Origin of the sequence: Verrucosispora sp. NA02020, assembly GCF_013364215.1 — a bacterium.
GTDB lineage: Bacteria > Actinomycetota > Actinomycetes > Mycobacteriales > Micromonosporaceae > Micromonospora.
Map to the genome: position 1 here is coordinate 6,869,842 of NZ_CP054923.1, position 57,131 is coordinate 6,926,972.

General features: G+C 70.3%; 53 protein-coding genes, 2 tRNA genes, 1 other RNA gene and 2 pseudogenes (1 of these 58 running past the window's edge). 33 read left to right on the forward strand and 25 right to left on the reverse strand.

The annotated features are described in order from the left end of the window. The first annotated feature begins 35 nt into the window (after positions 1-35). The 8 genes from HUT12_RS30710 (at position 36) to HUT12_RS30745 (ending at position 8,662) form a co-directional block, all read left to right on the forward strand. Positions 36-1,280: an ATP-grasp domain-containing protein gene (locus tag HUT12_RS30710; RefSeq protein WP_176095459.1), complete on the forward strand. Its 1,245-nt coding sequence runs from the start codon at positions 36-38 to the stop codon at positions 1,278-1,280. Then, the gene (locus HUT12_RS30715) at positions 1,277-2,578 is read left to right on the forward strand and encodes an MFS transporter (RefSeq protein WP_176095460.1); all 1,302 of its coding nucleotides are present in this window, start codon (positions 1,277-1,279) and stop codon (positions 2,576-2,578) included. The genes HUT12_RS30710 and HUT12_RS30715 overlap by 4 nt, the downstream gene beginning before the upstream one ends. Before the next feature lie 70 nt (positions 2,579-2,648). Next, positions 2,649-3,842 (forward strand): tryptophan synthase subunit beta, encoded by a 1,194-nt coding sequence (gene trpB / locus HUT12_RS30720; RefSeq protein ID WP_254876999.1) that lies wholly within the window; start codon positions 2,649-2,651, stop codon positions 3,840-3,842. Next, positions 3,839-4,588 carry a tryptophan synthase subunit alpha gene (gene trpA / locus HUT12_RS30725; RefSeq protein ID WP_131051607.1) on the forward strand — a complete coding sequence of 250 codons (750 nt, stop codon included), beginning with the start codon at positions 3,839-3,841 and terminating at the stop codon, positions 4,586-4,588. Before trpB ends, trpA begins: the two co-directional genes overlap by 4 nt. Before the next feature lie 88 nt (positions 4,589-4,676). Continuing rightward, positions 4,677-5,486, forward strand: coding sequence for a GntR family transcriptional regulator (locus tag HUT12_RS30730; RefSeq protein ID WP_176095461.1), 810 nt, complete (start codon positions 4,677-4,679; stop codon positions 5,484-5,486). A 191-nt stretch (positions 5,487-5,677) separates the two neighbouring features. Next, on the forward strand, positions 5,678-6,622 hold the full coding sequence (locus tag HUT12_RS30735; RefSeq protein WP_176095462.1) for a TauD/TfdA family dioxygenase: 945 nt from the start codon (positions 5,678-5,680) through the stop codon (positions 6,620-6,622). 22 nt (positions 6,623-6,644) lie between these two features. After that, on the forward strand, positions 6,645-7,898 hold the full coding sequence (locus tag HUT12_RS30740; protein WP_176095463.1) for an ATP-grasp domain-containing protein: 1,254 nt from the start codon (positions 6,645-6,647) through the stop codon (positions 7,896-7,898). Between the two features lie 14 nt (positions 7,899-7,912). Then, positions 7,913-8,662, forward strand: a complete 750-nt coding sequence (locus HUT12_RS30745; protein ID WP_176095464.1) for an SDR family oxidoreductase — start codon at positions 7,913-7,915, stop codon at positions 8,660-8,662. 42 nt (positions 8,663-8,704) lie between these two features. Here HUT12_RS30745 and HUT12_RS30750 read toward each other — a convergent pair whose 3' ends face one another. The 3 genes from HUT12_RS30750 to HUT12_RS30760 all read right to left on the reverse strand — a co-directional run bounded on the left by HUT12_RS30750 (position 8,705) and on the right by HUT12_RS30760 (position 9,889). Next, a complete protein-coding gene (locus HUT12_RS30750) occupies positions 8,705-8,941 on the reverse strand; it encodes a hypothetical protein (protein ID WP_176095465.1) in 237 nt (78 codons plus the stop codon). A gap of 88 nt (positions 8,942-9,029) precedes the next feature. After that, a complete protein-coding gene (locus HUT12_RS30755; RefSeq protein ID WP_176095466.1) occupies positions 9,030-9,260 on the reverse strand; it encodes a hypothetical protein in 231 nt (76 codons plus the stop codon). Positions 9,261-9,430: 170 nt separating this feature from the next. Then, positions 9,431-9,889, reverse strand: coding sequence for a lamin tail domain-containing protein (locus HUT12_RS30760; RefSeq protein ID WP_162854328.1), 459 nt, complete (start codon positions 9,887-9,889; stop codon positions 9,431-9,433). Positions 9,890-10,355: 466 nt separating this feature from the next. On the opposite strand from HUT12_RS30760, the gene HUT12_RS30765 reads away from it, so the two are divergent. Then, positions 10,356-11,774 carry a diguanylate cyclase gene (locus HUT12_RS30765; protein WP_176095467.1) on the forward strand — a complete coding sequence of 473 codons (1,419 nt, stop codon included), beginning with the start codon at positions 10,356-10,358 and terminating at the stop codon, positions 11,772-11,774. A 9-nt stretch (positions 11,775-11,783) separates the two neighbouring features. Here HUT12_RS30765 and HUT12_RS30770 read toward each other — a convergent pair whose 3' ends face one another. Next, a complete protein-coding gene (locus tag HUT12_RS30770) occupies positions 11,784-12,845 on the reverse strand; it encodes an aspartate-semialdehyde dehydrogenase (RefSeq protein ID WP_131051617.1) in 1,062 nt (353 codons plus the stop codon). Positions 12,846-12,850: 5 nt separating this feature from the next. Then, on the reverse strand, positions 12,851-14,116 hold the full coding sequence (locus HUT12_RS30775; RefSeq protein ID WP_131051618.1) for an aspartate kinase: 1,266 nt from the start codon (positions 14,114-14,116) through the stop codon (positions 12,851-12,853). A gap of 221 nt (positions 14,117-14,337) precedes the next feature. Here HUT12_RS30775 and HUT12_RS30780 point away from each other — a divergent pair, with 221 nt between their 5' ends. The 3 genes from HUT12_RS30780 to leuA all read left to right on the forward strand — a co-directional run bounded on the left by HUT12_RS30780 (position 14,338) and on the right by leuA (position 17,934). Beyond that, on the forward strand, positions 14,338-15,210 hold the full coding sequence (locus HUT12_RS30780; RefSeq protein ID WP_176095468.1) for a hypothetical protein: 873 nt from the start codon (positions 14,338-14,340) through the stop codon (positions 15,208-15,210). 177 nt (positions 15,211-15,387) lie between these two features. Further along, positions 15,388-15,936, forward strand: coding sequence for a nitroreductase family protein (locus tag HUT12_RS30785; protein WP_176095469.1), 549 nt, complete (start codon positions 15,388-15,390; stop codon positions 15,934-15,936). Between the two features lie 240 nt (positions 15,937-16,176). Continuing rightward, positions 16,177-17,934: a 2-isopropylmalate synthase gene (gene leuA, locus HUT12_RS30790; protein ID WP_176095470.1), complete on the forward strand. Its 1,758-nt coding sequence runs from the start codon at positions 16,177-16,179 to the stop codon at positions 17,932-17,934. Between the two features lie 65 nt (positions 17,935-17,999). Here leuA and HUT12_RS30795 read toward each other — a convergent pair whose 3' ends face one another. Next, a complete protein-coding gene (locus HUT12_RS30795; RefSeq protein ID WP_131053463.1) occupies positions 18,000-19,478 on the reverse strand; it encodes an MFS transporter in 1,479 nt (492 codons plus the stop codon). A 108-nt stretch (positions 19,479-19,586) separates the two neighbouring features. Here HUT12_RS30795 and HUT12_RS30800 point away from each other — a divergent pair, with 108 nt between their 5' ends. Next, a complete protein-coding gene (locus HUT12_RS30800; protein WP_131053464.1) occupies positions 19,587-20,249 on the forward strand; it encodes an HNH endonuclease family protein in 663 nt (220 codons plus the stop codon). Beyond that, positions 20,231-20,677 carry a hypothetical protein gene (locus tag HUT12_RS30805; protein WP_131053465.1) on the forward strand — a complete coding sequence of 149 codons (447 nt, stop codon included), beginning with the start codon at positions 20,231-20,233 and terminating at the stop codon, positions 20,675-20,677. Before HUT12_RS30800 ends, HUT12_RS30805 begins: the two co-directional genes overlap by 19 nt. Positions 20,678-20,752: 75 nt before the next feature. Here HUT12_RS30805 and HUT12_RS30810 read toward each other — a convergent pair whose 3' ends face one another. The 9 genes from HUT12_RS30810 to ffs form a co-directional block, all read right to left on the reverse strand. Further along, positions 20,753-21,856 carry an ABC transporter ATP-binding protein gene (locus tag HUT12_RS30810; RefSeq protein ID WP_176095471.1) on the reverse strand — a complete coding sequence of 368 codons (1,104 nt, stop codon included), beginning with the start codon at positions 21,854-21,856 and terminating at the stop codon, positions 20,753-20,755. Continuing rightward, positions 21,853-22,968, reverse strand: coding sequence for an ABC transporter ATP-binding protein (locus HUT12_RS30815; protein WP_254877000.1), 1,116 nt, complete (start codon positions 22,966-22,968; stop codon positions 21,853-21,855). Before HUT12_RS30815 ends, HUT12_RS30810 begins: the two co-directional genes overlap by 4 nt. A gap of 11 nt (positions 22,969-22,979) precedes the next feature. Further along, positions 22,980-23,942, reverse strand: a complete 963-nt coding sequence (locus HUT12_RS30820) for an ABC transporter permease (protein WP_131053467.1) — start codon at positions 23,940-23,942, stop codon at positions 22,980-22,982. After that, positions 23,939-24,943: an ABC transporter permease gene (locus HUT12_RS30825; RefSeq protein WP_117227296.1), complete on the reverse strand. Its 1,005-nt coding sequence runs from the start codon at positions 24,941-24,943 to the stop codon at positions 23,939-23,941. The genes HUT12_RS30820 and HUT12_RS30825 overlap by 4 nt, the downstream gene beginning before the upstream one ends. Positions 24,944-25,021: 78 nt before the next feature. Then, positions 25,022-26,683, reverse strand: coding sequence for an ABC transporter substrate-binding protein (locus HUT12_RS30830; RefSeq protein WP_131053468.1), 1,662 nt, complete (start codon positions 26,681-26,683; stop codon positions 25,022-25,024). Positions 26,684-26,943: 260 nt separating this feature from the next. Next, positions 26,944-27,537, reverse strand: coding sequence for a recombination mediator RecR (gene recR / locus HUT12_RS30835; protein WP_176095472.1), 594 nt, complete (start codon positions 27,535-27,537; stop codon positions 26,944-26,946). A gap of 8 nt (positions 27,538-27,545) precedes the next feature. Further along, positions 27,546-27,854: a YbaB/EbfC family nucleoid-associated protein gene (locus HUT12_RS30840; protein ID WP_217706053.1), complete on the reverse strand. Its 309-nt coding sequence runs from the start codon at positions 27,852-27,854 to the stop codon at positions 27,546-27,548. Between the two features lie 125 nt (positions 27,855-27,979). Then, the gene (locus HUT12_RS30845; RefSeq protein ID WP_176095474.1) at positions 27,980-30,853 is read right to left on the reverse strand and encodes a DNA polymerase III subunit gamma and tau; all 2,874 of its coding nucleotides are present in this window, start codon (positions 30,851-30,853) and stop codon (positions 27,980-27,982) included. Positions 30,854-31,065: 212 nt separating this feature from the next. Continuing rightward, an RNA gene (gene ffs, locus HUT12_RS30850) (signal recognition particle sRNA small type) lies at positions 31,066-31,155 on the reverse strand. Between the two features lie 81 nt (positions 31,156-31,236). On the opposite strand from ffs, the gene HUT12_RS30855 reads away from it, so the two are divergent. Together HUT12_RS30855 and HUT12_RS30860 are read left to right on the forward strand one after the other, a co-directional pair. Beyond that, a tRNA-Ser gene (locus HUT12_RS30855) sits at positions 31,237-31,321 on the forward strand. Between the two features lie 192 nt (positions 31,322-31,513). Continuing rightward, positions 31,514-32,314, forward strand: coding sequence for an NPCBM/NEW2 domain-containing protein (locus HUT12_RS30860; protein WP_176095475.1), 801 nt, complete (start codon positions 31,514-31,516; stop codon positions 32,312-32,314). A gap of 58 nt (positions 32,315-32,372) precedes the next feature. On the opposite strand, the pseudogene HUT12_RS30865 reads toward HUT12_RS30860, so the two are convergent. Together HUT12_RS30865 and HUT12_RS30870 are read right to left on the reverse strand one after the other, a co-directional pair. Further along, positions 32,373-32,546 (reverse strand): annotated as a pseudogene (locus HUT12_RS30865) (XRE family transcriptional regulator); the annotation flags it as partial. 171 nt (positions 32,547-32,717) lie between these two features. Beyond that, on the reverse strand, positions 32,718-33,467 hold the full coding sequence (locus HUT12_RS30870) for a GntR family transcriptional regulator (protein ID WP_176095476.1): 750 nt from the start codon (positions 33,465-33,467) through the stop codon (positions 32,718-32,720). A 196-nt stretch (positions 33,468-33,663) separates the two neighbouring features. On the opposite strand from HUT12_RS30870, the gene HUT12_RS30875 reads away from it, so the two are divergent. From HUT12_RS30875 to HUT12_RS30920, 10 genes and pseudogenes are all read left to right on the forward strand, one after another. Continuing rightward, positions 33,664-33,828, forward strand: a complete 165-nt coding sequence (locus tag HUT12_RS30875) for a hypothetical protein (RefSeq protein ID WP_176095477.1) — start codon at positions 33,664-33,666, stop codon at positions 33,826-33,828. Beyond that, positions 33,825-34,127 (forward strand): hypothetical protein, encoded by a 303-nt coding sequence (locus HUT12_RS30880; RefSeq protein ID WP_176095478.1) that lies wholly within the window; start codon positions 33,825-33,827, stop codon positions 34,125-34,127. Before HUT12_RS30875 ends, HUT12_RS30880 begins: the two co-directional genes overlap by 4 nt. 379 nt (positions 34,128-34,506) lie before the next feature. Next, a complete protein-coding gene (locus HUT12_RS30885; protein ID WP_176095479.1) occupies positions 34,507-34,848 on the forward strand; it encodes a PadR family transcriptional regulator in 342 nt (113 codons plus the stop codon). Continuing rightward, positions 34,845-35,966, forward strand: a complete 1,122-nt coding sequence (locus HUT12_RS30890) for a hypothetical protein (protein WP_176095480.1) — start codon at positions 34,845-34,847, stop codon at positions 35,964-35,966. Before HUT12_RS30885 ends, HUT12_RS30890 begins: the two co-directional genes overlap by 4 nt. A gap of 190 nt (positions 35,967-36,156) precedes the next feature. Continuing rightward, positions 36,157-36,714 carry a hypothetical protein gene (locus HUT12_RS30895; RefSeq protein ID WP_176095481.1) on the forward strand — a complete coding sequence of 186 codons (558 nt, stop codon included), beginning with the start codon at positions 36,157-36,159 and terminating at the stop codon, positions 36,712-36,714. A gap of 74 nt (positions 36,715-36,788) precedes the next feature. Further along, positions 36,789-37,283 (forward strand): hypothetical protein, encoded by a 495-nt coding sequence (locus HUT12_RS30900; RefSeq protein ID WP_176096051.1) that lies wholly within the window; start codon positions 36,789-36,791, stop codon positions 37,281-37,283. 669 nt (positions 37,284-37,952) lie between these two features. Further along, entirely contained in the window at positions 37,953-39,464 is a 1,512-nt protein-coding gene (locus HUT12_RS30905; protein WP_176095482.1) for an RNA-directed DNA polymerase, read from the forward strand. Continuing rightward, positions 39,461-39,949: an SLATT domain-containing protein gene (locus tag HUT12_RS30910; RefSeq protein WP_176095483.1), complete on the forward strand. Its 489-nt coding sequence runs from the start codon at positions 39,461-39,463 to the stop codon at positions 39,947-39,949. The genes HUT12_RS30905 and HUT12_RS30910 overlap by 4 nt, the downstream gene beginning before the upstream one ends. Positions 39,950-39,964: 15 nt before the next feature. Beyond that, positions 39,965-40,677 (forward strand): annotated as a pseudogene (locus tag HUT12_RS30915) (tyrosine-type recombinase/integrase); the annotation flags it as partial. Positions 40,678-41,172: 495 nt separating this feature from the next. Then, entirely contained in the window at positions 41,173-41,403 is a 231-nt protein-coding gene (locus HUT12_RS30920; RefSeq protein WP_176095484.1) for a hypothetical protein, read from the forward strand. A gap of 282 nt (positions 41,404-41,685) precedes the next feature. On the opposite strand, the gene HUT12_RS30925 is transcribed toward HUT12_RS30920, so the two are convergent. Continuing rightward, positions 41,686-41,772: transfer RNA gene (locus tag HUT12_RS30925), tRNA-Ser, on the reverse strand. A gap of 75 nt (positions 41,773-41,847) precedes the next feature. On the opposite strand from HUT12_RS30925, the gene deoD reads away from it, so the two are divergent. From deoD to HUT12_RS30940, 3 genes are all read left to right on the forward strand, one after another. Further along, entirely contained in the window at positions 41,848-42,555 is a 708-nt protein-coding gene (deoD, locus tag HUT12_RS30930; RefSeq protein ID WP_131053991.1) for a purine-nucleoside phosphorylase, read from the forward strand. A gap of 155 nt (positions 42,556-42,710) precedes the next feature. Continuing rightward, positions 42,711-43,346 (forward strand): TetR/AcrR family transcriptional regulator, encoded by a 636-nt coding sequence (locus tag HUT12_RS30935; protein ID WP_176095485.1) that lies wholly within the window; start codon positions 42,711-42,713, stop codon positions 43,344-43,346. Further along, positions 43,346-43,807: a thioesterase family protein gene (locus tag HUT12_RS30940; protein ID WP_176095486.1), complete on the forward strand. Its 462-nt coding sequence runs from the start codon at positions 43,346-43,348 to the stop codon at positions 43,805-43,807. The genes HUT12_RS30935 and HUT12_RS30940 overlap by 1 nt, the downstream gene beginning before the upstream one ends. A gap of 91 nt (positions 43,808-43,898) precedes the next feature. Here HUT12_RS30940 and HUT12_RS30945 read toward each other — a convergent pair whose 3' ends face one another. The 4 genes from HUT12_RS30945 to HUT12_RS30960 all read right to left on the reverse strand — a co-directional run bounded on the left by HUT12_RS30945 (position 43,899) and on the right by HUT12_RS30960 (position 45,852). Continuing rightward, entirely contained in the window at positions 43,899-44,369 is a 471-nt protein-coding gene (locus HUT12_RS30945; protein ID WP_176096052.1) for a nucleoside deaminase, read from the reverse strand. Positions 44,370-44,553: 184 nt separating this feature from the next. Further along, positions 44,554-45,084 (reverse strand): tRNA adenosine deaminase-associated protein, encoded by a 531-nt coding sequence (locus tag HUT12_RS30950; RefSeq protein WP_176095487.1) that lies wholly within the window; start codon positions 45,082-45,084, stop codon positions 44,554-44,556. Positions 45,085-45,214: 130 nt separating this feature from the next. Then, the gene (locus tag HUT12_RS30955; protein WP_162854368.1) at positions 45,215-45,382 is read right to left on the reverse strand and encodes a hypothetical protein; all 168 of its coding nucleotides are present in this window, start codon (positions 45,380-45,382) and stop codon (positions 45,215-45,217) included. A 128-nt stretch (positions 45,383-45,510) separates the two neighbouring features. Further along, complete coding sequence (locus tag HUT12_RS30960; protein WP_176095488.1) at positions 45,511-45,852, reverse strand: hypothetical protein; 342 nt, start codon at positions 45,850-45,852, stop codon at positions 45,511-45,513. A 66-nt stretch (positions 45,853-45,918) separates the two neighbouring features. Between HUT12_RS30960 and HUT12_RS30965 the strand changes: the two genes are divergently transcribed. From HUT12_RS30965 to HUT12_RS30980, 4 genes are all read left to right on the forward strand, one after another. Next, positions 45,919-46,689, forward strand: a complete 771-nt coding sequence (locus tag HUT12_RS30965; protein ID WP_176095489.1) for a M23 family metallopeptidase — start codon at positions 45,919-45,921, stop codon at positions 46,687-46,689. Between the two features lie 169 nt (positions 46,690-46,858). Beyond that, entirely contained in the window at positions 46,859-49,780 is a 2,922-nt protein-coding gene (locus HUT12_RS30970; RefSeq protein ID WP_176095490.1) for a glycosyl hydrolase, read from the forward strand. 70 nt (positions 49,781-49,850) lie between these two features. Continuing rightward, positions 49,851-50,909, forward strand: a complete 1,059-nt coding sequence (locus HUT12_RS30975) for a PHP domain-containing protein (RefSeq protein ID WP_176095491.1) — start codon at positions 49,851-49,853, stop codon at positions 50,907-50,909. A gap of 79 nt (positions 50,910-50,988) precedes the next feature. Then, the gene (locus tag HUT12_RS30980; RefSeq protein ID WP_176095492.1) at positions 50,989-52,659 is read left to right on the forward strand and encodes a DUF885 domain-containing protein; all 1,671 of its coding nucleotides are present in this window, start codon (positions 50,989-50,991) and stop codon (positions 52,657-52,659) included. A 48-nt stretch (positions 52,660-52,707) separates the two neighbouring features. Here the strand turns inward: HUT12_RS30980 and HUT12_RS30985 are convergent, their stop codons facing one another. The 3 genes from HUT12_RS30985 to HUT12_RS30995 form a co-directional block, all read right to left on the reverse strand. Continuing rightward, positions 52,708-53,847 (reverse strand): DUF3068 domain-containing protein, encoded by a 1,140-nt coding sequence (locus tag HUT12_RS30985; RefSeq protein ID WP_176095493.1) that lies wholly within the window; start codon positions 53,845-53,847, stop codon positions 52,708-52,710. A 65-nt stretch (positions 53,848-53,912) separates the two neighbouring features. Then, positions 53,913-54,725 (reverse strand): class I SAM-dependent methyltransferase, encoded by an 813-nt coding sequence (locus HUT12_RS30990; RefSeq protein WP_254877002.1) that lies wholly within the window; start codon positions 54,723-54,725, stop codon positions 53,913-53,915. A 5-nt stretch (positions 54,726-54,730) separates the two neighbouring features. Further along, positions 54,731-57,131, reverse strand: partial view of an alpha-(1->3)-arabinofuranosyltransferase gene (locus HUT12_RS30995; protein ID WP_254877003.1) — the 3' portion only. Its footprint extends 1,829 nt past the window's final position; only the last 2,401 of its 4,230 coding nucleotides appear in the window; its start codon lies beyond the right edge, outside the window; its stop codon occupies positions 54,731-54,733.

Here is a 57,131-nt window from a genome sequence, read left to right on the forward strand (position 1 = left end):
GCAGCCGTTCCATCCCACGAGAAGGTGCGCGACTGATGTTTAGAGTAGCCGTGATCGGTGGTCGTCCCGCCCCGATCAAGGGAGCCAAGGACCTGGGCGTCGACGTCGTCCTGGTGCATCAACCGGGGCAGTACGAGGAGTCGATCCGGCAGCACTGCGAGCGGATCGTGCACGCGCCGCTGGCCGACGGCGAGGCGATGCTCGACGTGCTGCGCCCGCTGCACGACGAACGCCCCTTCGACCGGGTGCTGACCGTCTCCGAGCCGTGGGGTGTGCCCACCGGACACGTGGTGGACGGCCTGGGCCTGCCCGGGACCTCGGAGAAGACCGCCCGCCTGCTCAAGGACAAGGCGCTGATGCGCGAGCGGCTCGCCAAGTACGACCTGAGCCCGGTCCGCTACCGCGTGGTGCGCACCGAACGCGAGGCGAACGACTTCCTCGCGGAGGTCGGCGGTCCGGTCGTCCTCAAACCGGTCGACGGTGCCGCCAGCCGGAACATCCTGCGGGTGGCGGACGCGGCCGAGCTGGGCCACGCCTGGCGCGTGCACACCGAGGCCGGCAACACCTCGGTGCTCGCCGAGGAGTTCCTCGTCGGCCCGGTGGTGAGCGTGGAGTCGTTCTCCTTCGGCGGTCGGCACCTGCCCGTCGGCTACTCCGAGTACCTGGTCAACTCGTACCACGTGGAGTGGCAGGTCAGCGTGCCGAGCCGGCTCGTCGTGCCGTACCTGGAGGAGCTTCGGGACCTCACCGTGCGCCTGCTGGACGCGGTCGAACTCACCGAGGGCCCTTCGCACAGCGAGTTCGTCCTGACCGACCGGGGTCCGCGGGTGCTGGAGTCGCACGCCCGGATGGGTGGGCACGCCATCCCCGAGCTGGTCCGCCGGGCCTACGGCCTGGACCTGGCCCGGATGTGGCTGACGGTGCCGCTCGGCATCGACGCGCTGCCCGCCGAGTCTCCGCGGCCCACGGCGGGTGCCGCCATCCGGTTCCTGCGGCCCGAGCCCGGGGAGATCCGCGCCGTCACAGTCGCCGAGGACATCCCGGCGGTGGTCAAGCGGGTCCCGCCCGGCGAGATGGCCGACGTGTACCTCCCGCTGCTCGGCGAGTTGGTCGACGTCCCGGTCGGCGCGGTCGTGCACAAGAACCCGGGCGACGTGATCACCCCGATCCAGACGCTCGCGGACTGCAGCTCCGGGTACGTGCTGGCCACCGGCGCGGACGCCGACTCGGCGATCGCCACCTGTGTCCTGGTCGACCAGCAGATCCAGTTCCACACGTGACCCTCCTGCGGCATCACGACTTCCGGCTGCTGTGGACCACGCAGACCCTGGGGCAGTTCGGCGCGCACTTCAGCCGGGTCGGCCTGCCCCTGGTGGCGATCCTGGCCCTGGACGCGACCGCGTTCGAGGCCGGACTGCTGGCGACGTTCCAGACCGTGGCGTTCCTCGTGGTCGGCCTGCCCGCCGGGGCGTGGGTGGATCGACGGCGCAAGCGTCCCGTCATGATCGTGGCGAACCTCGGGCGGGGTCTGCTGTTGGCGTGGGTGCCGGTGGCCGCCTACCTGGGGGTGCTCTCCCTGACCCAGTTGTACGTGGTCGCGCTGGGGGTGAGCGTGGGGACGCTGCTGTTCGAGACGGCGTACGTGAGCTACCTGCCGCTGCTGCTCGAACGCGGGCAGTTGGTCGAGGGCAACGCGAAGCTGGAGAGCACCCGGTCGGTGGCCCAGGTCGGCGGTCCCACGCTCGGCGGCTACCTGATCCAGTGGCTGGGTGCGCCGCTCGCGGTGCTCACCGTCGCGGGCGGCTACCTGACCTCGGCGGTGGTGCTCTGCCGGATCCGGATGCGGGAGTCCGTTCCCGCGCGCGGCACCGACCGCCACCTGGTTCGGGAGATCCGGCAGGGGCTGTCGTTCGTCTTCGGGCACCGGTCCCTGCGCGCGCTCGCCGTCTCGGGTGCCCTGTTCAACCTCGGGGTGTTCGTCACCGGAACGGCGGTGGTGGTGCTGCTCGCCCAGCAGCTGCGCATCGCGCCGGGAACGGTGGGACTGTGGTTCGCCGTCGGCGGACTGGGCGGGCTGGTCGGGGCGTTCCTCGTCCGGCGGGTCAGCGCCCGGATCGGCCCGGGGCCGGCGGTCTGGGTGGGCATGGCGGTGGCCGGCGTCTCCGGTCTGGTCGTGCCGCTCGCCGACGCCGACTGGCGTCTCTGGCTCGCCGGGGCGGGCAACGCGTTGGTCTCCACCGGCCTGGTCATCAACAACGTGAACAGCATGGCGATCCGCCAGCAACTGTGTCCGCAGGAGTTGCAGGGCCGGATGAACGCCACCATCCGCTTCCTCATCTTCGGGGCCATGCCGATCGGCTCGTTCCTCGGCGGGTTCCTCGGGGAACGCGTCGGGCTCCGGGAGGCCCTGTGGGTGGGGGCCGGACTCAGCCTGGTCGCCGTCCTGCCGGTCTACTTCTCGCCGCTGCGGACCATGCGTGGCGACCCGGGCGACGACGACCCGGGTACGGATCGGAGCAGCACCCGGCCCGGACGCCGGGAGCGTCGACGCGACCCGGACGGCGTCGGTTCCCGATGAGGCGGGCTTCCGTCGGGCCCGCCGGGTGTGTCATCCTGACTCCAACAGTTCTAGAACAGTGGGAGTCCACGTGACCGACCTGACCGTGCTGCCCAACGGCAGCGTCATGGCCGATCCCGGCGAGCGCGGCAGATTCGGCGGGCACGGGGGTCGTTTCGTCCCCGAGTCGCTGATCCCCGCCTGCACCGAGCTGGAGGCGGCGTTCCGGGAGGCGTGGGCGGACCAGCGCTTCCGCCGCGACCTCGACCGGCTGCTCGCGGTGCACGCCGGCCGCCCTACCGCGCTCACGCCGGCCTGGCGGCTCTCCGAGGAACTCGGCATCAACGTGCTGCTGAAACGGGAGGACCTCGCCCACACCGGCTCACACAAGATCAACAACGTGCTCGGTCAGGCCCTGCTGGCGCGCCGGATGGGCAAGACGAGGTTGATCGCCGAGACCGGCGCCGGCCAGCACGGCGTCGCCACGGCCACCGCCGCCGCGCTGCTCGGCCTCCAGGCGACCGTCTACATGGGGGCCAAGGACGTCGAGCGCCAGGCGCTGAACGTGTTCCGGATGGAGCTTCTCGGTGCCGAGGTCGTTCCGGTCACCGGCGGCAGCCGCACCCTGAAGGACGCCACCAGCGAGGCGCTGCGGCAGTGGGTCACCCGGGTCGACGACACCCACTACTGCATCGGCTCGGTCATGGGCCCGCACCCGTACCCGTGGATCGTGCGGGAGTTGCAGCGGGTCATCGGCGAGGAGGCGCGCGCACAGTGCGCCGCCGAACTACGGACCGGCGTGCCCGACTACGTGGTGGCCTGCATCGGCGGTGGCTCGAACGCCGCCGGCACGTTCGCCGGCTTCGTCGACACCCCGGCCCGACTCGTCGGCGTGGAGGCCGAGGGTGGGGCGGCGGTCGCGTTCGGCCGGGTCGGCGTGCTGCACGGGTTCCGCTCGTATGTCCTCCAGGACGAGCACGGCCAGGTCAGCGAGGCGCACTCGATCGCGGCCGGGCTCGACTACCCGGGCGTGGGCCCGGAGCACGCCTTCCTCAACGACTCCGGCCGGGCGCGGTACGTCACCGTCAACGACGCCGAGGTCATCCCGGCGGTCCGGCGGCTGGCCCGCACCGAGGGGATCCTGCCCGCCCTGGAATCGGCCCACGCCATCGCCTGGGTGATCCGCGCCGCGGAGAGCGGCGAGCTGCCGCCGTTCAGCACCGTGCTGGTCGCGCTCTCCGGCCGTGGCGACAAGGACATCCACACCATCCGGGAGACCGCATGAACGGCAAGCTGCTGGTCCCGTACGTGACCGGGGGCATCCGGCCCGACTGGACCGGGTACGTCGAGGCGTACGCCCGCAGCGGCGCGGACATGATCGAGATCGGGCTCCCCTTCTCCGACCCGATCCTCGACGGGCCGACGATCCAACAGGCGTCCTACCGCGCCCTGCAACAGGGGGCCACGGTCCGGTCGATCCTCGACGACCTCGCCGGGGTGGACGTCGACGTACCACTGATCGCCATGACGTACTACAACCTGGTGATGCACGCGCCGTCGTTCTGCGCGGACCTCGCGGCGGCCGGGGTCAGCGGGCTGATCGTGCCCGACGTGCCGATCGACGAGGTGGACGACCTGGCGGCCAGCGCCACGGCGGCCGGTGTCGACCTGGTGCTGCTCGCCGCGCCCACCACCCCCGGCCCTCGGCTGGCCGCCATCGCGCGGCGCAGTCGCCGCTTCGTCTACGCCGTCTCGGTGATGGGCACCACCGGCGAGCGCGACCGACTCGCCGAGGACGCCGCCCGGCTCGCCCGCGACCTGCGGGCCCTGACCGACCTGCCGGTGCTGCTCGGCTTCGGCATCTCCCGGCCCGCGCACGCGGTGGAGGCGGCCGAGGCCGCCGACGGTGTCGTGGTCGCCTCGGCACTGATGCGGATGGTCCTCGACGGCGCGGACCCCGCTGAGGTCGGAGCCGTGGTCGCGGAGTTCCGCGCGGCGTTGGACGGGGTGGGCGCAGCGGTTCCCGGGTGACCGCGAGCCGGGCGGGTGCCCGGTGCGGCCGGTCACGGACCGTGGGCCACACTGGGCACCGGCACGGCCGCAGGGACGGGAGACACCCATGGGTGAGGCGACGGCGGGTGGGCGACCGACCGCGCGCTACCGGCAGATCGCGGCCGACCTGGCGGCCCGGATCCGGCAGGGCGAGTACGAGCCGGGCGAGGCGCTGCCGGCGCAGCGGGACCTGAGCGCCCACTACGGCGTCACGCTGATGACGTTGCGTCAGGCCCTCCAGGAGCTGTCCGACGAGGGACTCATCGTCCAGCAGGCCGGGCGGGGCACCTACGTCACACCGGTCCAGGCCGCCTACCGCGTGGACACGCTGCGCAGCTTCACCGAGGACCTCCGCGAGCAGGGCCACGACGTGCTCACCCAGGTGGTGTCCGGTGCGATGCGCCGACCGCCGGCCTGGGTGGTCGACCGGTTCGGCGACGGTGGCGGCGAGCGGGCCCTGCGGCTGGAACGGCTGCGCCTGCTGAACGGCCGTCCCACCATCCACCAGGTCTCCTGGGTCCGCCCGCCGTACGCGGCGACGATCCGGGACCGCGACTTCGCCCGGACGTCGCTCTACGCCGCGCTGGCCGACGCCGGTGTCGCCATCCTGCGGGCCTCGGAACGGATCGTCCCGTCTCTCCTCGCCGCGCCGGCCGCCGGGCATCTGCGCCAGCCCGTCGGCAGCCCGGTCCTCGTCAGCGAACGGACGACGATCGCCCTGGACGGGACCGCCGTGGTGGTGGACCGGGCGGTGGTCGTCGGCGACGCCATGGAGATCCGTGCCGAGCGCGCGGCGACCCGGTTGTCGGTCCGGTGGGGTGCCGTACGCTCCCCGGTCCTGCCGGGCGACGGACGTCCCGGCGGCGACGCGCCGTAGGGCGGTCCGCTTCCTGCCCGCAGCGGGCGACGGCAGCAAGGTGTCTGGCCACTTCTGGCCTCCGTGACGGCGTTGTTACCCGCTGTCGCCGTCCGGCATCGTGAGGTCTCGGGTGCACGACGACTGGGCGTCGCACCCGATCCGACCGCGAGTTGGGGATTCGCGGCGAACCCTCATGATCGGAGCCGTTCATGACCCGTGCACTCCGGGTGGCCCGTCACCATCTGAACGACCGGACCCGTGACCTGCTCGACAAGGAGCTCACGGCCGCTGTCTGCGACATCGAGCTGGATTCGGACGCCCACGAGGCGATCCTCGCCGGAATCGGTGCCCACGCCCTGCAGACCCACCTGCCCGGCGAGATCCTCCAGGCACTGACGTTCTTTCCGGCCACCGGCTCGCACGTGCTGACCATCGGCAACCTGCCGCAGCAGGAGTTCCCGGCCACGCCACGTGACGGCTTCACCGACGAACCCGCGATGGCCGTGACCAACGCCCTGCACTTCGGGCTGCTGCAACTGCTCTCGCTGACGCCGTTCGCGGTCGACTACGAGAACGCCGGCAAGTACATCCGCAACGTCGCCCCGAACCCGGCGGCGGCGGGAACCACCAGTTCCTGGGGGGCGGATTCCGAGTTCTCCTGGCACACCGACAACCCGCACCTCCCCTTCGGCGGCAGGGGCGTCGACCCGCGCCGGTACGTCCCGCGCTACCTCAGCTTCTATGCGGTCCGCAACGACGAGCAGGTGCCGACCGAGGTGCTCGCCATCGAGGAGGCCGTGGCCGCGCTGGACGAGACCACCGTGCGGGAGTTGCAGTCGGCCCAGTTCACCGTCGGCCCGCCCGCCTCGAACGACGAGACGGCACCGCTGCGGGACACCGCCCTGCTGGAGCAGAGCTACGAGGGAACACGGGCGCGGTTCGACCGGGGCACGGTCGCCGCGAACACGCCGGCCGCGAGTGCCGCCCTCGACAGCTGGGTGCGGGCCCTCGACCAGGCGCGGTCCGAGGCGTTCGTACTGCGGTCCGGCGATTTCCTGATCTTCGACAACTACCGGGTGCTGCACCGCCGTCGGGCGTTCCGACCCGGCCCGGCGGACACCGCCCGCTGGCTGCGCCGCTGCTACGCAAGCTGACCCGGACACCAGGAGGATGACCATGGGCAAGTATCGCGTCGCCGTCATCGGCGGTATGCCCGCGCCGATCCACGGCGCCAGGGAACTCGGCATCGACGTCGTGCTGGTGCACGAGGAGGGCAAGTACGAGCCGTCCATCCTGGCCCACACCGAGCGGGTCGTCCACGCTCCGCTGGACGACGGCCCGGCCATCCACGCCGCGCTCAGCCCGCTGCACGCCGAGCGCCCGTTCGACCGCGTGATGACCACGACCGAGGTCGCCGCGATCTCGTCGGGCTACGTCGTGGACATGTTCGGCCTGCCGGGCGTCACCGAGTTCACCGCCCGCGCGCTCAAGGACAAGTCCCTCACCCGGGAGTGCCTGGCCAAGGCCGACGTGGAGAACGTCCGCTACCAGGTGGTCAACTCGGTCCAGGAGGCGGTCGCGTTCCTGGAGCAGATCGGCGGGAAGATCGTCCTCAAGCCGATCGACGGTGCGGCGAGCCTGCACATCAAGGAGGTCGAGACCCCGGAGCAGGTGGCCGAGGCCATGTCGGAGCTGGCCGCCGCCGGTATCACCGCGCCGATGGCCGAGGAGTTCCTCTCCGGCCCGGTGGTGAGCGTCGACTCGTTCTCCTTCGGGGGCCGGCACCTCACCATCGGCTACTCCGAATACCGGATGAACGACCGGTTCGTCGAGTGGGAGGTCAGCACGCCGAGCCGGGTCGCCGTGCCCTACCTCGCGGAACTCCGGGAACTCACCGCGAAGCTCCTGGACGCGGTCGGCGTGACCGAGGGACCGTCGCACAGCGAGTTCGTCCTCACCCCGCACGGGCCCCGGGTGCTCGAATCCCACGCGCGTCTGGCCGGCAGTGGCGCGCCGGAACTGGTGCGGCGCGCCTTCGGGCTGGACCTCAACCGCATGTTCCTGACGGTCCCGTTGGGCATCGACGAGCTTCCGCTCGAATCACCCGCACCGATCGGGGGCGCGGTCGCCCTCTTCCTGACCCCGAAGCCGGGGCCGATCACGTCGATCACCGTCAGCGAGGACATTCCGGCGACGGTACGCCGGATCCCGCCCGGCGAGTCGGCGCGGGTCTTCATGCCATACCTGTTCGAGCTGGGCGCCGAGGACACCGCCGTGGTCATCACCAAGAACTCCGGCGACGAGGTCGCACCGTTGCTGACCGTCGCGGACTGTAGCAACGGCTACATCCTGGCCTCCGGCACGGACGCGCTCGACGCCATCGCCAAGGCCGAGGCGATCAACGCGAAGATAGACTTCGTCACCGGTTGATGAGGGAGAACACCATGAAGCGCACCGCAGTGGTGACGGGTGCCAGCAGCGGGATCGGGGCGGCCACGGCGCGCCGGCTGGCCAAGGACGGATTCTTCGTCGTGGTGGCGGCCCGCCGGTGGGACCGACTGGAGGCGCTGGCGGCCGAGATCGGTGGGCAGGCCGTCGCGCTCGACGTCACCGACCAGGCGTCCGTCCAGGCTCTCGCCGCCGGTCTGGACCGGTGCGACCTTCTGGTCAACAACGCGGGCGGGGCGGTGGGTGCCGACCCGCTGGCCACCACCTCGCCGGCCGACCTGGTGCGGAGCTTCGAGATCAACGTCCTGGGCATGCTGTACGTGACCCAGGCGCTGCTGCCGCTGCTCCGCGCCTCCGACGCACCGACCATCGTGACCGTCACCTCGACGGCCGCGCACGTGACCTACGAGTCCGGCGGCACCTACACGGCCGCCAAGCACGCGGAACACGCGCTGGTCGAGACGCTTCGGCTGGAACTCTGCGGTGAGCCGGTGCGGGTCATCGAGATCGCACCGGGCATGGTCCGCACGGACGAGTTCGCGGTCAACCGGTTCGCCGGCGACGCGGACAAGGCCGCCGCTGTGTACGCGGGCGTGGACCGGCCGCTGGTGGCCGAGGACGTCGCCGAGTGCATCGCCCTGACGGTGGCACTGCCCAGCCACGTCAACGTGGATCGTCTCGTCGTCCGGCCGGTCGCTCAGGCCGCCCAGCACAAGGTGCACCGTCAGCCGATCTTCGGGAGCTGACGGACGGGACGTCGTGCTGAGTCGCACCGCGAGCGGTGCGACTCAGCCCAGATCCTCGGGTTTCACCTTCCCCCTAGCGACAAGACTCTTCGCGAGACGAACCCGCCCCAGCATGACCGCCTGCACGTAGCCGAGCACGACCAGCACGGCGGCGAAGATCTCGCCACGCTCGGCCAGAATCCAGGTGGGAATGATCGCGAAGAGGACCACCGGCACCGCGAAGACCCACAGCGGGTAGCGCAGGTGGTTGCTGAGTGTGGCGTCGAAGAGCTTGGGCACGAGATCATTAGATCTCACCCGGCAAGGACTCCTCGTCCGTCCGTCGACTCAGAACCCAGCGGGCACGTCCCGTGCCTCCGATACGTGGTCACCACCACTTGGGGTAGTGCCGGAGTACCCGGTCCGCCGGTTCCGGTGACTTCGACCTGCGTTCCCGCCACTTCTGCACCAGGTTCGGGCCGTGCACGAGTGCGCCTGCGGCGATCAGGAGCAGGGACCCGTACCGTCCCGACCACCCGAACCAGAGACCGAGACCGGCCACCAGCCAGAGCAGGAAGCCGAGGCCGAGCAGTGCCGTTCGAAGACGTGGGCGGCGCACGACTCTCAGACTACGGCTCGCCGCCAACGAGGCACGTCATCCGTGACCCCTTGGGCCACGGGCGGAACCTGATCCCACCGAGAACCGCGACGCCTCGGTGAGATCAGGCCCGTGCGAGAGATTCCCCTCGGCGCGCCCCAACGCTCGCGCGCCGAACAACGGTTACCCGTTCAGCAGGCGGTGTAGCCCTTGCCCTTCTTCGACCAGGCGCACTTGTCGATCAGCTTGCCGCTGGCGTTGCGCAGGTACGCGGTGTCGCCGGTGTTGTTCCAGACGTAGTTGCCCGAGCCCCAGTAGCGGTTCTTGGCGGTGTTCGTGCCCTTGCCGGTGCGGATGACCACGCTCTTGCCCTTGGCGAGCTTCACGTCCCCGCTGAACGTGTAGACGTGGTTGGCCTTGTCGCGCAGCGTCCAGTTCTTCAGGTTGATGGTGCGGGCGCGCCGGTTGGTCAGCTTCACGTACTCGGCGTTCAGGCTGGCGTTCGAGCGGGTGTCCGTACCCGGCGAGTCGTAGTAGACCTTCGTGATCTCGATCGCCGGGGTGGCGGCCTGCGCCGGGGCACCGACGGCCAGCGAACCGCCAAGCGCCACGGCGAGCGCGGACACCAACCCGATGAACCTTCTCGACATGCGTGTTACCCCCACAGGATGCGCGCCGACGTTCGGCGCGGAAACGTCACGCCGACGCGTGACGGAGCGAGGTTAACGACGAGTTACGGCAACATGCGTCCCACTCGCACCCGCGCCGCCGATTACAGCCGCGCGGTTGCCCATCAGCATCCAGCCGGCTCGAACCGGTCCGCCGGTCCGGTTGAGCCGACTCGACCGGAGTTCCGCACCGACCGCACGAAAGATGATCGACGGCTGTGCGTTCGACGTACATCGAGGACCGCAAGACGAGGCACCGAAGCCGCAGGTCCTTTCCGGCGGTCTTGCTGCCATCGCCGCAGACGTCCGGGCGTTGCCCACAGGCCGCATCCACAGCCTGTGGATAGCACATGTGTACGAGTCCAGCTCGCTCCCAGTCTCCGGTGAGTACGCTTGGTCATCCTCCCGGTGCCGCCGGGAGGCGTACCCGACCTGGAACGACGTGCGAGTGGATCATCAGCAAGTCCTCCGCGACGTGACGGTCCGCCTGCCGATGGCGTCGACCGTCGCCGAGGTGTGCCAGGCCACCGTCGAGTCGCTGGCCCGTCACACCCCCGCCACCATCGCCGTCCTGCTGCACGTGCACGACCGGCTCCGGTGCGTCGCCGCCACCGGCTCCTGGCAGGTCTTCGCCACCGTCGCGCCGGACGCCGGGATCGTCGGTCGGGTCTACACCGGCGGCGCAGCGGTCGTCGCCCCGGACGTCACGACCGATCCCGACCACATCCCGGTACGCCCCGACGTCACCGCCGAGGTGTGCGTACCGGTGCCGGATCCGGCCGGGCGGGTCATCGGCGTACTCGACGTGCAGTGGACCGGCCCCGCCGACCTCGCCGCGTGGCGGACGACCGCCGAACGGGTGGCCGCCCGCCTCGGCGCGCGGATCGTCGCGCTGGGCGGGCCGACGGAGAGCCGCAGCGAGAAGCTGCTCCGGCACGCCGCCGCGATGACCGCCGCCGGCACCGAGTGGGACCTGATGACCGCCGCGATCGGGGCGGCCCGGGACGTCTCCACCCTCGGCGCGGCCGTCCTGGTGCTCGGCGGCCGGGGCGGCGTACGGCTCGGTGCCCCGACCGGGGCGCCCGGGGAGCTGGAGAACCGGATGCGGGCCGAGCTGGCCGAGGCGGGCCCGGAGGCGCTGCGCGGCATCATCGACCGGGCGCACCGCTACGGGGCCGGCTACACCCTCGGCGAGGCGGGCCACCCGCCCACCGTGGAGCACGAGCCGCTGGTCCGCGCCGGTGTCCGGACGCTGGTCACGGTGCCGGTGGGTCCGGCCCGACGCGGCGGGGTGCTGCTGGTCGCCGACGACCGGCTGCTGCGTCCCGACCCCACCACGGTCAACCTGATGGAGCTGCTGGCCGGTCAGGCGTGGAGCTGCCTGGACCGGTTGCGCACCCTGGACCGGCTGCGCGAGCAGGCCAGCTCCGACCCGTTGACGGGGCTGCGGCACACCGGCCCGTTCGGGCAGCGGATCGCCACGGCGACGCCGGGCCGGACCGCGCTGCTCGCGATCGATGTGGACGGCTTCAAAACGATCAACGACACCTACGGGCACCAGGCCGGTGACCGGGTGCTGGTCGGCCTGGCCCGGGCGCTGGAGGGCGCGCTGCGCCAGGGCGACGAGCTGTACCGGGTCGGCGGCGACGAGTTCGTCGCGGTGATCGAGGTGAGCCGTCCCGAGGAGGCGGTCCGGGTCGCCGAGCGGCTCACCGAGGCGGCCCGCCGGATCGGCCGCACGATCAGCGTCGGTGTCGCCCTGCCCCGGCCGGGCGAGTCGCCCGAGATGACGCTGCGCCGCGCCGACCAGGCACTCTACGCGGTGAAACGGCAGGGTCGCGACGGCGTACGCCTCGCCGCCGCCTGAGTACGACGCTCAGCGCTGGGTGATCTCCTTGGCCAGGAGTTCGGCGATCTGGGCGGTGTTCAGGGCGGCACCCTTGCGGAGGTTGTCGCCGGTGACGAAGAAGTTCAGTGCGCGAGGGTCGTCGAGGGCACGACGAATCCGGCCGACCCAGGACGGGTCGGTGCCGACCGCGTCGATCGGCATCGGGAACTCCCCGGCCGCCGGGTCGTCGACGACGATCACACCGGGGGCGTTACGCAGCACGCCACGGGCACCCTCGGCGTTGATCTCGGTGCCGAAGACGGCGTGCACCGCCACCGAGTGACCGGTGAGCACCGGCACCCGTACGCAGGTGGCGGTGACCTTCAGGTGCGGCGTACCGAGGATCTTGCGCGACTCGTCGCGCATCTTCATCTCCTCGGAGGACCAGCCGTCGTCGGCCGGTGAACCGGCCCACGGCACCACGTTGAGCGCTATGGGTGCGGGGAACGGGTCGAGGTCGTCGCCGACCGCCTGCCGCACGTCCCCGGTACGCGAACCGAGCAGCCGGTCCCCGGCCACCTTGGCCAACTGGTCGTGCAGCGTGTCCGCGCCGCGCTGACCCGCCCCGGAGACCGACTGGTACGAGGCGAGCACCAGCTCGCGCAGGCCGTACTCGCGGTGCAGCGGGGCGACCGCGACGATCATCGCCAGGGTGGTGCAGTTCGCGTTGGCGACGATGCCCCGGGGGCGGTGCTGGACCTCTTCGGGGTTGATCTCCGGCACCACCAGCGGGACGTCCGGCGCCATCCGGAAGGCGCCCGAGTTGTCCACCACGATCGCGCCCCGGCGTACCGCGATCGGCGCCCAGTGCGTGGCGACCTCGTCCGGTACGTCGAACATCGCGACGTCGACGCCGTCGAACGCCTCCTCGGTCAGCGCCTGGACGGTCAGCTCCTCGCCCCGGCACCGGACCTTGCGCCCGGCCGACCGCTCGGAGGCGAGCAGGCGGATCTCACCCCAGACGTTGCGACGCCCGGTGAGCAGTTCACACATCACGGTGCCGATAGCGCCCGTCGCCCCGACCACGGCCAGGGTGGGCAGCCCGGCCATCCGCGCTACCGTCCCGTTCCCGCGTACACCACGGCTTCGGTGTCACCACCGAGGTCGAACGCCTCGTGGATGGCGCGTACGGCGGCGTCGAGGTCGGTGTCCCGGCAGACCACGGAGACCCGGATCTCCGAGGTGGAGATCATCTCGATGTTCACGCCGGCCTGGCCGAGCGCGGCGAAGAAGCCGGCCGCGACGCCCGGGTGCGAGCGCATCCCGGCGCCGATCAGGGAGACCTTGCCGACGTGGTCGTCGTAGAGCAGGCCCTTGAAGTTGACCGACTCCTGGATCTTGCTGAGCGCGGCCATCGCGGTCGGGCCGTCGGTCTTCGGCAGGGTGAAGGAGATGTCGGTGCGTCCGGTGCCCTCGGTGGAGACGTTCTGCACGATCATGTCGATGTTGATCTCGGCGCCCGCGACCGTGTCGAAGATCCGCGCGGCGGCGCCCGGCTCGTCGGGCACGCCGACGATGGTGATCTTGGCCTCGCTGCGATCGTGGGCGACGCCGGTGATCAGTGCCTGCTCCACAGGAAGCTCCTCCGTCGATCCGATGACCATCGTGCCGGTGTTGGTCGAGTATGACGAGCGGACGTGAATCGGGAGTCCCGCCCGGCGGGCGTACTCCACGCTGCGCAGGTGCAGCACCTTCGCGCCGCAGGCGGCCAGCTCCAGCATCTCCTCGTAGGTGATCTGCTTGATGTGCCGGGCGTTGGGGACGATCCGCGGGTCGGCGGTGAAGACGCCGTCCACGTCGGTGTAGATCTCGCACACGTCCGCGTGCAGTGCGGCGGCCAGCGCCACGGCGGTGGTGTCCGAGCCGCCCCGGCCCAGGGTCGTCACGTCCTTGGTGTCCTGCGAGACACCCTGGAACCCGGCGACGATGACCACGGCGCCCTCGTCCAGCGCACCCTTGAGCCGCCCCGGGGTGACGTCGATGATCCGCGCCCGACCGTGCACCGAGGTGGTGATGACACCCGCCTGGGAACCGGTGAACGAGCGGGCTTCGTACCCCAGGTTGTGGATCGCCATGGCGAGCAGCGCCATCGAGATCCGCTCCCCGGCGGTGAGCAGCATGTCCAGCTCGCGCCCGGGCGGCAGCGGGCTGACCTGGTTGGCCAGGTCGAGCAGCTCGTCGGTGGTGTCGCCCATCGCCGAGACGACCACGACGACGTCGTCGCCGGCCTTCCGGGCGGCCACGATCCGTTCGGCCACCCGCTTGATCCGCTCGGCGTTGGCGACGGAGGACCCGCCGTACTTCTGCACCACGAGTGCCACGACGGCGCACTCCCTCCCAGTTGCCTGAGCGTGCCGACGCCGCCGGCACCGGGGCCGGCGGCGCGGGTCGGACGACCTCAGGGTATCGGGCCGCTCTGACCGCCGGGTCAGGTGATCCCACGATCCGGCCCGGCGTGGCGGGACGGGTGGTGTGCGACACGCCGGAAAGGCCGACCTTTCCGGGGGTGTCCGCAAGGGCACCCAACGCCGAGAATGGCCGGGTGTACGCCGCCCACCGTCCCGTCGTCCGTCTGACCGCCCCGATCGCGTTCGCCCTGCCCGTCCTGCTCGCCGGCTGCTCCTCGGATCCGCCGGACGATCCGCCGCCCCCGCCGAGCGCCGCGCCACGGCCGGCGGGTCAGGACGCGGCCCGCGACGAACTGGCCGCGCTCGCCGCCGCCGCGCAGGATCGACACCTGATCGCCCGGTACACCCTGCGGGTGGCCGACACCCCGGACCGCTCGATCGTGGTGACCAGCGCCAACGACGGCAGTTGGCGGGTGGACGTACCCGGCGGCGCGCTCGGCGGCACGGCGGACATCTCGCTCGCGGCCACCGCCGACGGGCTGTTCCAGTGCGCGTTGCCGACGGCGACCCGGCCCGAGCCGGCGACCTGCGTACGCGTCGGCGAGCGGGACGACACGCTGCCGCGCCGGATCGACCCCCGCGTGCAGCACCCGTTCACGGACTGGCTGGACGTGCTGACCGACCGGCGCGCCCCGCTGTCGGTCTCCCCCGCGATGGCCCCACCCGAGGCCACCGGCACCTGCTACTCGGTGGAGACCACGGCCGCCTCGATCAACCCACCGTTGGACGTCGGCATCTACTGCTTCGACGGGGACGGCACGCCGACCGCGGTCCGCGCGGCGTTCGGCACCCTGACGCTGGCCGGACCGACCGAACCGGCACCGGCCACGGTGCAGCTCGCCGGTCCGGTGGTCGACGGCGAGCCGCTGGGTATGGAGGCGCCACCACCGCCGTCCACGCCGTCCGATCCTGATCCGGGCGGCACCGCTCCGGACGGCACCGATCCGGGTGACTCCGGAGCGGGCGACGCCGGGCCGGGAGGTACCGCGCCGACCGGTGGCGGGTAGGCCCGGTCCGATCTCCAGGTCCGGCACACGGGGCGTTCCCCGCCCCGGTCCGGGCGGGTGCGGCGTCGGGGTGCGCGCTCGGCAACGCCCGGCCGGTCGTCCCGTTACGGGTGTCGTTTCCCACATTCGACCCCCCTGACAACACCACCAAATCCCCCATAAAGGACGCTTCTGCACATGACCGACCTCACCCCCGTACTGGCCTTCCGCTGGAGCCCACGCTCCTTCGACCCGGTCGCGGAACTGCCCCGGGCCGAGGCGGCCACCCTGCTGGAGGCGGCCCGGTGGGCGCCGTCGGTCGGCAACCGGCAGCCCTGGCGGTTCGCCCTCGGACACCGCGACGACCAGACCTTCAAGCGGATCCTGGTCAACCTCGCCCCGGCCGAGCAGCGGTGGGCCGGACGGGCCGGTGCGCTGGTGCTCGGCGCGTACCGGCGGACCGAGCAGGCGTTCGCCGCGTACGACCTCGGGCAGGCGGTGGCCCACCTCACCGTGCAGGCCACCGCGCGGGGACTGCACGTACGACAGGTGACCGATTTCGACCGGGCCGGACTGATCGTCGATCTCGACCTTCCCGCCGATGTGCGACCGTACGTGGTGGTGGCGGTCGGCCAACTCGGCGATCCGTTGAGCCTTCCGGCCGACCTACTGGCCGATGAGACCAGTCTGCGGCACCGTCGCCCACTCTCCGAACTCGTCCTGAGCTGCGGCGAGATCGTCATCTGATCCGCTAGGCGCAATTTCCATCCCATACTCCGGACGGACCTTTCCCACACCACGTCCCATCACGTAGGGTCACCCTGTCATGTGGCAGGCGCACCTTCTCCTTGGTCGCCGCGACGAGGCCTGACGGCCGGCACCTCGTCGCGGAGTCGAACCGCGCCGCCAGCACCGTCCCGGATCTTTCGCTCGGCATTCCTGCCGACCCCCGTCGCTGACGACACATGACCCCAGGAGAAGTCCGCCATGGCTCACCCAGCCGGCCCCACCGACGTTGACTCCGATGCCATCGCCCGGCAACGTCCCAGCCAGATGCCGCACCGCCGCTACCAGCCCTACCAGCAGCAGTTCCGCATCGACCTGCCGGACCGCACCTGGCCGACCCGGCACGTCGAGACCGCGCCGCGCTGGTGCGCGGTCGACCTGCGCGACGGCAACCAGGCACTGATCGACCCGATGTCGCCGGAGCGCAAGCGCCGGATGTTCCAGCTCCTGGTCCAGATGGGCTACAAGGAGATCGAGGTCGGTTTCCCGTCGGCCAGCCAGACCGACTACGAGTTCGTCCGGCAGCTCATCGAGCAGGACATGATCCCCGCCGACGTCACGATCCAGGTGCTGACCCAGTGCCGGGAGCACCTCATCGACCGCACCTTCGAGGCGCTGCGCGGTGCGCGCCGGGCGATCGTGCACTTCTACAACTCCACCTCCACGCTGCAACGACGGGTGGTCTTCGGGCTGGACCGCGACGGCATCGCCGACATCGCCACCACCGGCGCCCGGCTCTGCCAGAAGTACGCGGAGATCCACACGCCGGACACCGAGATCTACTACGAGTACTCGCCGGAGTCGTACACCGGCACCGAGCTGGAGTACGCGCTGGAGGTCTGCGCCAAGGTCATCGAGGTCGTCGACCCCACGCCGGACCGCAAGCTGATCGTCAACCTGCCCGCCACGGTCGAGATGGCCATGCCGAACGTGTACGCCGACTCGATCGAGTGGATGCACCGGCACCTGCCCCGACGCGACAGCCTGGTGCTCAGCCTGCACCCGCACAACGACCGGGGCACCGGCGTCGCCGCCGCCGAGCTGGGCCTGCTGGCCGGCGCCGACCGGATCGAGGGGTGCCTCTTCGGCAACGGCGAACGCACCGGCAACGTCGACCTGGTGACGCTGGGCCTGAACCTCTTCTCCCAGGGCATCGACCCAATGATCGACTTCTCCGACATCGACGAGATCAAGCGGGCCGTCGAGTACTGCAACCAACTGCCCGTGCACGAGCGCCACCCGTACGCCGGTGACCTGGTCTACACCGCCTTCTCCGGCTCCCACCAGGACGCCATCAACAAGGGCTTCGCCGCGCTGAACGCCGACGCGGCGGCGGCCGGCGTACCCGTCGACGACTTCACCTGGGCCGTGCCGTACCTGCCGATCGACCCGAAGGACCTGGGCCGCAGCTACGAGGCGGTGATCCGGGTCAACTCGCAGTCCGGCAAGGGCGGCGTCGCGTACATCATGAAGACCGAGCACCAACTGGACCTGCCCCGACGGCTCCAGATCGAGTTCTCCGGCGTGGTGCAGCAGGTCACCGACCACGACGGTGGCGAGGTCGGCCCGGACACCATGTGGCAGATCTTCGCCGCGCAGTACCTGCTCGACCACCAGAGCGACCCGGCGGTGACGCTGACCGAGTACGAGATCGGCAGCGCCGACGGCAAGGTCGAGATCACCGCGCAGGTCGGGGTGGACGGTCGGGCCCGTTCGGTGAACGCGATCGGCAACGGCCCGATCGACGCGTACGTGAACGCGCTCGGATCGGCCGGGGTGAGCGTACGGGTGCTCGACTACCACGAGCACGCGCTCTCCTCCGGCGGGGACGCGCAGGCGGCCGCGTACGTGGAGTGCGAGGTGGACGGCCGGACGGTCTGGGGCGTCGGCATGGACGCGAACATCGTCACCGCCTCCGTCAAGGCGGTCACCAGCGCCGTCAACCGCGCCCGTCGCTGATGTAAGGAGGGGTCCCCTGCTATCGCCTCGTGCATAGCAGGGGACCCCTCCTTACATCGCAGAGATCATCCGTCCGGCGTGGAGACCGGCATCGAGTGGCAGGGTTGTGCGGGCGGTGCACGGCGGGTCGGCCGGCGTACCAGAAGTGCGGCGACGATCGCCCCGACCACCAGCAGGCCAGCGCACCAGAGCAGCGCGCCCCGGTACGCGGCGGTGAGTTCGGCGGGCTGCTCGTAGCCCGTGCCGGTGAGCCCGACCAGCAGCGGCAACGCGGCCACCGCCAGCAGGCCACCCACCCGGGACGCGGCGTTGTTGAAGCCGCTGGCCACCCCGGCGAAGCGGTCCGCCACGGCGGCCAGCACGGACGCGGTCAACGGCGCCACCACCAGGGTCAGCCCGGCGCCGAACAGCACCACCCCGGGCAGCACCTGCCGCCAGTACGACGCACCCGCGTCCACCTCCCGCAGCATCAGCAGCCCGACGGCGGCCAGCACCGGGCCGACGGTCAGCGGCAGCCTCGGCCCGATCTTCGCCGACAACGCTCCGGCCTTGGGCGAGCCGACCAGCAGCAGCACCGTCATCGGCAGCAGGGCCAGGCCGGTGAGCAGCGCCGACCAGCCGACCACGTTCTGCAGGTAGACGGCGAAGAAGAACGTGAACCCGCCGAGTGCGGCGTACACCAGCACGGTGAAGACGTTCAGCACCGAGAAGAGTCGGCTGCCGAACAGGCCGGTGGGCAGCATCGCGGTCTCGCCGCGGCGCCGCTCCACGAGCACGAACGCCAGCGCGGCCAGCACCGCGACCAGGGCCGACACCAGCACGGCAGGTGAGCTGATCCCGCGACCCGGCGCGTCGACGAGCGCGTACGTGACCCCGGCCAGTGCCACCGCGCCGAGCAGTGCACCGGCCACGTCGAAGCGTCGGCGCCCGTCCCGGCTACGCGAGGCGCTCTCGTCCCGGCTCTCCGGCACCCAGCGCAGCGCGGCCAGCACCACCAGCACGGCCAGCGGCAGGTTCAGGAAGAAGATCCACCGCCAGGAGAGCGCGTCGATCAGCCATCCGCCGATGAACGGGCCGAGGGCGGTGGAGACGCCGGAGAGCCCGGACCACGCCCCGATCACCTTGCCCCGGTCGTCCGGGTGGAAGCTGGCCTGGAGCAGCGACAGCGAGCCGGGGGTGAGCAGCGCGCCGCCGGCACCCTGGAGGAACCGCGCGGCCACCAACCAGTCGGTACGCAGCGCCAGCCCGCACAGCACCGAGGCGACGGTGAACCAGACCACGCCCAGCAGGAAGATCCGCCGTCGCCCGAAGCGGTCCCCGAGAGCCCCGCCGAGCAGCACGAACGCGGCCAACGTGAGCAGGTATCCGTTGACCGTCCACTGTAGGCCCGCCACCGAGGCGCCCAGTTCGGCGCCGAGTCGGGGCAGGGCCACGTTGACCACGGTGGTGTCCAGGAAGACCATGCCGGAGGCGAGGACGGCGGCGGCCAGGGTGCCTCGACCGGCATGCGACTTCAGCCGGAGGGCGGGCGCGGTTTCGGGCATGACTACCAATGTGCCGTGCGCCATACGTGAGACACCACGAATCGCCGAAACTGGGCCCGGGTACTGTGCGGGATCGCCGAAAGCCCGCAAGCTGGAGAGGTGTCGTCTGTGCGTACCAGATCAGGACCTCGCGCCCTGGGGGCGCTCGCGCTCGTCGCGGCGCTGACCCTAGGCGCGGCCGGTTGCGTCGAGTTGGTGGAGCCGGAGGTGTCGCCCACCAGCGGTGACGGCGGCACCGCCACCCAGATGCTCTCCGAACTGACCGTCGCCGAAGCCAACCCGATGCGCGGCTACAGCCGCAACCGTTTCTCGCACTGGCGCAAGACCGGCCAGAACTGCGACGTCCGGGACACCGTGCTGGAACGCGACGGCAAGGACATCCAGCACTCCGGGTGCAACGTGGTGGGTGGCAACTGGGAGAGCGTGTACGACGGGCGGACCTTCACCGACCCGTCCAGCGTGGACATCGACCACATGGTCCCGCTCGCCAACGCGTGGCGCTCCGGCGCCGACGAGTGGGAAGACTCGAAGCGGAGTGATTTCGCGAACGACCTCGACCGGCCGCAGCTCTTCGCGGTTTCGGCCTCCTCCAACCGGGCAAAGGGTGATCAGGATCCGTCCCAGTGGAAACCGCCAAACCGGTCATACTGGTGCCAGTATGCCGGCGACTGGGTGGCGGTGAAGCACCACTGGAAGCTCACGATCACCAGTGCTGAGAAGGCCGCGCTGGCCGACATGTTGGAGGGCTGCACATGGGAGAGCAAGCCGTAACCGGAGCCGGCGGCACCCCGGCACCCGAGCGGACGCCCGACGCGGGTGGGGACGACGCCGCGGCGGCCACCGGCAGCCCCGGCCCGGCCACCGCCGGGATGACCGCCGACGGAGCGGCCGCGGGTGAGGTGGAGGTACCCGGTGCCGGCATGACCGCCGACGCCGGTGGCGCCACCGGCCCGCAGAGCCGGACCACGGACGTCGTGCCCGGACCAGGTGGGGTGATGACCGACGAGGTCGGCGTGGTCACCGGGGAGTTGACCCTGCGCACCGACCTCGCCGACGGCCGGGTCACCCTCCACGTGCAGTACAAGGACGCCGACGAGTGGTACGCGGTCACCGGCGGCAGCGCGGCGCTGGCCGACGCCGCCGGGCTGGACGCGGTGCACAGCATCGCGGTCGGTCTGCTGAACCGCCCCGAGGGCTGATCCCGGGTGTTGATGTAAGCAGGGGTCCCTTTCTAACGCCTACGGCATAGAAAGGGACCCCTGCTAACAGCTCAGCTAGACGAACGTGCCCGGCTCGCTGGGTGCGGAGACCACGCCGGGCTCCTCACCCTCGCCCTCCGGGCGGACGATCTCCGCACTCACCTTGTGCGGCCGCAGTTCGCCGCTGGCGATCTGCTCGGCGAAGTGACACGCGACCCGACTGCCACCGATCTCCCGCAGCACCGGCCGCTCGTCGGCGCACCGCGTCGGCTGCGCCCACGGGCAACGGGTGTGGAAGCGGCAGCCCGACGGCGGGTTGGCCGGCGAGGGCAGGTCACCGGAGAGCAGGATCCGCTCCCGGCGGTCCTCCACGTCCGGGTCCGGCACCGGCACCGCCGACATCAACGCCCGGGTGTACGGGTGCAGCGGCTCGGTGTAGAGCCGGTCACTCGGCGCCTCCTCGACCAGACCGCCGAGGTACATCACGCCGACGGTGTCGGAGATGTGCCGCACCACCGCCAGGTCGTGCGCGATCACCAGATAGGTGAGGCCGAGGCTGTCCTGCAACTCGTCGAGCAGGTTGATCACCTGCGCCTGGATCGACACGTCCAGGGCGGAGACCGGCTCGTCGGCGACGATCAGCTCCGGCCCGAGCACCAGCGCGCGGGCGATCCCGATGCGCTGCCGCTGGCCGCCGGAGAACTCGTGCGGATAGCGGGACAACGCCCAACGGGGCAGACCCACCTTGTCCAGCGTCTCACCGATGATCTTCCGACGGCCGTCGCGGTCGCCACCGATGCCGTGCGTCTGCAGGCCCTCGGTGAGGATGGACTCGACGTTCTGCCTCGGGTCGAGGCTGGACATCGGGTCCTGGAAGATCATCTGCATCCGCCGCCGCATGGTCCGCAGCTTGCCCGGCGCCAGCGTGGTCAACTCGACCCCGTCGAAGCGCACCTCGCCCGCCGTGGGCGGGTTGAGCTGGAGCAGCGCACGACCGAGCGTGGACTTGCCGCAGCCCGACTCGCCGACCAGGCCGTACGTCTGTCCGCGCGAGATGCTCAGGTCGACGCCGTCGACCGCCTTGACGTGGCCGACCGTCCGGTCGAACAGCACCCCCCGCTTGATCGGGAAGTGCACCTTGAGATCCCGTACCTCGACGAGGACATCGCTCTCGGTCATGACTTCTCCTCCTCGCGCGGCGCGGGCACCTGGCCGGTACCCGACGCCTCGACGGGCGCGGCCGACTCAGCAGCCGGCGGTGCCTCAGCGACCGGTGCGGATGGTGCAGCCTCGGCGGACAGTGCGGCCGAGGTGTCCGACACCGGGGCCGGGTTGACGCAACGGTAACTGCGGCCGGCGTGGGTGAGCACCAGCTCCGGCGGCTGGCCGACGCAGGCGTCCACCCGGCGGGTGCAGCGCGGCGCGAAGGCGCAGCCCTCCGGCCAGGGCAGCAGGTCGCGCACCGAGCCGGGGATCGGGGTGAGCCGCTCGCCGCGCCCGGCGTCCAGGCGCGGTACCGAGCCGAGCAGCCCCACCGTGTACGGGTGTCGGGGCTCGCGGAACAGTGGACGCCGCCGGGCGGTCTCCACCACCCGGCCGCCGTAGAGCACGTTGATCGTGTCGCACATGCCGGCGACCACGCCCAGATCGTGCGTGATCATCACCAGCGCGGTGCCGGAGTCCCGGACCAGGTCCTTGAGGAGTTCCAGTATCTGCGCCTGGATGGTGACGTCCAGCGCCGTGGTCGGCTCGTCGGCGATCAGCAGCCGGGGCTGGCAGGCCACCGCCATCGCGATCAGGGCGCGCTGCCGCATCCCGCCGGAGAGCTGGTGCGGGTACTCCTTGAGCCGCCGCGTCGGGTCGGGGATGCCGACCCGGTCCAGCAGTGCGGCGGCCTCCTTCGCCGCGGCGGCGCCCTTCATTCCCCGGTGCCGGGTCAGCACCTCGGTGACCTGGAGTCCGATCGGTACGACCGGGTTCAGGGACGACAGCGGGTCCTGGAAGATCATCGCGACGTCGCGGCCCCGGATGTCCCGCCGGGACCGGTCGTCGAGCTGGAGCAGGTCCGTGCCGTCGAACACCGCCTTGCCGCCGACCCGCAGACCGGGCTGCTTGGGCAGCAGACCCATGATGGCGAGCGAGGTCACCGACTTGCCGCAGCCGGACTCACCGACGAGGCCGACGACCTGACCGGCGTCGACCGAGAAGGACACCCCGTCGACGGCGTGCACGGCGCGCTGACCGCGCCGGGCGAAGGTGACGGAGAGGTCGTTCACTTCGAGTAGTGCCATTACGAACCCTCCTACTTCCGCAGCTTCGGATCGAGGGCCTCGCGCATCGCCTCACCGAGCAGGGTGAATCCCAGGGCGGTGATGATGATGGCGACCGCCGGATAGATGGCCAGCTCCGGGCGTACCCCGAGATACTGCTGCGCGTCGGCCAGCATGACGCCCCACTCCGGGGTCGCCGAGTTGGGGTTGCCGAGCCCGAGGAAGGAGAGCGCGGCGGCCTCGATGATCGCGGTGGCCAGGGTCAGCGTCGCCTGGACGATGACCGGGGCGAGCGAGTTGGGGAGTACGTGGGTCAGCGCGATCTTCGACTTGCGTACGCCGAGCGAGGTGGCGGCGAGGACGTAGTCGCTGTTCGACTGCACGATCATCGAGCCGCGCAGCAGCCGGGCGAAGACCGGCACCGAGACCATGCCGACCGCGATCATGACGGTGGTCAGGCTCCGGCCGAGCAGGGCGGCGATGCTGACCGCGAGCAGCAGGCTGGGCAGCGCCAGCAGCATGTCGATGAACCGCATCAGGATGCTGTCGATCCAGCGTCCCCAGCGGCCGCCCAGGCCGGCGGCGGCACCCGCGACGCCACCGATCAGCGCGCCGACGGCCAGACCGATCAGGGTGGCCACCACGCCGACCAGCAGGGTCTGCCGGGCACCCACCACCATCCGGCTGAACACGTCCCGACCCTGGTGGTCGTAGCCGAACCAGTGCTCGCTGGAGGGGCCGGGGATGGTGCCCGGCCGGATCACGCCCTCGCGGATGCCCATCGTGTCCGTCGGGCCGTACGGCACCAGGAACGGGCCGATCAGCGCCACCAGCACGAAGATGGCCAGGATGACGGCACCGATGATTGCCGCCGGGTTGCGCCGCAGCCGCCGGAAGGCGTCCTGCCACAGGCTGACGCCCCGCTCCTCCTCGCGCGCGGCGAGTTCGGCGAGCCGGTCGATCTTCTCGCGCTTCTTGCCACTGATGATCGTCATCGGACCCTCACCCTCGGGTCGATCAGGCTGTACGAGAGGTCCACGATCAGGTTCACCAGCACGTACACCACCGCAATGATCATGATGAAGCCCATCAGGACCGGATAGTCGCGCTGGTTGATGGCCTCGGCGAGGAAGGCGCCGATCCCGCTGAACGCGAAGACGGTCTCGGTGAGCACCGCGCCGGAGAGCAGACCGCCGGTGAGCAGACCGATCGAGGTCACCACCGGGAGCATCGCGTTGCGCAGGACGTGCCGGCGGCGTACGACGTTCTCGGTCAGGCCCTTGGCCTCGGCGGTGCGGACGAAGTCCTCGTTGAGCACCTCCAGCACGCTGGCCCGGGTGATCCGGACGATGATCGCCAGCGGGATGCTGGCCAGTGCGAGCCCGGGCAGGACCAGATGCCACAGCGCGTCGGCTGCGGCGTCCCACTCCCGGGTCATCAGCCCGTCCAGCACGAAGAAGTTGGTGATCCGGGTGGCGCCGATCGTCGGGTCCTGCCGGCCGCTGGAGGGGAACCAGCCGAGGTTCTCCGAGAAGATCGCCTTCAGCACGTACGCCAGGAAGAAGACCGGGATGCAGATGCCGATCAGCGACCCGCCGACGGAGGCGTGGTCGAGGAAACGGCCGCGTCGGCGGGCGGCCAGATAGCCGAGCGGGATACCGATGCCGATCGCGATCACCATCGCGGTGACGGTCAGCTCGACGGTGCCGGGGAAGCGCTGGAGGAACTCCGTGGTGACCTCGCGCTTGGTGGAGATCGACGTGCCCAGATCCAGGCGGACCATCCGCCGCACGAACCGGCCGTACTGGATCAGGATCGGCTCGTCGAGGCCGAGATTGCGGCGGATCGCGGCGCGCATCTCGGGCGTGCCCCGCTCGCCGAGGATGGCGGTCTCGGGGCCGCCGGGCAACCGCCGGAGCCAGATGAACAACAGAATGGAGAGCCCGAACAGCGTGGGTATCAGCTGCAGGAGGCGTCTGACGATGAACCGGAACACGGCGGCCTCGAAGGGTGTGCTGAGGGTAGCGGGCGGGCGCTGTGGTACAGCGCCCGCCCGCGTTCTGTTTGCGTCAGATCAGGACTTGAACTCGGCGGTGGAGAACCGCTCGTCGGTGAGCGGGCTCGCCTTGACCCCGGTCACGTCCTTGCCGAACACGATGGCCGGCGGTGCGTGCGAGATCGGCACACCGGGCAGGAAGTTCATGATGTCGGCGTTGATCTCCTTGTAGAGAGCCACCTTGGCCGCCTGGTCCGCGGTGGTGTCCGCCTGCTTGAACTTCTCGAACAGCGCGGGGTTGTTGAAGCCCCACTCGTCCTTCTGCCGGTCGAAGAACGTACCGATGAAGTTGTAACCGTCGCCGTAGTCACCGGTCCAGCCGAGGAAGTGCAGGTCGTGCGCGGAGCCGGAGGTGGTGGCGTTGAGGTAGTCCGGGCTCCACTTCAGCGGGATCGGCTCGATCTTGATGCCGGCCGCCTGGAGGTCCGCCGAGACCAGCTCGAACAGGTCCTTCGGGTTCGGCATGTAGGGCCGGGTGACCTCGGTCGGGTAGTGGAACCGCAGGGTCAGGTCCGACGCGCCGGCCTCGGCCAGCAGCGACTTGGCCTTCTCGACGTCGTAGTCGTACTTGGTGACGTCGCCGTTCCAGCCCTCGACGGTCTCGGGGAAGAAGTTCACCGCGACCTGGGCGCCCGGGGGCAGCTTCGAGTCGACCAGCGCCTGACGGTTGATCGCGTGCGCCAGCGCCTGCCGGACCTTGATGTCGGCCAGCTTCGGGTTCCCCTTCTGGTTGATCGCCAGGTAGAGGATGTTGAAGGCCGGGCGGGTCAGGACGTTGAAGCCCTCGCCCTTGAGCGGCTCGACGTCGGCCGGTCCGACCAGGTCGTAGCCCTGGATGTCACCGGAACGCAGCGCCTGCTTGCGCGCGTTCTCGTCCGAGATGGTGCGGAAGATCAGGCTCTTGAGCTTGGCCTTGTCGCCCCAGTAGTCCTCGTTGCGCTCCAGGGTCAGCGTCTTGTTCGGGACGTCCCAGGACTTGAACTTGAACGGACCGGTACCGGTCGGGTGCTCGGTCGCGTACGCCGGGTACTTGATGTCGTCCGCGCTGCCCGTGACGTTGCTGGCGTCGTGCTCCTGCAGCGCCTTGGGGCTGTGGATCGAGAACGACGGCAGCATCAGGGCGGCCGGGATCTTGCTGGAGACCCGGGTGAAGGCCAGGCTGACCGTGGTCGCGTCGGTGGCGGTGCAGGACTTGAAGAGGCTCTCCGGGAGAGTGTCGTCCTCGTTGGCGGCGAAGCCACCCATGATGTCCTGCCAGTACGCCGTCACGTCCGGGCTCTGCATGAGGCCCTTGGCGTTGTACCAGCGGTCGAAGTTCGTGCAGACGGCCTCGGCGTTGAAGTCGGTGCCGTCGTGGAACTTCACGCCGGAGCGCAGCTTGAAGGTCCAGGTCGTACCCGCCGCGTCGGGCTCCCAGGACTCGGCGAGGCCGGGGCTGACCTTGGTGCCGCCCTCCTCGGGACGGACCAGCGTCTCGAAGACCTGACGCGCCACACGCAGCGACTCACCGTCGCTGGCGAAGCTGGGGTCGAGCACCTTCGGGTCTCCGGCGACGCCGAAGACGAGGGTCTCGTTGCTACTACCGCTGGAACCTTCGCGATCGCTTTCGGCACAGCCTGCTACCGCGAGGGCCGCGGCCGCCACGGCCGCGATAGCGACCTTCGGCCTGGATGCACGCATGGGTGCTTCACCTCGTCCTTGGGGGTACGGACAACGTGGTGACAGGGTCACCGATCGCGGTGACCATAGCTCCCACTTCGACCGCCGGGAAACGGCGCGCGAAGCTCTTGGTACCGGATCGTGTCCTTAGTGACCGGCCACCAGGAGGCACGCTCACAGGCCATGGGACAAAAAGGTCCGAAAGCCGCGAATAATCGATATCAATCTGTTACGTGTTTCGGACGGCCGTCGACAGCGGTGTCACACCCACCGGCCCTCGATCAGACCGCTCGGCGGCCCTCGAAAGCACGGCCCAGGGTGATCTCGTCGGCGTACTCCAGGTCGCCGCCGACCGGCAGGCCACTGGCCAACCTGGTCACCGAGATCCCCATCGGCTTGACCATGAGGGCGAGGTACGTCGCGGTCGCCTCGCCCTCGGTGTTCGGGTCGGTGGCGAGGATCAACTCCTTGACCTCGCCATCGCTCAGCCGGACCAACAGTTCCCGGATACGCAGGTTGTCCGGCCCGATGCCCTCCAGCGGATTGATCGCCCCGCCGAGCACGTGGTACCGCCCCCGGAACTCACCGGTCCGCTCGATCGCGACGACGTCCTTCGGCTCCTCGACCACGCAGATCACCTCGTTGCCGCGGCGCGGGTCGCGGCAGATCCGGCACTGCTCGGACTCGGCGACGTTGTAGCAGGTCGTGCAGAAGCGCACCAGGTCCTTGACCTTGCGCAGCGCACCGGCCAGCCGGTTCACGTCGGCCGGATCCGCCGACAGGACGTGGAAGGCGATCCGCTGGGCGCTCTTCGGGCCCACGCCCGGCAGACGCCCCAGCTCGTCGATCAGATCCTGGATGGCACCCTCGTACATCGGGTGGCTCAGAACCCGGGCAGGCCGAGGCCGCCCATCCCACCCGCGACCGGGCCCATCTTCTGGTCGGTCAGTTCCCGGACCGCCGCGGTGGCGTTGTGCAGCGCCGCGAGGACCAGATCCTCCAGGGTCTCCACGTCCTCCGGGTCGACCGCCTTCGGGTCGATCTTGATGCTCTTGATCTCACCGGCACCGGACAGGGTCGCGGTGACCAGACCACCACCGGCGGTGCCGGTCACCTCGGCCTCGGCCAACTCGGCCTGCGCCTGGGCGATCTGCTGCTGCATCTTCTGCGCCTGCTTCAGCATCTGCTGCATGTTCGGCTGTCCACCAGGCCGCACGATCGCTCCCTCGACTCGTCTACAAGACCACGCCCACCCTAACCATGCCCACCGACCACACTCCGGCGGCCACACCCCGCCCGTCGGACGGACCCGTGGGGTCAGCGGGTCGGCACCTCGTCGATCTTCTCGGCGCCGAACGCCTCCCGCAGCAGACGTACCGCCTGCTCCTCACCCGACTCCCGGGCGGTCTTCTCGTCGATGACCTCGTCCCCCGGTTCGTCGCCCGGGTCGAAACCCTCGTAGGCCGGCGCCGTCGCCGCTGGGCCGCCGCCGGCACGCCCGCCGCCGCGCCCCGGACCGTCGAAGTCCGGGTCGTACGGGGGCTCACCGGCGAACTCGGCGTCCGCAGTCCGCCGGCCCGGCGCAGCGGTACGGGTACCCGCCGCACCGGTACGCGGACCCCGCCCGGCCGCCGCCGCCCGGGCCGCCGCGATCGCGCTGCTGACCGGTGCGCCACCGGAACCGCCGCTTCCGTTGCCGTTGCCCGCCGGAGTCTGCCGGGGCGGGGCCGCCGTGCCGGACCGGCCTGCCGTAGCGTCCACGGCGTGACCGCCCGACGCCGGGGCGGACCGGCCGTTCGCGACCGTGACCTGCGCTGCCGAGGCAGCCCTGGTCGACGCGGACGCGCCGCCCGGTCGAGCCGCCTCCGGCCAGTCCTCGTCCGCTCCACCCGACTCGGCGGGCGGCGTGACGCCACCGGGACGCGCCGGCTCCGGCCAACCCTCGTCGTCGTTCTCGTCCGACGCAGCCGACGGACCGCCACCGGCCCGTCCCTGCGGTCGCCCGGCAACACCGGGCGCACCCGCACCACCCTCGCCACCGGAACGCGCAGAACCGGGCGCGCCCGCGTGGGCCGCACCACCGGAGCGTGCGCTACCAGTCGCGCCACCGGGGCCCCCACCGGCCGCGCCCCCGGCGCGGCCCGAGTCAGCAGCACCGGGCCCGGCGTTCGCACCACCACCAGTGCCCGCGTCGACGCCGCCGGGTCGACCGGCCGCTGCCGCACCGGCGGGACCCGCAGCAGCGGCGCCTCCGGGAGCGCGGCCAGCGGAGCCCGGGTGGGCCGTGCCGTCCGACGAACCGCTGTCGACCGGAGTCCCCGCACCAGCGGGACGACCCGGCGCCTCGGCGGCGGGGCGGCTCGGAGCCTCGGCGGCGGACGTCGGACGGGCGGGAGCCGGCCCGCCGGCGGCGCGCGGGTTGCCGGGCGACATGCCGCCCCGCTCGCCGGCCACCTCGCACCGGATCTGCCAGCGCCCGCCCAACTCCTCGTAGAGCGCGTCGGTGAGCACCCGGGCGTGGTCGGTCATCATCTTGGCCAGCACGGTCGACTTCACGGTCACCACGAGCGTGTCACCGTCGAGGTCCCGCACCACCGCGTCCCGCATCAGCGCGGCGATCCGCTTGTTGCTCCGGTTGACCTTGCCGACCACCTCGGGCCAGACCCGGCGCACGGCCACCGCGTCCAGTTCGCCGGGAGCCGCCGCACCGGGGCGGGGCGGTTCCGGGGTGGCCGGGTCGGGCATGACGGCCGACGGCGGCACCTGACGGCGCGGTGCGACCGCCTCGGCATGAGCCGCATCGCCGCCGGAGCCACCTCCGCCCGTGGGGGCGGTGTCGTCGGAGTCGTACGTGACAGCGGCACTCCCCGTCGGGGCGGGACCGGTCGAGGCGGGGGCGGCAGCCGGCGTGCCGGTCCCGGCCCGGTGCGCGGCGGCAGCCGCGGGCGCGGCAGGAGGCGCGGAGCGTACGGCGGCGGGCTCGGTCGCGGGTGCGGAGCCGACGGCGGCCGACGTCGCGTCCGTGCCGGCGAGCGTGAGCCGACGTTCCATCCGTTCCAGGCGCTGGAGCAGGCCGCCGGTGGAATCGTCGACGCCGGGCAGCAGCATCCGGGCGCAGATCAGCTCCAGCAGCAGCCGGGGCGCGGTGGTACCGCGCATTTCCACCAGGCCCTCGTGCACGATGTCGGCGCACCGGGACAGCGTGCCCGGCCCGAGCTGCTGGGCCTGGGCCGCCATCCGCTCGATCTGGTCGTCCGGCCCGTCGATGAGCCCCTTGGTGGCGGCGTCCGGCACCTGCTGGAGCACGATCAGGTCACGCAGGCGTTCCAGCAGGTCCGAGGCGAACCGGCGCGGGTCGTGCCCGGCCTCGGCCACCCGGTCGACGGTCGCGTACGCCGCCGCGCCGTCTCCGGCCGCCAGCGCGTCGCACATCTCGTCGATCAACGCCGCGTCGGTGACGCCGAGCAACGCGGCGGCCCGTGCATAGCTGACCCCGTCCGGGCCGGCACCGGCGATGAGCTGGTCGAGCACCGAGAGGCTGTCCCGGGCGCTACCGCCACCGGCGCGGACGACCAGCGGGAACACCGCCGGCTCGACCTGTACGCCCTCGGCCTCGGTGAGTTGCTCCAGATACGGCCGGAGGGTCTTCGGCGGGATCAGTCGGAACGGGTAGTGGTGGGTTCGCGACTTGATCGTGCCGAGGACCTTCTCCGGCTCGGTGGTGGCGAAGATGAACTTGACGTACTCCGGGGGCTCCTCGACCAGCTTGAGCAGGGCGTTGAAGCCGGCCGACGAGACCATGTGCGCCTCGTCGATGACATAGATCTTGAAGCGGCTGTTGGCCGGCGCGAAGAACGCCTTCTCCCGCAGCTCACGGGCATCGTCCACACCACCGTGGCTGGCCGCGTCGATCTCGATGACGTCGAGCGAGCCGGCCCCGTCGCCGCTCAGCGAGCGACACGAGTCACAGGTGCCGCAGGGCTCCGGGGTCGGACCGTGCTCGCAGTTGAGCGACCGGGCCAGGATGCGGGCGCTGGAGGTCTTGCCGCAGCCACGCGGCCCGGAGAAGAGGTACGCGTGATTGAGCCGGCCACTGCGCAGCGCCTGCGACAGCGGCTCGGTGACGTGCTCCTGCCCGATGACCTCGGCGAAGGTGCGCGGCCGGTACTTGCGGTAGAGCGCCAGTGCCACGGCGTCCCGCCTCCTCTCGACCGCGCCATTCTCGCCCCGCGCACACCCCACTGACCACCCACCCCGCTGAACGGGATGCTCCGGAGTGCAGCGCCGAGTGCAAGGAAGGGCACCTTGTTAACGCCTCCGGTAGAGGAAGGGCCCCTTGTTAACACCGACAGCACAGCGCCCCACCACGCTGGGTGGAGGGGAGCGCACGGTGCCGGAGACAGAAAGGCCTCCCGTGCACCCGGCAGAGCTCGCTTATCCTTGCTGCCTTCCGGCCCTGGGGAGGTTCACGAGATACCGCCGCACGGGAGGTAGCACCAGCCTACCCGACCCGTGGTCGATCTTCAGGGGGTGGTGGGGTAGGCGGGTCGGCAGGGACCTGTACTCTGTTCGACGGAGGATTCGCCTAGAGGCCTAGGGCGCACGCTTGGAAAGCGTGTTGGGTTTACACCCTCACGAGTTCGAATCTCGTATCCTCCGCTCGCTTGAGCAGCACGAACGGAAGGGCCGTACCGACAGGTCGGCCCTTCCGTTCTTGTCCTCCGACCCTCCCGCCACCCGCCCACAGATCGGCACGCTCCGTGGCCGAAGCCGCAGGGCCGCACAGGTACCCCTCGCCGAATACGATGAGCCCGGCGTCGATGGACCTGCGAGTGCCGAGAGGATTTGGCCGTGCCGGATGCCGGTGGAGAATCTGCTCGTCGTACTCCTGATCGCTTGTGGATCACGGTCGCGGTGATCGCCGACGTGTCGGCGGTGATCGCCGTGCTGGGCTCCGGCGCTCGCGTGGTGGTCGCGGTGATCGGGCTGTGCGCGTTGCTGGCCGGGATCTATCAGATTGCGGTGCGGTGGGGCCGACCGGTGGACTGGCGGATCGCCCTGGCCACCGTCACCATGATCGCCGGATCGGGGGCGCTGGTGGTGGTGACCCAGGACGCCCTGACCGAAGATCAGCCGCCGACCACGTCGGCCACCGGGGGCGACACCGGCAACCCGAGCAGCGCCGCACCGCGATCCACGCCCAGCGGAACCCCGTCCGCTTCCGCGCCACCTCCACCAGCAGGCGAATTGTCCCTCCTCGATGCCAAGCGCGTCGACGATGACGAGTCACGCTTCACAGCCGGTCCGTTGACGGTCGATACCCGGTCGCACGAGCAGGTGCTCTACAACCACCCGGGGTGCGCGTACCTGGAGCCCATCTCGGAGACCTACCAGGTGGATCGGAAATACGGCACGTTCGACGCCGAGGTCGGGCTCGGCGACGACACGACCACCGAAGCCAGGGTCAGGTTCACGGTTCTCGCAGACGGCGTGGTGCGCCACACCGCAACTGCGGCGCTCGGGCAGATCGTGCCCTTCGAGGCCGACATCACCGGGGCATTCCGCATCGAGATCAGGACGCAGGTCATGGAGAACCCGAACTGCAAGGGCACCGTGTACGGCGCCTGGATCAACCCGGTCGTCACCCCCTGACATCCCATCGCACTGCGGATCCCTGGTGTCGGCCTGGTCAGCCGGCTGTCCGAAACGGCCGGACGTAAACCGGCCGGGGTGCGGCGATCACGCCTGACTCCCACCGCTGGACGAGCCGCTTGTTGGCGTCGTTCGGCTCACCGACGCGATGGCCAGCGGCTTGCAGGGCACAGGCGAAGTCGTCCTGGCTCATTCGCATACCGACACGCACGGCCCGTAGGGCGGCGGCCATATCGCTCGCCGTAACGTTCGCCACTGAGTTTCGGCTTTTCCTGCTCACATCGGATCGACGCCCACGACTAGCCGATGCCTTGACGAGCTGGACATGAGTCAGCACGATGCCTACCGCAACAGTCGCTCACCGTTGCGATCACGGCTTAGCCGGTACGGCGGACACACCTGGTCACGCGATCGGCACCCGGTAGACCAGTTCGTAGCGACCGCCGGGTAGCACGATATCTGCGGTCTCCACGGGCATGCCATCGGCGTAGTAAGTTCGCTCGATCACGTGCACGAATGCCGACCGGAGTGGTAGCCCCAGAGCCTTAACCTCGTTTGTCTGGGCAGCACGAAGGGTGATCCGCTCCACGAACTCGTCCACGCGTACGCCGATGGCGTCCATCCGGGCGACCACACCGGTCGCCGCGCCGCCTTCCGGCCATTCCACCGGCGTGCCCTCGGTGATCGACAGCGGCTCGTAGGACGTCGACAACTGGATCGGCTCACCGTCGGCCAGGAACCGGTACGCGGTCCGCATGACCGGCGTGCCGGGTGGGACGCCGAGCCGATCGGCGATCCGCTCGTCCGCCTGGTCGTGGCGACTGTCGTGTTCCCAGGTGGCTTGCTGGCCGGCCTTACCGGCATCGCGGGCGAACGGGGAGGTGGGGCCGCCACCGCCGCGCATGTCCCGGCCGTGTGCGTGGCGCACCAGGCGACGCGCCTCGCGGACGTAGACACCTGAACCGGCGCGCCCTTCGACGAGCCCTTCGCCTTTGAGTACGGCGATCGCCCACTTGGCCACGGTCCGGCTGACCTCGTGCTGGCGCATCAAGTCCGACTCGCTGGGCAGCTTGGCGCCGGCGGTGAGGTGGCCGGACAGGATCTCCGAGCGTAGCTGCGCCGCGATCACCAGGTACGCGGGCGTTCTGGGCATGGGATTACCTCCGGTCAGCCCGCCCAGTCGATCACACACAACCTGGTGTGCCAAGTTCCGCCGCCTACTTGCCAGACCAAACCTAGTGCACTAGCTTTGCGATAGCTTCCCGCTACCACGCGACTCCGGTCAGCAACCATCGCCACGGTGGCGGGAAGCCCTTTCGGAGCAACCCGAGCAGGGGCGGTGGCACCTGATGTGGATCCGCAAGCTCATTTCTCGTTTCAACCGACAGCATTCAGCGTCGTCCGCCGCCGCACAGCAGTGGGAGGCAGCCGACCGGGAGGCAGCCAAGCAGCGACTGCTCGACCACGCGCGCAGCCTGGGTGCCGACCACCCCGACGACGGGCCGGCCCGGTGACCGAACCGCTGCTTGTCGCGCTCGCGACCGAGGCCGCGCGGGCGGAACACGCCTTTGCCCGACTGCCTGAACGCCTCGGCGGCGCACACTTGCCCCGCCGACCGCAGTGGACCTGCGACGCCTGCCAGACCCTCGACACACCGTGGCCGTGCGCCCCGGCGCTGGTGTTACTCAGCGAGCATCACGCAGGCGATGACGCGGAACTGGCCGCACTGCTCGGCGCTCTGCACGCCGCAGCGATGGCCGACCAACCCGGCTCGCTGCGGCAGGAGATGCTGCACGCCTGGCGACTTCGGTGACCGCCCTGCGCACTGGCCAGGTCCTGCTGCTCGACGGTGGGGCGTCGCCGCAGTTCGCCCACCGCCCGCTGACCTTGCGGCTCAGCGCCGTCCTTCCGCGCACCACCTTCGACGGATGGGTGTGGCTCTCGGGCTACGCGCTCGACCGTCGGGGTGGCGCAACCGCGCAACGAGAGGTCTTCGTCCGGTGGAGCCGTATCCGCGTGGCCGATGACGGCGCATGGGTGACCGTGACCGTGCAGCCGAAACCTTCCCGACCCGGCAGCGACACCCGGCCCCCGAATCGAAGAGAGCCGCCGAGCCGAACAGCACCACCGGGGAGCAGACGGACAGCATGAACGGTTGACGGCATATAACGTTGACCGTAATATCGGCGACCATGCAGGAGCCCACATTTCTGATCCTCACCGCCCTGGCCGCGCAGCCGTTGCACGGCTACGGCGTCATCCGGGCCGTCGAGGAACTCTCCGCCGGCGAGGTCAAGCTGCGACCGGGCACGCTCTACGGGGCTCTCGACCGGCTCACCGAGCAGCGCCTGCTGGTCGTCGACCGGGAGGAGGCCGTCGAGGGTCGGTTGCGCCGCTACTACCGACTCAGCGACACCGGTGCCGCCGCCCTTCAGGAGCAGATCGCGCGGTTGCGCCGCCACGCCACCGCAGCGGAGAGCCAGCTCGGCAGGCGCCTGGGCGGGGCACCGGGCTTAGGGACGGTGCCCGCGTGACCACCGTGTGGCCGGAGGCCGACCAGAGTTTGGAGCGCAGCTACCGGAGGCTGCTGCTCGCCTATCCGCGACGGCACCGGCGTCGGCACGGCACCGAGTTGACGACCACGCTGCTGGAGATGGCGGCACCGGGACAGCGTCGTCCCCGCGCCGGGGACGCGGTGCACCTGATCGCCAGCGGTCTGCGGCTGCGGTTCCGGCTGCCCACCGGCCGTCCGCTCCTGGCCGTCGTGGCGGTCCTCACCGCGTTGACCATGGGAGCCTTCGGTGCCGCCGCCGGCTCGTGGCTGGGCGCGCAGACGTTCGCCGACCTGCCCGACAACGCTGAGATGAACCGGCTCACCGCGCACGCCACCGGCACGAGCGACGATTCGCTCCAGTCGCGCGTCGCGACGCCATGGCAGACCGACACGGCCGGGAGCACCACGATCGTCCTCCAGCCTCGACCAACGCCCTGGCGTGCCGACAGTCCCGGAACCGTCACGCTCTCCGCCAGCACCTGGAACCCCGACCAAGCCCGACAGCGGTTCGCCGCCGACGGCTGGTCGGTCTCCTCGCTGACACCGCTGAACGGGAAGCACCTCAGCGCCGAGAACGACGGAACCTTCACCGAGACCTCGGTACGCGGCGCGCGGTTCAGCGCCCAGTCGAACGGTCTGATCATCCACGTGAGCGGTTACACGACAGACGGAAGCGTCGTCTCGGTCCAGGCCGCACCAGCGCGTACCGCTGCATTCCTGCCGATGATCGTGGGCGGGACGGGAGTCGGACTGCTTGTCGGCTGGCTGGTCGCGGCTTCCGTCGCGTACCGGATGGTGGCGGCGCCGCCCGGACGGCGCTGGAGCGCCGCAGGGCTCTGGTCTGCGGCGCTGCTGGTGCTGGCTCTGCCGGCGGGCGCGTTGTACGGCAACGTCATGCGGGTGTTCCGGGACGGCGATGCCGATTCCTTCCCGGTCATGACCGTGCACAGCGCCTTCACGCCGGGTGACTACTACCCGTTCGGGCCGCCCTGGCTGATCTCCGGGCTCACCGTGGCCGGGGCTCTGGTCGCCGTCGCCGCGCTCCTGGTCGCCCGGCCCGGCGAACAGCCACCGCAGCAGCCCGCCCTGGCCGGCTGAGGACGTACCGCAACGGGGGCAGGGGCCGCCCCGGAACGGGCGGCCTCTGGCGGTGCGACCGGCCGACGACGGCAGCCGGAAGTCGCCGTTACCGCGATACTGTCCGGATGGAGCCGAGCGTTGCCCGACGACGGCGAGCACGCCCGACCACCGTCGTACACATGTTCTATCCACAGGCTGTGGACATTCGGTGAGCTACCAGCTCAGCGCGGTCGTCGCGGACGCCGACCTGCTGCGCGAGGAGACCCGGGATTTGGATCACGCGGTGCTCGGCGAGTTGCGACAGGACTTCGCCCTGCTGCCGGTGACGCCGCAGTTGGTGGCGGAGTTGACCGGCACCCCGCCCGACTATGCGGCCGACGAGCCGAGCGCGGCGGACCCGTTCGCGCTGGTGCTCTCCCCCGCGCTGGTCGAGGTGCTGACCCGCTGGTCGCGGCGGGGGCCGGTGGCGTACGTCGAGGCGGAGTTCGCCGGAGGGATCGGGTGCCAGGCAGCGGCGGTCTGGTTGGGCGGCGCCCTGTCCTGGGGTCCGCGCTTCGACGCGGCCTTCGACGGGCCGCGTCCGGATTGGCCCATCAACGCCGCGTTGATCGAGCTGGGTGCGGAGCCTGGGCGATGGATCGACCCCTTCGCCGAGCTGGGACTGCACGTGGAGCGGAGTACCGAGGGCTGGCTCACGCACGGCCGGCGCGGGCTGAGCGCCGACTACTGGGACGAATTGGCCGACGAATGGGAGGCGCGGCAATAACCTCTTCGCTCCCGTCACGTTGGGGACTGGGGGATTCCATGAAATTGCGACAATTCGGCTTCATCGCCACACTGCTGCTTGCTGCCGCGATCTCGGGCAGCGGACCCATGCCACCGGACACCATCGCCGTCCGTGAGCCGGTCGCCGCGGCCAGCGTCGTCGACCTCGACGGTCTGTCCGATGTCGACTTCGGTGACACGGAGGACGATCTGGCCCGGCGCGGCATGCTCCGCACCGACGTCGACGCCTGCGGTCCGACGCTGGCCGGACACGAGATGATCAGCCCGGTCTTCATCGACGACCGGCTGGTCCTGCTCTGGGCCGGCGACCCGGTCCGCACCCCGGAAGGGATCGCGGCCGGGTCACCGATCACGCAGGTCAGGGCCAGTTATCCGGAGGTACGCGCGCTGCACGCACCGCCGGGAACGCACCGCTTCGACGGCCTGTTCGCCCGCGACGGCGACCGCGCGTACCTGTTCCTGCACGACGGCGACACCGTCCGAAAGATCATCGCCGGGTACGCGGACTGGGCCCACCGCCTCTTCGTCGAGGGCCACGGTCCCTGCTGACGGCAAGCGGGGCGACACGAGGGGCGGCAACGAGAACGCCCAGCCGATCCGCAGGGATCGTGCCGGGCGTTCTCGCTGTTCACGAGCGGTGGCGGAGGGATTTGAACCCTCGGAAAGCGTAAACCCTCACACGCTTTCGATGTCTGCGACCATGCGTCCGGACCGGCCGACAGCGGCCGTGAGCAGCAGCACCAGCGCCCTCGCGACCGGCCCGGACGGTCGCGTATGGCAACGAATGAGACCAGAACCGAGACCACCGCCACCCTTGACGCTCCCGCATCTGCGCTCTGCTACGCAAGCCACAATCTAGCCTGCGACCCCTTCGTCCCGAAGCGACGATCATGACGTCCTGAGCCGCAGCTGCCCTGACGCCGGCCTCTTCGGGAGGACCCTCGTGTCCGCCAGACATCCGGGCACGTCCGCGCCGATTGACACTCAACTCGAAACTCGGTGCCCTAGGTCAGCGCGACTCCTCAACGCTCGGGCTAACCAAGGTCGGGCATGCGCAAGGTAGTCGGTGGAAATAGGCGATCTTGGGTCGGTCATCGAACCGAAGAGGGGCTTAGGCGGTAGACTGCACGACGACCCCACGCCGCCTTCTCGCCGCCTGATCTGCCGTCGCTTCCGAACAGCATGATCAGCTTGGCATATTCTTCGGAGCTGCTATAAATGCCAATCCCCGAAGCGCCTCTAGTCGAGTTTTTGGATTTAGCCTGGTCTCAAGTCGGGAAAGGTAGTGGGGATCTAGATCTTCCGGATCCGATTGCCTTCGCGGACGTTAATTACGCTTGGCCTAAGTTTCGTGCCGAGACGGTACGAAAGATTCAAGATGGCGACTATAAGGACACGCATGTCGAGATCGTGGATGTTCCTAAAGATCGGCTTATGGTTCGCCCCCTAGCTCGTCTCCAGTTGCGGCAGAGGCTAATTTATGATGCTGCTATTTATGGTGCCGCCCATGTGATATCAAAGGCGATTCCTCGGGCGGTCTATAGCTATCGATGGTGGAGGCGGGAGCGGCGAATCCTCGCCCCAAAGCGTAGTTGGATCGACTGGAAGCGAGATGCGAAGCGGTTCCACCTAAATCACCCGAGTTGGTTGATGGCCCGCACCGACATCGCTTCATTTTACGAGTATGTGGATATCGACACCCTCGGTGCCGACCTAGCATCGCTCGGCGCTCCACCCTGGACCGTCGACATTATCCGAAATTTCTTGAGGTCATTTAATAATTTGCACGGGGTGTCGGGAATCCCTCAGGGGCCGGATTCTTCCGGAATTTTGGCGAACCTCTACCTTCAACCTGTAGATATTCAGCTTAAGGATCAGGGCTTTGTTCACTACCGATACTCTGATGACATGCTGATCTTCGGGCAGAATTGGCTAGGCCTGCGCGATGCTCTTCTTAAGATGAATCGCACCCTTCGAGGTCGTCGGCTAATTCTTTCTTCAGCCAAGACAAAAATTGTCGACAGCCACTCTATTCTTGGCGAGTTAGAGGACATGGACAAGGATGCCATCTCTTATGGTCTGAGTGTTGGGATACCGGGTTCCGTAAAAGAGTTGAGGAAGTACTTCGATCGAACGGTATCTAGGGATCCGGTCTCGGCCAGGGATCTTCGGTACGGTCTCAACCGCCTCAAAGAAAGCAAAGATGACTACGCCGTTAGTTGGCTTTTGGCAAACATGGGGGAGGTTCCGCACATGGCGCGCGATATGCTTTCCTATTTGAGTCGCTTTCATCACGCCCAGCCGGAAATTCCTTCCACAGTGGCGGATTCTCTAATGAACAGCAAGTTATCCCTGTATCCCTTTGCCCAGCAGCATTTGTTGATCTATCTAATTCATCACAGGGTTGCCGCTCCTGTTGTCAGAGAAGCCGCTTGGAGCCTTCTAAGGGATCGCAATGTAGACGGTTTCGTTCGGGAATTTGCCGCACGTTTTCTTGGGCTCCATTCGCGTCTAGGTGACGCGGCACGACTGCGACAGGAGTTCGATCGCGAGAGCGATATGAGGGTACGTCGAGCGTTATTGGTGGCGTGCTACGAATCGGGGCACTGCACTAATCACTTCTTAACATCCGTTCAGTCTTCCGCTCGGCCGCTTCGCGGTACGGCGCGCTACCTCAAAAGCAATCCTGCGCTAATTCCGCTGCCCTTATTCGAGGAGGTGGCCCGTTGAGTGAGCGCAGGGGCGTCATGATTCGTGAGTTAGATCGACTTTATGAGGATGCGAGTTACACCGCCCAAACCTACTTCGAGGCAGCAAAGTCGGCCGACCTGTGGGGAAAGAACGTAGTATTTCTGCCTGCTGTCGCGAGCGCTGTGGCGTCGATCCTGGTTGCGCTCGGTGAGCCTAAGCAGTGGGGCGCGATAGGTGCCGTGGCTGGCGCGATTGCTGCGACTGCGGCTTTTCTGGGAGCCGACCGAAAGGCGAGTTCGCTGAAGGATACGGCTCGAAAGTTCACTGTCCTTCGGCACGCTGTCCGATTAGAGCGAGAACTTTCTGAAGGGCGGAAAGAGGAAGAATTGGAGCAAGCACTTAGAGGTCTGCGTGACCAGTACGATTTGATTGTTTCAACCAATGAGATCGTGTCCAGCAGATTTTTTCGCAAAGCCTCTAAGCGCCTGAAAGGTGGCGTTCTGAAATATGATTCCGACAACTGAATGCTAGTTTCAGTTTCGGTTGAGGTCCGACGCCTGATGACCGAGGCCATGAGCCGGCGCAACAGCGCCCGGTGGGCCCTTGCCTCGCACTCGGCCTACGCCAGGGCGAAGCCCTCGGCCTCAAATGGGCGGATGTCGGCCTGGGCGCCGGGACGCTGATCGTTCGCCGTGGTCGGCAGCGGCCACGGTGGCGACACGGCTGCGACAACGACAAGCCGTGCGGGCGGAAGTTCGGCGGGCACTGCCCCGACCGGGTGCCGCTTCGGGCCGAGACTGCGGACACGAAGTCTCGGGCGGGCCGCCGGAGCATCGGACTCCCCGACGAGTTGGTGAAGCTGCTCCGCGTGCACCGCGAGGAACAGGATCGGGAGCGGCAGACCGCAGGGCAACTGTGGAGCGACGGAGGTTGGCTGTTCGCGACACCGACCGGCGACCCGGTGAATCCGCGTACGGACTACACCGAGTGGAAGCGGTTGTTGAAGCGAGCGGGTCTGCGGGACGGCCGCCTCCACGACGCCCGGCACACGGCCGCCACGGTGTTGCTGATCCTCGGCGTGGCCGAACGGGCGGTCATGGGAATCATGGGCTGGTCCAACTCAGCGATGGCGGTCCGATACCAGCACCTGACCGCACAGGTTCGTCACGACATCGCTCAACGGGTCGGCGGACTTCTCTGGACCACTCCTGGGGCCACGGGCGACACGTCGAGAGGTCACCCGAAAGGATGAAGTTCGCCGACGTAGCTTTCCGTAGTACCGGCAGGTCACAAGGGCTGAATCCACACGCCATCCACAGCTTATCCACAGGAGCAACTTGATCAGATTATCGACATCGATCAACGATAGTGCGCCCCTGAGCTGCCCTTACGCCCGGTTGGAACACGCGTTCGAGCGATCGCCGCACTCGACGCCATCACTGTCCACAGGAAACCGCAACGTCCATCCACAAGATATGGCAGCTGCTGAGCAGTCGAACCACTAGATGTGCGGGTCGACGGAGCAGTCGATCTCCTTGCCCACCACCCGGACGTCGAGTAGCGTGATCGCAGCATGACAGCACGAAGACCCGGCAAGGGGCCGGTTCTCCGGGCACCCCTCCGGGTCGTCGTTCCTACCTGGCAGTAGACCGGCGACGTTAGCAGCGGATGAAGCCTTTCGCGAGACTTCAGCGGAGTGAGATTCTCCGCAGGGCGCCCGGCGTGCTCCATCAAGAAGGAGACGCAAGTGGCAAGTAAGGGCGCAAAGCCGTCTGGAACGGGCGGCAAGCCGGCCAGGCGTCCGGCCTCCAAGCCGGTCATCGTGAACCCGGGCACGCCCGCTCCGAAGAGCGGTCAGTACCTGCCCACCAAGGGCGGCCCTGAGGTGACTGTCCCCAAGGGGCACCGGATCCCGCCGACCCCCAACGGTGGCCCGTCGAAGCTGGTCGACCCCACCAAGAACAAGTCCGGCAAGTGATCTATCCGGCCTAGCTCAGGCTCGGCCAAGTACGTCGGTGCCCGCCCAGTTCGCTGGGCGGGCACCATCGCGTTTCGGCCACCGTCCTCGCCACAGTCAACACCTGGGGTAGGAGCTGGCGGTACGAGTGTCGACACCGCCCGGGACAACGAGGCGGGTCACGCTAGGTGCCAGCTTTGCGAGACGGCACGGCGAGTGGCAACCGAGACCAAGAGTGAGACCGGAAGCGAGAACGCCCGGTCGATCCCTGCGGATCGACCGGGCGTTCTCGCTGCACACGAGCGGTGGCGGAGGGATTTGAACCCTCGGAGGGCGTAAACCCTCACACGCTTTCGAGGCGTGCTCCTTAGGCCACTCGGACACGCCACCGCCGACGAGGGTACAGGACTGCCGGTTCCGACGCCGAACCGGTCCCGGACAGGTGGGCCTGGCAGGATCTCTGCCATGAGTACGCACATCGGCGCGAAGCCGGGCGAGATCGCCGAGCGGGTCCTGATGCCGGGTGACCCCCTGCGGGCCAAGTGGATCGCGGAGACCTACCTCGAGGGCGCGACCTGCTACTCGACGGTCCGGGGGATGTTGGGCTTCACTGGGCGTTGGAACGGTGTCGAGGTTTCCGTGCAGGGCTCGGGGATGGGCATGCCGTCCGCCTCGATCTATGCGCACGAGCTGGTGAACGAGTACGGCGTGAGGTCGCTGATCCGGGTCGGTTCGTGCGGCGCCCTGACCGAGGATCTGAAGCTGCGTGACGTGATCGCGGCGATCGGGTCGTCGACGGACTCGAACATGAACCGGATGCGGTTCGACGGGCTGATCGACTACGCCCCGGTCGCCGACTTCGGGTTGCTGCGTACCTCGGTGGAGGTGGCCGAGCGGCGCGGCGTCGCGATGCGGGTGGGGCCGATCCTGGCGGCGGACGCCTTCTACACGGACCGGCCGGACCTCTACGACAGCCTGGCCGAGTACGGCGTGCTGGCGGTGGAGATGGAGTCGGCCGCGCTCTACACGATCGCGGCGCGCTTCAAGGCGCGGGCGTTGACCCTGTTGACGGTCAGCGACCACATCAAGACCGGTGAGAAGACCACCTCGCAGGAGCGGGAGCAGACGTTCAGCCAGATGGTCGAGATCGCGCTGGACACCATCATCGCCTGAGCACCACACCGCCGCACCGGCACGGCCACTGCGGTAGCCGCATCGACCGTCCCGTCACCGCCTCGCGGTGGCGGGACGTGGCGCGTCAGGACCGGTGACGATGGTCACCGCCTAAATAAATACGACCGGTCGTTCTTCTTTAGTAGGGTCGCCGTATGACCGTCGACGGCCGGCTCGCCCGGGGTGAGCGCACCCGCACCGCAGTGCTGGACGCCGCCGTCAGCCTGGCCTCCGCCAACGGGCTCGACGGCCTCTCCCTCGGGCACCTCGCCGACTCCCTCGGCGTGAGCAAGTCCGGCCTCTTCGCGCACTGGCGCTCCAAGGAGGCGCTGCAACTCGCCACCATCGACCGGGCGGCAGCGCAGTGGCAGGAACGGATCGTCGCGCCGGCCCTGCGCGCACCCCGGGGCGTACGCCGCATCCGGGCGCTGCACGAGGCACGGATCGACTTCTACGCCGCGCAGGTGCTGCCCGGTGGCTGTTTCTTCGCCACCACCGAGTTCGAGTTCAACGCCCGCCCCGGGCCGGTCCGGGATCGCCTGGCCGAGGTCTTCGCCGACTGGACGGCGTTCCTGGAACGGCTCGTCCGGGACGCCGTCGAGCGGGGCGAACTCCCCGCCGACCTGGACGTCGCGCTGCTCGCGTACGAGATCGACGCGTACGGGATCGCGGCGGCGATGCGTTCCCGGCTGCTCGACCCGGAGACCACCTACCGACACGCCCGTCGGGGCGTACTGACCCGTCTGCGGGCGCTCTGCCCCGATCCCACCCTGCTACCGGAAGGCCCCTGATGACCCACGCCCTCGCCGACCAGCCCGCCGTCGCGTACGGCCACGTCGGGCCGGCCATGGTGCACTTCGACGACCTCGACGCGCTCGGTCTGCTGCACAACGCCCGGTACGCGCTGCTGCTGGAGCGTGCGATCACCGCGTACTGGTCGGATCAGGGGGTGGCCTACCGCGCCGGACGGGCCACCACGCCGGACGTGTTCCACGCGGTCCGCGAGTTCAGCATCACCTATCGCGCGCCGGTCACCGGCACCGGCCCGATCGCCGTGCACTTCTGGCTGGAGCACTTCGGCACCAGCAGCGCCGAGTACGCCTACCGGTTCCACTCCCTCGACGACACCACCACGTACGCGGAAGGGCGGCGGGCGATCGTCCGGCTCGACCCGGCGACCATGCGCCCGACACCGTGGACGGACGTGGCCCGGGCGGTCGCCGGCACGCTGCTCCGGCCGACGGCGACCTGACCGACGGCCACCACCGACGACGCCGACCCGGACGCGACGGCGTCAGCGGTAGGAGGCCGCGACACCGACAGGGGCGGGAGACGCGACGGCGTCAGCGGAAGAAGGCGCGCAGGACGGCGGCGTTCTCCGCCTCCAGCACGCCGCCGTACACCTCGGGTCGGTGGTTGAGTCGGCGGTCGCGCAGCACGTCCCAGAGCGAACCGGCGGCCCCGGTCTTCGGCTCCCACGCGCCGAACACCACGGTCGAGACCCGGGCCAGCACCAGGGCGCCCGCGCACATGGTGCAGGGTTCCAGGGTCACCACCAGCGTGCAGCCGTCCAGCCGCCACCGGCCCCACCGCTGGGCGGCCCGGCGCAGCGCCAGCACCTCGGCGTGCGCGGTCGGGTCCCCGGTCAGCTCCCGCTCGTTGCGGCCCACCGCCAGCTCGGCGCCGTCCGGGCCGTAGAGCACCGCGCCCACCGGCACGTCGTCGACGGAGCCGGCCGGGGCCGAGTCGACGTCGGTGGGGAGGGGCGCGCCGCCGACAGAACCGGTCACCGCGATCTCCAGCGCCCGGCGCATCCAGAGTTCGTGCCGCTGTCGCCGGCCGGTGCCGGTCGGGTCGGCGAGTGCCTCGTGTGCTCCCGGCCCCACCCGGCCGACCGCGCCGGGGGTGGGTTGGCCGGGCCGGACCGTCTCCAGTGCCGGATCGGTCGCGTCAGCCGGTCCACCACCGCCGGACCGGACCGGCGCACCCTCGACCGGCTCAGACCTCACGCAGCTCCTCGACGTCGTCCACGCAGCCGAGCACCTGGCACACCTCGGCGGTGACGTCGGCCGGCATCATCCCCTCGTGGGCACAGAGCGCCAGCAGGCGCTGCGCGGGGATGCCCAGGTCGGTGAGGAGGTCCGCCTCGCCGACCGGGTCCGCCTCCGGGTCGACGGCGGGTTGCTCGTTGTCGTCGCCACCGCTGGTGGTCGCCGGGCGTACCTCCTCGGTGTCGTCCAGCCCGGTGACCGACGTCTTGAGGTCGCCGACCAGCAGGGCACCCAGCCGGGACTCCTCCGCGTACGCCGAGTCGGAACCGAAGACGCGCAGGTCCTCACCCCCGTCGAGGCGGAGGATGACCAGATAGGTGTCGTCCGCCTCGACGAACAGCAGCGACAGGTCCGCGTCGGGGGCGAGGTCACGGAGGCGCTCGGCCACCTCGTCGACGTCGGCGGCACCCCGCAGACTCAGCTCGGCGGCAGTCCAGCCACCCTTTTCCCGCACGACGGCCGCAGCGAAGTACGACACGGTTCCCCCAAGTAGCCTCGGCACAGCACACGCCGACCCGTTACGCGTGCACGTTAGCCGGTCGGGTCGGCAGGCGACCGGTCAACGCCCCGAAGGGCCGGTCATTCCTGGGGAAAGTGACAGACGCCGGTCAGCCGGTCAGGCGACGGCGGGTGGCGATCAGCTGGCGGAGCCGCTCGGTGCGTGCCCGCTGTGGCCGCTCGCGTTCGCGCACCGAGCGGGCGTCCGCCAGCTGCGCCAGGAGCTGCATGCGGCGACGGCTGCGATCCGGATCGAGCCGCGGAGTGGTCCAGGCCATACCGCGAGCGTGCCGAGTCGCGGCGGCCGAGTCAAGACGGGTTTCGGTGCCTGCACAACAACGCAGCGCAGTCACCGCCGGTGGGGGCCGCTCGCCGTCCGGGCCGGCGGACGGGTACGCCGTCCGCCCTACCAGAGCGGCCAGTCGCCGCTGGCCGCCCAGCGGGTGACCACCGCGACGGTGGCGATGCTCCAGCCTCCTGCGGTGACGATCGCGATGCCGGCCGCCGTTCCCCGGTCACCGAAGCGGACCAGCACCAGCGCGGCGATCCAGGCCACGCCACCGGCGATCAGGGTCCACCAGGCGTACCCGGCGAGGCTGCGTCCGAGCAGGGCGACCAGGCCCAGCCAGGCGAGCGCGCCGACGGCTCCCGACGCGACACCGGCACCGCTGACCGGGTGCGGCTCGCGATAGGTGGGTCGTCGCGGGCGCCCGGACGGAAAGAGGCCCGAGGGGCTGTACGGCATCATCCCTGCCACTCTCCCACCCGTGGACGTCCTCCTCCCACGGTAGGCGATACCTGTCAGGATGGCCCGATGGTCTCGCTGAGGATCGGACGCCGTCGCGCGTACGCCGTGCTACTGCTCGTGCCGGTGCTCGCCGCCGCCGGCTGCGGGACGCCCCCTCCCCCGCCCGTGGGGTCGCCGACCGGCTCGGCGACGCCGCCGGTCACCACCGGGGCGCCGGCTCCGACCGCCGCGACGCCGGACACCACGACGCCGGACACCACGACGCCGGACACCGCGGACCAGCCGGCGGCGACCGCGAGTCCGACCCGCGCCGGGCTCCGGCACGTCTTCCCGGTACGCGCGACGAAGGTGGCCTACCACCCGACCCACTCGGCGTACCCGGGGACCGACATCTTCGCCGACTGCGGCGAACCCTTCGTGGCGGTCACCGACGGCACGATCGGTGAGGTCAGCCGCCGGGACCGGTACGACAAACAGGGGCCGCAGGGGCCGTACAACGGTGGCCTGTCGGTGTCGGTGCTCGGCGACGACGGCGTGCGCTACTACGGCTCCCACCTGACCGAGGTCGCCGACGACATCGCGCCGGGCGTGCGGGTACGCGCCGGGCAGCAGCTCGGCACCGTGGGCCGGACCGGCAACGCCAACAACGTCTGCCACCTCCACTTCGGCATCTCCCCGCCGTGCCTGGGTGAGGACGGTTGGTGGATCCGCCGGGGCGTGATCTGGCCCGCGCCGTACCTCGACTCGTGGCGCGAGGGCGGCAACCGCGAGCCGGCGGCGAAGGTGGCGGCGTGGCACCGCAAGAACGGCTGCCCGGAGCGACCCCCGGCGCGTTGAGCCGGAGACGTCCCGTCCCGCGTCATCCGCATTTCATAAGTCCGACACATTGACGCAGGTCGTGCCGGTGAACTACCGTCGCGTAACACCGGAGAGAGCGCTCTCTCACGGAATCAACCCCCCAAACGACGACGAAACGCGCCGTCGACCGGCGCGCCATGGAGGAAAGATGCGACCTCCCGTCCCACGCCGTACCCGTCATCGGCTGCTGGCCGCCACCGCCGCAGCAGCCCTCGTCCTCGGCGGGCTGGCCGTCACCGCCACCTCCCCCGCGCAGGCCGCGCCCGTCGGCGCCGGCAGCTACACCACCACCCCCGTCGGCCCGCTGCCCAGCGGCTGCGGCGACATGACCACCAACCCTCGGCAGTTCGCCACCGCCGACGCGCCGCCCGGCCCGATCCCCACCAACGACTGGTGGTCCTCGCTGCTGTGGAAGCGGCTCAACTGCTCCTTCAGCGAGCCGCTGCACGCCCACCCGGCGTCCTACCGGCCGGTCACCGACGGACTCGGCTTCTCCGCCGAGTCGGTGGCCGCCATCAGCGGCACTGCGACCGGCGTCGGCGAGTACAAGTACCCCTACGTCGAGGACATCCGGGTCGGCGTGGCCGGGCTCGCCGCGCCGATCGTCCGGGTCGCCGACTGGACCGACTGGACGGTCACCCCGTACTGGAGCGACGGCACCCGCACCCTGCGCGCCACCATCGGTCACGGCCTGCCGTTCGCGTACTTCCGCACCACCGGCGGCGACGCGGTGATCAACGCGAACGGCGGCGGCTTCACGGTCTTCTCCAACAGCGCCGGCCGGATCAGCTTCAGCGTCCGGGGCCACGACTACGTCGCGTACGCGCCGTCCGGGGCCACCTGGACCGTGAGCGGTACCCGGATCAGCTCCAACCTCGCCGGACGCGGCTACTTCTCGGTCGCCCTGCTGCCGGCCACCGGTGACGCCACGGCCCGCGCCCAGCTCGCCACCACCTACGGCCAGTACGCGCACGCCCACGTCACCGGCACCCGGGTCGGCTACACCTACAACCAGTCGACCAGCCGGGTGGAGACCCGCTACACCTTCACCACCACCCCGCGCGAGGGCACCGAGACGCGGACCGTGGTGAGCCTCTACCCGCACCAGTGGAAGTCGCTGACCGGCGCCACCCCGATCGCACCGACCTACCCGTCGGCGCGCGGCCGGATGAAGGTGCTCACCGGTGTCGGCGAGTTCCGCACCTCGATGCGGTTCCACGGCGTACTGCCCGAGCTGCCGGCGGTCGCCACCGGCGCCGGGGCCGACCTGACCACGCTGCGGCAGCAGCTCGCGGCGGTCCGGAGCAACCCGATGGACCAGCGCGGCGGTGACACCTACTGGACCGGCAAGGGCCTCGGCCGGGCCTCCCGGATCGCCGAGATCGCCGACCTGGTCGGCGACACCGAGACCCGGACCTCGGCGCTGAACGCCATTCGGTCCACGCTCAACGACTGGCTCACCGCCTCACCCGGCGAGACCGAGCGCCTCTTCTACTACGACCAGCGGTGGGGCACCCTGATCGGCTACCCCGCCTCGTACGGCTCCGACCAGGAGCTCAACGACCATCACTTCCACTACGGCTACTACATCGCCGCCGCCGCGACGCTGGCCAAGTTCGACCCGTCCTGGGCCCGTCAGGACCAGTACGGCGGCATGATCGACCTGTTGATCCGGGACGCCAACAACTACGACCGGGCCGACACCCGCTTCCCGTACCTGCGGGACTTCGACATCTACGCCGGACACGACTGGGCCTCCGGGCACGGCTCGTTCGCCAGCGGCAACAACCAGGAGTCGTCGTCCGAGGGGATGAACTTCGCCAACGCCCTGATCCAGTGGGGGCAGGCCACCGGCAACACCGCGGTCCGGGACGCCGGCATCTTCATCTACACCACGCAGGCGGCGGCGATCCACGAGTACTGGTTCGACGTCAACGACGAGAACTTCCCGGCCGGGTTCGGGCACTCGAACGTGGGCATGGTCTGGGGCGACGGCGGAGCGTACGCCACCTGGTTCAGCGCCGAGCCGGAGATGATCCAGGGCATCAACCTGCTGCCGATCACCGGCGGCCACCTGTACCTGGGCTACCACCCGAACTACAACTCCATCAAGTACCAGGAGCTGGTCCGCAACAACGGTGGCGAACCCACCGTGTGGCAGGACATCCACTGGCAGTTCCTCGCCCTCGGTGACGCCGACTCGGCGCTGGCGAAACTGCGCGCCAACCCCGGTTACACGCCGGAGGAGGGCGAGAGCCGGGCACACACCTTCCACTGGATCCGCAACCTGGCCGGGCTGGGCCGGGTCGACACCGGGATCACCGCCGACCACCCGCTGGCCGCCGTCTTCAACCGCAACGGCGCCCGCACCTACGTGGCCAGCAACATCTCCGCCACCCCGCTGACCGTCCGGTTCTCCGACGGTACGCAGCTCACGGTGGCCGCCGGGCGTACCGCCACCAGTGGCGCGCACACCTGGAGCGGTGGCAGTGCCGGCGGGGGCGTACCGCCGGGCCCGACGCCCACCCCGACCCCGACGCCGACTCCGACGCCCACCCCCACGCCCACCCCGACTCCGACGCCGACGAACCCGCCGGGCTCGGGTCAGCCGACCCGCTACCTGCTCGCCGGCGGTGGACTGGGTACGGCCGGCACCGCCGGGACCACGACCGTGGCCAGCGCCGGCGGCACCAACCGTGACGGCACGCCGACCAACCCGTCGGTGTTCACCGCGACCGGGCTCACCCTCGACCACACCGGCGGACAGACCGCCTTCGACCTCCTCCTCGACGCGGGCAACGCGGTCGGCAACGGGGTGCAGGTACGCGTCTCGTACGACCTGACCGGCAACGGAAGCTGGGAAAGGGTGGAGACCTACCGGTACTTCGCCACCGACCCGGTGCCCGGCTGGGAGACCTACACCCAGGCGGCCGGGCTCCACTCCAGCACGGGCAGCCTCGGCAACCTGCGCGGCGGCACGGTCCGTGTGGAGGTCTGGTCCGCGATCGGCAACAACTCCAGCACGCTGGGCGTCGGTAACCGGTCGGTGGTACGCCTGCCGTACTCCTGACCTCTGACAACCCGCACTCCGCGCCGCCGGTCGTACCCCGACCGGCGGCGCGGACGCGTAGTTTCACCACATGCGTGACGCTGTTACTGACCTGCGCCGGATCGCGTTCCTGCTGGAGCGTGCCAACGAGGCCACCTACCGGGTGCGGGCCTTCCGGTCGGCGGCGAACGCGCTGGCCGCGCTACCCGCCGCCGAGGTGGCCGAGCGGGCCCACAGCGGCACGCTCACCGAGCTGGCCGGGGTCGGTGACGTCACCGCCCGGTGCGTCACCGAGTCGCTGGCCGGTGAGGAACCGGTCTATCTGCGTCGGCTGGTCGCCACCGAGGGCACCGACCTGGACGCCGAGGCGGCCGCGTTGCGTGGCGCGCTGCGCGGTGACTGCCACACCCATTCGGACTGGTCCGACGGTGGTTCGCCGATCGAGGAGATGGCGCTGGCCGCGGTCGAGCTGGGCCACGAGTATCTGGTACTGACCGACCACTCGCCCCGGTTGAAGGTGGCCCGGGGGCTGACCGCCGATCGGCTGCGCCGCCAGCTCGACCACGTGGCCCAGCTCAACGAGGCGCTGCCGGAGGGCTTCCGGATCCTCACCGGCATCGAGGTCGACATCCTCGCCGACGGTTCGCTCGACCAGGACGAGGAGTTGCTGGCCCGGCTGGACGTGGTGGTCGGCTCGGTGCACAGCGGCCTCGGCGACGACCGGGCGAAGATGACCCGACGGATGGTGAGCGCCGTCGCCAACCCGCACCTGGACATCCTCGGTCACTGCACCGGGCGCATGGTGTCCTCGCGTCCGGCCGGGGTGACCGGACCCGGTGACCGGGGGCATCGGGCCCGGACCCGGGCGGAGAGCGACTTCGACGCCGAGACCGTCTTCTCCGCCTGCGTGGAGCACGGCACCGCAGTGGAGATCAACTCTCGGCCGGAACGGCAGGACCCGCCGAAGCGGTTGATCCGGCGGGCCCTGGAGGCCGGGTGTCTGTTCGCGATCAACACCGACGCGCACGCACCGGGGCAGCTCGACTGGCAGCGGTTCGGGTGCGAGCGGGCGGCCCGCTGCGGCGTACCCGCCGACCGGGTCGTCAACAGCTGGTCGGCGGAGGACCTGGTCGCCTGGACCCACGGCTGACCGTTCCCGTCCGAGGCCGCAACCGGACCGGCCGTGCTGCTCCGCTGCCCCGCCGGGCGGGTCACGTAGGGTTCGCTGCGTGGGACGAATCGATGACCTCGCGAACCGGTACGTCGCCGACTGGGCGGCGCTGAGTCCGGCCGGCGCGACCATGGTCGGCATCTCCGGGCACGACGACAAGCTCGACGACCTGTCACCCGACGGGTACGCCGCCCGCGCCGACCTGAGCCGGCGCACCCTGGCCGAACTCGACACCGTCGAACCGGCGTCGGAGGCCGAACGCACCGCCCAGGAGGCGATGCAGGAGCGGCTCGGTCTCGACCTCGCACGGTACGACAGCGGCGAGACGAGCAGCGAGGTCAGCGTCATCACCTCCGGGCTGCACGAGATCCGGATGGTCTTCGACCTGATGCCGCACGAGGGCGAGCAGGCGCAGGCCGACATCGCCGCCCGGCTGAACCTCTTCGCCGGTGCGTTGGAGTCCTACAAGACCACGCTGCGCGAGGCGGCTGCCGCCGGACACGTCAGCGCGCGGGTGCAGTTGCTCGAGGTGGCCAAGCAGTGTGACACCTGGGTCGACCCGGAGGGCGACAACGTCTTCCACGGACTCGTCGAGCGACTGGGTGCGAGCGGTGCCCTCGACGCGGAACTGCGCCGGGGCGCAGCGGCGGCCACCGCCGCGACCGCCGAGTTCGGGCAGTTCCTGCGCGCCGAACTGGCCCCCCACGGCCGGGAGAAGCAGGCCGCCGGGCGGGACCGCTACGAGTTGGCCTCGCAGTACTTCCTCGGCGCCCGGGTCGACCTGGACGAGACGTACGCCTGGGGGTTCGCGGAACTGGCCCGCCTGGAGGCCGAGATGCGGACGGTGTCGGCGCAGATCGCCGGGCCGGGCGCCACGATCGAGGAGGCGGTGGCCGCGCTGGACGCCGACCCGGTCCGCACGATCCGGGGCAAGGAGGCGTTCCGCGACTGGATGCAGGGGCTGGCCGAGCAGGCGATCAGCGACCTGAACGGCACCCACTTCGACATCCCGGAGCAGGTCCGGCGGATCGAGTGCATGATCGCGCCGACCAGTGACGGCGCGATCTACTACACCGGTCCGAGTGAGGACTTCAGCCGGCCGGGCCGGATGTGGTGGTCGGTGCCGCAGGACCTGACCGAGTTCTCCACCTGGCGCGAGGTGACCACGGTCTACCACGAGGGGGTGCCCGGCCATCACCTCCAGGTGGGGCAGACCGCCGTCCGGGCGGAGCTGCTCAACCGCTGGCAGCGGCTGCTCTGCTGGGTCTCCGGCCACGGCGAGGGCTGGGCCCTGTACGCCGAGAACCTGATGGACGAGCTGGGTTACCTGGCGGATCCGGGCGACAAGCTCGGCATGCTGGACGGCCAGGCGTTCCGGGCCGCCCGGGTGATCGTCGACATCGGCATGCACCTCGAACTGGAGATCCCGGTGGACAACCCGTTCGACTTCCACCCGGGCGAGCGCTGGACGCCGCAACTGGGGTGGGAGTTCCTGCGGGCGCACTGCCGGGTGCCGGACGAGATGCTGCGCTTCGAGCTCAACCGCTACCTGGGCTGGCCGGGGCAGGCCCCCTCGTACAAGGTGGGCGAACGGATCTGGCTCCAGGCCCGGGAGGACGCCAAGGTCCGCAAGGGGGCCGACTTCGACCTGCGGGAGTTCCACCGCCAGGCGCTCGACCTGGGGGCTCTCGGGCTCGACCCGCTGCGTCGGGCGCTGGACCGGCTCTGAGAAACGGGCCCGGGACGAGGGTCACCCCTCGTCCCGGGCGTACCGGGATCAGCTCCGGTCGGAGTCGCTGCGCGGGGCGCGTTGCCCCGGCACGGTGGGCTCGTCGGACTTCCAGTTGGTCGATGCCGGAGGGATCTCGTCGGACAACGGCCCGCTCTGCCGCTGGTCGTCGCGGACCACCGGCTGGTCGACCCGGGTCGGCGCCGTGTTCGCGGCATGCCGGCCGGTCGCGACGCCCCGGCCACGGTCGCGGGAGACCAGCAGTCCGACCAGGATCATCGCCAGACCGAGTACGGCGAGCCCGAGGGGCGCGTACACGCCGAGGAGGGTGAGCTGGCCCCGGCTCTCCTTGGCCCGCTCCACCGAGGACGCCACGGTCTCGTCGTTGTAGGCGAAGTCGGCGTCGAGCAGCGTCACCTGGGCACCCGTGTTCGGCACCAGCACCTTCTTCTGCTGCTCGCGCACCTTTAGGTACGAGCCGGTCACCGGGTCGACCCAGACCGTCCGGGTGTTGCTGTAGACGACGTCGCCGGAGGTCGCGCCGGGGGCGAGCGCACCGAGCAGCAGTCCGACGCGGTCCGCCGGTAGCGGCAGCTTCTCGTCGGTGATGACCTGCTCGTACCGGTACGCCTCAAGCCCGTTGACGTCCTCGGTGCCCTTGAACGCGGCCACCCGAGTCTGCCGCAGATCCCGGTCGAAGACCTCGTAGTCGGTCTGGTCCGAGTGGAACGGGAACTTGTAGATCTGCCCGGCGTACGGGACCTTCTCCTGGGTGCCGCTGTCGTCGAGGTAGCCCTCGCTCCACTCGACGGCGGCGCCGGAGACCCGGTCCAGGGCCAGCTCGGCACCGTACGCGCTGACCAGCTCCTTGGTGTCGGTCCGGTCGACGGTCTGGCCGACCCGCCAGACCACCGCGTCACCGGCCAGGTCGCCGCTGAGCGCCGCGGTCTTGTCCCGCTCGGGGGTGACCAGGATGGTGGACTTGAGGTCGGCCTGGTTGATGGCCGCCGCGCCGTTGGTGATCTGCAGGAAGGTGGCGTTCCTGGCCTCGGCGACCGACGTCGAGGAGTCCAGGTCGTAGGGCAGCTTGGTCATCGCTGGCTTGACGACGAACACCAGCCCGGCGGCGAGCGCCAGGAGCAGTACGCCGCCGCCGAACAGCACGGCACCCACGGCGCGGTGCTTCATGTTTCCTCCCCGAGGAGCGAATTTTCGTCGGCATCGATTAGTGTGGCCGCGAGGTTACTACCAAGTCACATAGCGACGCGACCCCCGGTCAGCCCCGATTTCGCCACCTCGTCGGGTCGTTCGCCGGCGGACCGCCGCAGGACGAGGACGAAGTTCCACGCCACCACCTCGCGAAGGCCCGGCACCCGGATCACCCACCGCGCCCACCAGGGGTGGTAGCGGGGCAACGCGTCCACCACGTCGACGTCGCCGTTGCCTCGCGCCCACCGCAGGGTGTCCGAGATGGAGACCGGAAACAGCGTCTCCTGGAAACGGTTCTTCGGCGGTCGCCCGTGCCGTCGCTCGTAGCGGCGACGCGCCCGGTGCCCACCGAGCCAGTGCCAGGGTGCGGTCTCGTGCCCGCCCCACGGCGACAACCAGGGCGTGTACGACACGAAGAGCAGCCCGCCCGGACGGGTCACCCGCACCATCTCGTCGAGCATCGACGCGGGATCCCCGACGTGTTCCACCACGTTGGACGAGAACGCCACGTCCACACTTCCGGTCCGCACCGGCAGCGCCGTGCCGCTGCCCCGCAGCATCCCCGACACCGTCTCGCCGCCGGTCGAGAAGTCACCCACGTCCGGGTCCAGCCCGACGTACCACGCCCCGGCGGCACGGAAACTCGTCGCGAAGTATCCCGGTCCGCCTCCCACGTCGAGCACCGTCCGCCCGGCCAGCTCGGTGTAGCCGGAGACCTGGCGGACCGAGTCGGCGGCGAGCAGTCCGTAGAAGTGGTCGGGATCGGTCTGCTCGACCAGGAAGGCCCGGAACAGCGTCACCGAGCGCCGCAGGGTCGCGAAACGGCGCAGTGCCGCCCGCCGCGTACGGTCGTCCACCGCAGTCACCGTGCCACCGCCCCGTCCTCGCCCTCGCTGTCGGCGCCGGTCACACCGGGCGACTCCACCGGTGAGACCGGCGTCACATCATCCGGTACGGGGGGCGCTGCGCGTACACCGGGGACCGGCACCACTGCGGCGACCACCGCACCGATCGCGACCAGCATCGCCGCCTGCACCCACGTCCCGTACGCCCAGTCCTGCCCGTACCCCTGCAACCGGCCGGTCACCGCGACCGCCGTGGCGACGGACAACCCGCCCAGCACCACCACCGGCAGGGCGCGCGGGGCCAGTTGGCGAAGCACCATCGCGGCCAGCACGATGACCACCGGCAGCACCCCGCCCAGCACGACGAGCAGCGCCAGCAGCACAGCTCCGATCGCCCACGGAGACGTCTCGGCGGGTACGCCGTCCGGTATGTCGCCGTCCGCCGCAGGCCGACGGCGGGCCGGCCACCCGGCCAGGACCAGCACCCCGGCCGCCGTCAACGCGCCCGCACCCAAGCCGACGCGGTACGGCTGGTCGGGCGCGAAGACGAGTCGGACCTCGCCGCCGGCGCCGGCCGGCAGTACCCACGCCTGTTGCCACCCGTCGACGCGGGTGGTGGTCAGCCGCTCGCCGTCCAGCGTGGCCGTCCAGCCGGAGTTCGCGTTCTCCGGCACCACCAGCAGCGCCTGCTCGCCCGCCGCGACCATGACCGTGCGGTCGGTCGGCGCCCAGTCGCGCACCTCGACCTCCCGATGCCGTGGCGCGGCGGCCACGTCGCCGTCCGGCCGCAGCGTCGCGTCCTGCACGACGAACCCGGCCGACGGCGAGGTCACCAGCCGGTGACTGCCTGCGGGCAGGTCCAGCACCGCACCGTCCTCGCCGCAGACCCGCACCGGCACCGGCCGCCCGGCCCGGACGTCGGCCAGGTTGGCGGTCACCGAGGTGCGGTAGCGGAAGCCGTCCATCTCGACGATCGGCCCGTCACCGCAGCCCTCGACCACCTGGGTGTCGGCGGCCATCGGCGTGAGCAGGTCGGTCAGGGCCGGGATCTCCACCTCCGCGATGCCGGCGGTGGCAGGCCAGCCGTTGACACGCTCGTCCGCCAGGCGGTGTTCGGTCTCCAGCACGACGATCTCGATCCGGTCGGTGCGGACCGCCGGGAAGCGGACCACACCGTCGGCGTCGACCGGCACCGTGACCTCCCGCTGCGGCGTGCGGATCTCGACGCGTCGCGGCAACGAGCCCACCGGCAGGTCGGCGGCGCGCAGCCGTACCTCGTCGATCCGGCGCTGCCCCGCCCAACTCAGCCGCAGGGTGGGACGCAGGTCGTCGGTACCGGCGAGCCAGGCCGTACCCGGGTCACCGTCGACCGCCGCGTACGCCGCCACCGCCGCGTCCCCGCCGAGCTGCGACGAGGAGGTGGCGGTCAGCTCGCTCTCCGGCATCGTCCACTCGCCGCCCGGCCGGGGCACGGCCCGCAGCTGGATCCGGTAGGTGCCCGCCGTCGGGTTCCGGAACACCCGGTCCAGACCCGACGGCTCCTCACCGGCCCTGGCCAGGAACCGGTCGCAGCGGATCACGCTGTCTCCCACCGCCGGCCCGGCACCGTCGACCGGGCTCGGATGACACGCGGGCCGGTGCGCCGCGCCACGGCTGAACGCCCACCTGACCGGCGTGGACGTGGTGTCCGGCAGGTCGGTCGGCACCCGCAGGCCACGCGTCGGCTCGGTGTCCGGGATGGTCATCTCCCGGATGCCCACACCACCGTCGACTCGACCGTCGGCCACCTGCAACACCGTCACCCGTACGCGGCTGGTCGAACCGGGAAGGGTGTAGTACGAGTGGGCGCCCAGGGTCTGGGCCACCTCGTGGTCCACCGAGCCCCGGTCGGTGGTGAGGCGGAACCGTGTCACCGGCCAGCCCACCGCGAGGTCGCTGACGAACGCCAGGCGCACACCGTCCACCGGACGCGGTGTGTCCAGGTCCACCTGGAGCCACTGGCCGACCGGGCCGCCCAGCGGTGCCGAGTGCCACGCCGTGCCGGGATCGCCGTCCAGAGCCGCGAACGGTAGGCGCGACGAGTCGGCCGGGCCGAAGGAGTCCACGAAGCTCACCGCCGAGGAGGCACTGACCTCGCGTACGCCCTGGTAGACGGCGGTCGTCTGGTGTCGCTCGTCGGGAAAGGGCAGCAGGTCGAGCGCGACCCGACCGAGCCGCCCCTGCTCGTTCGCGGCCAGCGTCTGGGAGAGGTTGTCCCGGACCCGGCCGATGTCCCGCTCGCGGCGCCGCAACCCGTCCGTGACGATCCAGGAGTCACCGGTGGCGTCGGGATGCCGCTCCCGGTCGCCGGCGAGCACCACCGGCCGGTCCCGTTCCACCACCCGCTGTTCCAGCAGGGGCAGCAGCGACTCGGGGCCT

Excerpts from the sequence above, each read along its gene's own strand:
- HUT12_RS30815 (WP_254877000.1), bottom strand. The coding sequence starts at position 22,968 with ATGGCACTACTCGAAGTGAACGACCTCTCCGTCACCTTCGCCCGGCGC.
- deoD (WP_131053991.1), top strand. The coding sequence starts at position 41,848 with ATGAGTACGCACATCGGCGCGAAGCCGGGCGAGATCGCCGAGCGGGTC.
- HUT12_RS30745 (WP_176095464.1), top strand. The coding sequence starts at position 7,913 with ATGAAGCGCACCGCAGTGGTGACGGGTGCCAGCAGCGGGATCGGGGCG.
- HUT12_RS30820 (WP_131053467.1), bottom strand. The coding sequence starts at position 23,942 with ATGACGATCATCAGTGGCAAGAAGCGCGAGAAGATCGACCGGCTCGCC.
- HUT12_RS30940 (WP_176095486.1), top strand. The coding sequence starts at position 43,346 with ATGACCCACGCCCTCGCCGACCAGCCCGCCGTCGCGTACGGCCACGTC.
- HUT12_RS30735 (WP_176095462.1), top strand. The coding sequence starts at position 5,678 with ATGACCCGTGCACTCCGGGTGGCCCGTCACCATCTGAACGACCGGACC.
- HUT12_RS30730 (WP_176095461.1), top strand. The coding sequence starts at position 4,677 with ATGGGTGAGGCGACGGCGGGTGGGCGACCGACCGCGCGCTACCGGCAG.
- HUT12_RS30945 (WP_176096052.1), bottom strand. The coding sequence starts at position 44,369 with ATGCGCCGGGCGCTGGAGATCGCGGTGACCGGTTCTGTCGGCGGCGCG.
- HUT12_RS30965 (WP_176095489.1), top strand. The coding sequence starts at position 45,919 with ATGGTCTCGCTGAGGATCGGACGCCGTCGCGCGTACGCCGTGCTACTG.
- HUT12_RS30785 (WP_176095469.1), top strand. The coding sequence starts at position 15,388 with ATGACCGACCTCACCCCCGTACTGGCCTTCCGCTGGAGCCCACGCTCC.
- leuA (WP_176095470.1), top strand. The coding sequence starts at position 16,177 with ATGGCTCACCCAGCCGGCCCCACCGACGTTGACTCCGATGCCATCGCC.
- HUT12_RS30805 (WP_131053465.1), top strand. The coding sequence starts at position 20,231 with ATGGGAGAGCAAGCCGTAACCGGAGCCGGCGGCACCCCGGCACCCGAG.
- HUT12_RS30885 (WP_176095479.1), top strand. The coding sequence starts at position 34,507 with ATGCAGGAGCCCACATTTCTGATCCTCACCGCCCTGGCCGCGCAGCCG.
- trpA (WP_131051607.1), top strand. The coding sequence starts at position 3,839 with ATGAACGGCAAGCTGCTGGTCCCGTACGTGACCGGGGGCATCCGGCCC.
- HUT12_RS30840 (WP_217706053.1), bottom strand. The coding sequence starts at position 27,854 with ATGCAGCAGATGCTGAAGCAGGCGCAGAAGATGCAGCAGCAGATCGCC.
- HUT12_RS30955 (WP_162854368.1), bottom strand. The coding sequence starts at position 45,382 with ATGGCCTGGACCACTCCGCGGCTCGATCCGGATCGCAGCCGTCGCCGC.
- HUT12_RS30740 (WP_176095463.1), top strand. The coding sequence starts at position 6,645 with ATGGGCAAGTATCGCGTCGCCGTCATCGGCGGTATGCCCGCGCCGATC.
- HUT12_RS30875 (WP_176095477.1), top strand. The coding sequence starts at position 33,664 with ATGTGGATCCGCAAGCTCATTTCTCGTTTCAACCGACAGCATTCAGCG.
- HUT12_RS30770 (WP_131051617.1), bottom strand. The coding sequence starts at position 12,845 with ATGGCCGGGCTGCCCACCCTGGCCGTGGTCGGGGCGACGGGCGCTATC.
- HUT12_RS30970 (WP_176095490.1), top strand. The coding sequence starts at position 46,859 with ATGCGACCTCCCGTCCCACGCCGTACCCGTCATCGGCTGCTGGCCGCC.
- HUT12_RS30985 (WP_176095493.1), bottom strand. The coding sequence starts at position 53,847 with ATGAAGCACCGCGCCGTGGGTGCCGTGCTGTTCGGCGGCGGCGTACTG.
- HUT12_RS30935 (WP_176095485.1), top strand. The coding sequence starts at position 42,711 with ATGACCGTCGACGGCCGGCTCGCCCGGGGTGAGCGCACCCGCACCGCA.
- HUT12_RS30905 (WP_176095482.1), top strand. The coding sequence starts at position 37,953 with ATGCCAATCCCCGAAGCGCCTCTAGTCGAGTTTTTGGATTTAGCCTGG.
- HUT12_RS30960 (WP_176095488.1), bottom strand. The coding sequence starts at position 45,852 with ATGATGCCGTACAGCCCCTCGGGCCTCTTTCCGTCCGGGCGCCCGCGA.
- HUT12_RS30830 (WP_131053468.1), bottom strand. The coding sequence starts at position 26,683 with ATGCGTGCATCCAGGCCGAAGGTCGCTATCGCGGCCGTGGCGGCCGCG.
- HUT12_RS30710 (WP_176095459.1), top strand. The coding sequence starts at position 36 with ATGTTTAGAGTAGCCGTGATCGGTGGTCGTCCCGCCCCGATCAAGGGA.
- HUT12_RS30975 (WP_176095491.1), top strand. The coding sequence starts at position 49,851 with ATGCGTGACGCTGTTACTGACCTGCGCCGGATCGCGTTCCTGCTGGAG.
- HUT12_RS30870 (WP_176095476.1), bottom strand. The coding sequence starts at position 33,467 with ATGCCCAGAACGCCCGCGTACCTGGTGATCGCGGCGCAGCTACGCTCG.
- recR (WP_176095472.1), bottom strand. The coding sequence starts at position 27,537 with ATGTACGAGGGTGCCATCCAGGATCTGATCGACGAGCTGGGGCGTCTG.
- HUT12_RS30795 (WP_131053463.1), bottom strand. The coding sequence starts at position 19,478 with ATGCCCGAAACCGCGCCCGCCCTCCGGCTGAAGTCGCATGCCGGTCGA.
- HUT12_RS30810 (WP_176095471.1), bottom strand. The coding sequence starts at position 21,856 with ATGACCGAGAGCGATGTCCTCGTCGAGGTACGGGATCTCAAGGTGCAC.
- HUT12_RS30760 (WP_162854328.1), bottom strand. The coding sequence starts at position 9,889 with ATGTCGAGAAGGTTCATCGGGTTGGTGTCCGCGCTCGCCGTGGCGCTT.